This is a genomic window from Modestobacter lapidis (assembly GCF_054780755.1).
Map to the genome: position 1 here is coordinate 55,854 of NZ_BAAGVS010000011.1, position 55,735 is coordinate 111,588.

Annotated in this window: 57 protein-coding genes (2 of these 57 only partly in view); 15 read left to right on the forward strand and 42 right to left on the reverse strand. The window is 73.0% G+C overall.

The genetic code is table 11. The features are described 5' to 3' along the window. Nucleotides 1-901, forward strand: partial view of a PhoH family protein gene (locus ACYVG5_RS12965; RefSeq protein WP_222049609.1) — the 3' portion only. Its footprint begins 395 nt before the window's first position; the window shows 901 of its 1,296 coding nt (coding positions 396-1,296); its start codon lies off the left edge, out of view; it ends in the stop codon at nucleotides 899-901. A gap of 98 nt (nucleotides 902-999) precedes the next feature. Here ACYVG5_RS12965 and ACYVG5_RS12970 read toward each other — a convergent pair whose 3' ends face one another. The 32 genes from ACYVG5_RS12970 to ACYVG5_RS13125 form a co-directional block, all read right to left on the reverse strand. Further along, entirely contained in the window at nucleotides 1,000-1,236 is a 237-nt protein-coding gene (locus tag ACYVG5_RS12970; RefSeq protein WP_222049610.1) for a hypothetical protein, read from the reverse strand. A gap of 49 nt (nucleotides 1,237-1,285) precedes the next feature. Beyond that, complete coding sequence (locus ACYVG5_RS12975; protein ID WP_222049644.1) at nucleotides 1,286-4,015, reverse strand: hypothetical protein; 2,730 nt, start codon at nucleotides 4,013-4,015, stop codon at nucleotides 1,286-1,288. Continuing rightward, nucleotides 3,996-6,041, reverse strand: a complete 2,046-nt coding sequence (gene flhA, locus ACYVG5_RS12980; RefSeq protein WP_222049611.1) for a flagellar biosynthesis protein FlhA — start codon at nucleotides 6,039-6,041, stop codon at nucleotides 3,996-3,998. Before flhA ends, ACYVG5_RS12975 begins: the two co-directional genes overlap by 20 nt. A 275-nt stretch (nucleotides 6,042-6,316) precedes the next feature. Then, entirely contained in the window at nucleotides 6,317-7,447 is a 1,131-nt protein-coding gene (locus tag ACYVG5_RS12985) for an EscU/YscU/HrcU family type III secretion system export apparatus switch protein (protein ID WP_222049612.1), read from the reverse strand. Nucleotides 7,448-7,450: 3 nt separating this feature from the next. Continuing rightward, entirely contained in the window at nucleotides 7,451-8,215 is a 765-nt protein-coding gene (gene fliR / locus ACYVG5_RS12990; protein WP_222049613.1) for a flagellar biosynthetic protein FliR, read from the reverse strand. A 7-nt stretch (nucleotides 8,216-8,222) separates the two neighbouring features. After that, nucleotides 8,223-8,498, reverse strand: coding sequence for a flagellar biosynthesis protein FliQ (gene fliQ / locus ACYVG5_RS12995; protein WP_222049614.1), 276 nt, complete (start codon nucleotides 8,496-8,498; stop codon nucleotides 8,223-8,225). Between the two features lie 79 nt (nucleotides 8,499-8,577). After that, nucleotides 8,578-9,441, reverse strand: a complete 864-nt coding sequence (gene fliP, locus ACYVG5_RS13000; protein ID WP_460683238.1) for a flagellar type III secretion system pore protein FliP — start codon at nucleotides 9,439-9,441, stop codon at nucleotides 8,578-8,580. Beyond that, nucleotides 9,438-9,872, reverse strand: a complete 435-nt coding sequence (locus ACYVG5_RS13005; RefSeq protein ID WP_222049615.1) for a FliO/MopB family protein — start codon at nucleotides 9,870-9,872, stop codon at nucleotides 9,438-9,440. Before ACYVG5_RS13005 ends, fliP begins: the two co-directional genes overlap by 4 nt. 154 nt (nucleotides 9,873-10,026) lie before the next feature. After that, nucleotides 10,027-10,776 carry a flagellar motor switch protein FliN gene (gene fliN, locus ACYVG5_RS13010; RefSeq protein ID WP_222049616.1) on the reverse strand — a complete coding sequence of 250 codons (750 nt, stop codon included), beginning with the start codon at nucleotides 10,774-10,776 and terminating at the stop codon, nucleotides 10,027-10,029. Continuing rightward, entirely contained in the window at nucleotides 10,773-11,738 is a 966-nt protein-coding gene (locus ACYVG5_RS13015; protein WP_222049617.1) for a flagellar motor switch protein FliM, read from the reverse strand. The genes fliN and ACYVG5_RS13015 overlap by 4 nt, the downstream gene beginning before the upstream one ends. 85 nt (nucleotides 11,739-11,823) lie before the next feature. Next, a complete protein-coding gene (locus tag ACYVG5_RS13020; protein WP_222049618.1) occupies nucleotides 11,824-12,297 on the reverse strand; it encodes a flagellar basal body-associated FliL family protein in 474 nt (157 codons plus the stop codon). Continuing rightward, a complete protein-coding gene (locus tag ACYVG5_RS13025) occupies nucleotides 12,294-13,280 on the reverse strand; it encodes a flagellar motor protein MotB (RefSeq protein ID WP_222049619.1) in 987 nt (328 codons plus the stop codon). Before ACYVG5_RS13025 ends, ACYVG5_RS13020 begins: the two co-directional genes overlap by 4 nt. Further along, nucleotides 13,277-14,047: a motility protein A gene (locus tag ACYVG5_RS13030; protein ID WP_222049620.1), complete on the reverse strand. Its 771-nt coding sequence runs from the start codon at nucleotides 14,045-14,047 to the stop codon at nucleotides 13,277-13,279. The genes ACYVG5_RS13025 and ACYVG5_RS13030 overlap by 4 nt, the downstream gene beginning before the upstream one ends. Before the next feature lie 3 nt (nucleotides 14,048-14,050). Then, the gene (locus ACYVG5_RS13035) at nucleotides 14,051-14,338 is read right to left on the reverse strand and encodes a flagellar FlbD family protein (RefSeq protein WP_222049621.1); all 288 of its coding nucleotides are present in this window, start codon (nucleotides 14,336-14,338) and stop codon (nucleotides 14,051-14,053) included. Nucleotides 14,339-14,550: 212 nt separating this feature from the next. After that, nucleotides 14,551-15,774, reverse strand: coding sequence for a flagellar hook protein FlgE (locus ACYVG5_RS13040; RefSeq protein WP_222049622.1), 1,224 nt, complete (start codon nucleotides 15,772-15,774; stop codon nucleotides 14,551-14,553). A 57-nt stretch (nucleotides 15,775-15,831) separates the two neighbouring features. Continuing rightward, nucleotides 15,832-16,320: a flagellar hook capping FlgD N-terminal domain-containing protein gene (locus tag ACYVG5_RS13045; RefSeq protein WP_222049623.1), complete on the reverse strand. Its 489-nt coding sequence runs from the start codon at nucleotides 16,318-16,320 to the stop codon at nucleotides 15,832-15,834. Nucleotides 16,321-16,337: 17 nt separating this feature from the next. Continuing rightward, a complete protein-coding gene (locus tag ACYVG5_RS13050; RefSeq protein WP_222049624.1) occupies nucleotides 16,338-17,726 on the reverse strand; it encodes a flagellar hook-length control protein FliK in 1,389 nt (462 codons plus the stop codon). Continuing rightward, nucleotides 17,723-18,682: an NlpC/P60 family protein gene (locus tag ACYVG5_RS13055; protein WP_222049625.1), complete on the reverse strand. Its 960-nt coding sequence runs from the start codon at nucleotides 18,680-18,682 to the stop codon at nucleotides 17,723-17,725. The genes ACYVG5_RS13050 and ACYVG5_RS13055 overlap by 4 nt, the downstream gene beginning before the upstream one ends. After that, nucleotides 18,670-19,125: a flagellar export protein FliJ gene (locus ACYVG5_RS13060; RefSeq protein WP_222049626.1), complete on the reverse strand. Its 456-nt coding sequence runs from the start codon at nucleotides 19,123-19,125 to the stop codon at nucleotides 18,670-18,672. The genes ACYVG5_RS13055 and ACYVG5_RS13060 overlap by 13 nt, the downstream gene beginning before the upstream one ends. A 13-nt stretch (nucleotides 19,126-19,138) precedes the next feature. Further along, entirely contained in the window at nucleotides 19,139-20,443 is a 1,305-nt protein-coding gene (locus ACYVG5_RS13065) for a FliI/YscN family ATPase (protein ID WP_222049627.1), read from the reverse strand. Continuing rightward, complete coding sequence (locus ACYVG5_RS13070) at nucleotides 20,440-21,333, reverse strand: FliH/SctL family protein (RefSeq protein ID WP_222049628.1); 894 nt, start codon at nucleotides 21,331-21,333, stop codon at nucleotides 20,440-20,442. Before ACYVG5_RS13070 ends, ACYVG5_RS13065 begins: the two co-directional genes overlap by 4 nt. Then, nucleotides 21,317-22,399 carry a flagellar motor switch protein FliG gene (gene fliG, locus ACYVG5_RS13075; RefSeq protein ID WP_222049629.1) on the reverse strand — a complete coding sequence of 361 codons (1,083 nt, stop codon included), beginning with the start codon at nucleotides 22,397-22,399 and terminating at the stop codon, nucleotides 21,317-21,319. Before fliG ends, ACYVG5_RS13070 begins: the two co-directional genes overlap by 17 nt. A 97-nt stretch (nucleotides 22,400-22,496) precedes the next feature. Further along, a complete protein-coding gene (gene fliF, locus ACYVG5_RS13080; protein WP_222049630.1) occupies nucleotides 22,497-24,059 on the reverse strand; it encodes a flagellar basal-body MS-ring/collar protein FliF in 1,563 nt (520 codons plus the stop codon). Further along, the gene (locus ACYVG5_RS13085) at nucleotides 24,059-24,400 is read right to left on the reverse strand and encodes a flagellar hook-basal body complex protein FliE (RefSeq protein ID WP_222049631.1); all 342 of its coding nucleotides are present in this window, start codon (nucleotides 24,398-24,400) and stop codon (nucleotides 24,059-24,061) included. The genes fliF and ACYVG5_RS13085 overlap by 1 nt, the downstream gene beginning before the upstream one ends. Nucleotides 24,401-24,402: 2 nt before the next feature. Then, entirely contained in the window at nucleotides 24,403-24,807 is a 405-nt protein-coding gene (locus ACYVG5_RS13090) for a flagellar basal body rod protein FlgC (protein ID WP_222049632.1), read from the reverse strand. 76 nt (nucleotides 24,808-24,883) lie between these two features. Beyond that, complete coding sequence (gene flgB / locus ACYVG5_RS13095; RefSeq protein WP_222049633.1) at nucleotides 24,884-25,231, reverse strand: flagellar basal body rod protein FlgB; 348 nt, start codon at nucleotides 25,229-25,231, stop codon at nucleotides 24,884-24,886. Nucleotides 25,232-25,477: 246 nt separating this feature from the next. Continuing rightward, entirely contained in the window at nucleotides 25,478-25,852 is a 375-nt protein-coding gene (locus tag ACYVG5_RS13100; protein WP_222049634.1) for a hypothetical protein, read from the reverse strand. Continuing rightward, entirely contained in the window at nucleotides 25,849-26,235 is a 387-nt protein-coding gene (gene fliS / locus ACYVG5_RS13105) for a flagellar export chaperone FliS (protein ID WP_222049635.1), read from the reverse strand. Before fliS ends, ACYVG5_RS13100 begins: the two co-directional genes overlap by 4 nt. Nucleotides 26,236-26,261: 26 nt before the next feature. Next, nucleotides 26,262-27,608, reverse strand: a complete 1,347-nt coding sequence (gene fliD, locus ACYVG5_RS13110; RefSeq protein WP_222049636.1) for a flagellar filament capping protein FliD — start codon at nucleotides 27,606-27,608, stop codon at nucleotides 26,262-26,264. A gap of 104 nt (nucleotides 27,609-27,712) precedes the next feature. Next, nucleotides 27,713-28,495: a flagellin N-terminal helical domain-containing protein gene (locus ACYVG5_RS13115; RefSeq protein ID WP_460683239.1), complete on the reverse strand. Its 783-nt coding sequence runs from the start codon at nucleotides 28,493-28,495 to the stop codon at nucleotides 27,713-27,715. Nucleotides 28,496-28,731: 236 nt separating this feature from the next. Beyond that, nucleotides 28,732-29,532 carry a flagellin N-terminal helical domain-containing protein gene (locus ACYVG5_RS13120; RefSeq protein WP_460683240.1) on the reverse strand — a complete coding sequence of 267 codons (801 nt, stop codon included), beginning with the start codon at nucleotides 29,530-29,532 and terminating at the stop codon, nucleotides 28,732-28,734. A gap of 197 nt (nucleotides 29,533-29,729) precedes the next feature. After that, a complete protein-coding gene (locus ACYVG5_RS13125; RefSeq protein WP_460683241.1) occupies nucleotides 29,730-30,524 on the reverse strand; it encodes a flagellin N-terminal helical domain-containing protein in 795 nt (264 codons plus the stop codon). Between the two features lie 267 nt (nucleotides 30,525-30,791). Here ACYVG5_RS13125 and ACYVG5_RS13130 point away from each other — a divergent pair, with 267 nt between their 5' ends. The 3 genes from ACYVG5_RS13130 (at nucleotide 30,792) to ACYVG5_RS13140 (ending at nucleotide 34,110) form a co-directional block, all read left to right on the forward strand. Beyond that, entirely contained in the window at nucleotides 30,792-31,895 is a 1,104-nt protein-coding gene (locus ACYVG5_RS13130; protein WP_222049645.1) for a glycosyltransferase family protein, read from the forward strand. Nucleotides 31,896-31,959: 64 nt separating this feature from the next. Further along, entirely contained in the window at nucleotides 31,960-32,775 is an 816-nt protein-coding gene (locus ACYVG5_RS13135; RefSeq protein WP_222049646.1) for a class I SAM-dependent methyltransferase, read from the forward strand. A 144-nt stretch (nucleotides 32,776-32,919) separates the two neighbouring features. Next, nucleotides 32,920-34,110 (forward strand): hypothetical protein, encoded by a 1,191-nt coding sequence (locus tag ACYVG5_RS13140; RefSeq protein WP_460683242.1) that lies wholly within the window; start codon nucleotides 32,920-32,922, stop codon nucleotides 34,108-34,110. 16 nt (nucleotides 34,111-34,126) lie between these two features. Here the strand turns inward: ACYVG5_RS13140 and ACYVG5_RS13145 are convergent, their stop codons facing one another. Beyond that, on the reverse strand, nucleotides 34,127-35,065 hold the full coding sequence (locus ACYVG5_RS13145) for a sigma-70 family RNA polymerase sigma factor (RefSeq protein WP_222049647.1): 939 nt from the start codon (nucleotides 35,063-35,065) through the stop codon (nucleotides 34,127-34,129). 193 nt (nucleotides 35,066-35,258) lie between these two features. Between ACYVG5_RS13145 and ACYVG5_RS13150 the strand changes: the two genes are divergently transcribed. The 8 genes from ACYVG5_RS13150 (at nucleotide 35,259) to ACYVG5_RS13185 (ending at nucleotide 41,970) form a co-directional block, all read left to right on the forward strand. After that, on the forward strand, nucleotides 35,259-35,744 hold the full coding sequence (locus ACYVG5_RS13150) for a flagellar protein FlgN (protein WP_222049648.1): 486 nt from the start codon (nucleotides 35,259-35,261) through the stop codon (nucleotides 35,742-35,744). 73 nt (nucleotides 35,745-35,817) lie between these two features. Beyond that, complete coding sequence (flgK, locus tag ACYVG5_RS13155; RefSeq protein WP_222049649.1) at nucleotides 35,818-37,254, forward strand: flagellar hook-associated protein FlgK; 1,437 nt, start codon at nucleotides 35,818-35,820, stop codon at nucleotides 37,252-37,254. A 4-nt stretch (nucleotides 37,255-37,258) separates the two neighbouring features. Then, a complete protein-coding gene (flgL, locus tag ACYVG5_RS13160) occupies nucleotides 37,259-38,143 on the forward strand; it encodes a flagellar hook-associated protein FlgL (RefSeq protein WP_222049650.1) in 885 nt (294 codons plus the stop codon). Nucleotides 38,144-38,294: 151 nt separating this feature from the next. Beyond that, the gene (gene csrA / locus ACYVG5_RS13165) at nucleotides 38,295-38,627 is read left to right on the forward strand and encodes a carbon storage regulator CsrA (RefSeq protein ID WP_222049651.1); all 333 of its coding nucleotides are present in this window, start codon (nucleotides 38,295-38,297) and stop codon (nucleotides 38,625-38,627) included. Nucleotides 38,628-38,763: 136 nt separating this feature from the next. Further along, nucleotides 38,764-39,369 (forward strand): hypothetical protein, encoded by a 606-nt coding sequence (locus ACYVG5_RS13170; RefSeq protein ID WP_222049652.1) that lies wholly within the window; start codon nucleotides 38,764-38,766, stop codon nucleotides 39,367-39,369. Nucleotides 39,370-39,508: 139 nt separating this feature from the next. Beyond that, entirely contained in the window at nucleotides 39,509-40,624 is a 1,116-nt protein-coding gene (locus tag ACYVG5_RS13175) for a sigma-70 family RNA polymerase sigma factor (protein WP_222049653.1), read from the forward strand. A 243-nt stretch (nucleotides 40,625-40,867) separates the two neighbouring features. Beyond that, complete coding sequence (locus ACYVG5_RS13180; protein ID WP_222049654.1) at nucleotides 40,868-41,215, forward strand: hypothetical protein; 348 nt, start codon at nucleotides 40,868-40,870, stop codon at nucleotides 41,213-41,215. Continuing rightward, the gene (locus ACYVG5_RS13185) at nucleotides 41,215-41,970 is read left to right on the forward strand and encodes a hypothetical protein (protein ID WP_222049655.1); all 756 of its coding nucleotides are present in this window, start codon (nucleotides 41,215-41,217) and stop codon (nucleotides 41,968-41,970) included. Before ACYVG5_RS13180 ends, ACYVG5_RS13185 begins: the two co-directional genes overlap by 1 nt. A 24-nt stretch (nucleotides 41,971-41,994) precedes the next feature. Here ACYVG5_RS13185 and ACYVG5_RS13190 read toward each other — a convergent pair whose 3' ends face one another. The 3 genes from ACYVG5_RS13190 to ACYVG5_RS13200 form a co-directional block, all read right to left on the reverse strand. Continuing rightward, a complete protein-coding gene (locus ACYVG5_RS13190; protein ID WP_222049656.1) occupies nucleotides 41,995-43,950 on the reverse strand; it encodes an NlpC/P60 family protein in 1,956 nt (651 codons plus the stop codon). 254 nt (nucleotides 43,951-44,204) lie between these two features. After that, a complete protein-coding gene (locus tag ACYVG5_RS13195; protein WP_222049657.1) occupies nucleotides 44,205-45,509 on the reverse strand; it encodes a citrate synthase in 1,305 nt (434 codons plus the stop codon). A 147-nt stretch (nucleotides 45,510-45,656) separates the two neighbouring features. Then, a complete protein-coding gene (locus ACYVG5_RS13200) occupies nucleotides 45,657-47,051 on the reverse strand; it encodes a class II fumarate hydratase (RefSeq protein ID WP_222049658.1) in 1,395 nt (464 codons plus the stop codon). 100 nt (nucleotides 47,052-47,151) lie between these two features. Here ACYVG5_RS13200 and ACYVG5_RS13205 point away from each other — a divergent pair, with 100 nt between their 5' ends. Continuing rightward, nucleotides 47,152-47,799 (forward strand): DUF1707 domain-containing protein, encoded by a 648-nt coding sequence (locus tag ACYVG5_RS13205; protein WP_460683243.1) that lies wholly within the window; start codon nucleotides 47,152-47,154, stop codon nucleotides 47,797-47,799. Nucleotides 47,800-47,856: 57 nt separating this feature from the next. On the opposite strand, the gene glpX is transcribed toward ACYVG5_RS13205, so the two are convergent. After that, on the reverse strand, nucleotides 47,857-48,912 hold the full coding sequence (gene glpX / locus ACYVG5_RS13210; protein WP_460683244.1) for a class II fructose-bisphosphatase: 1,056 nt from the start codon (nucleotides 48,910-48,912) through the stop codon (nucleotides 47,857-47,859). Between the two features lie 72 nt (nucleotides 48,913-48,984). Here glpX and ACYVG5_RS13215 point away from each other — a divergent pair, with 72 nt between their 5' ends. After that, complete coding sequence (locus ACYVG5_RS13215; RefSeq protein ID WP_222049659.1) at nucleotides 48,985-49,608, forward strand: DUF4245 domain-containing protein; 624 nt, start codon at nucleotides 48,985-48,987, stop codon at nucleotides 49,606-49,608. A 31-nt stretch (nucleotides 49,609-49,639) separates the two neighbouring features. On the opposite strand, the gene ACYVG5_RS13220 is transcribed toward ACYVG5_RS13215, so the two are convergent. From ACYVG5_RS13220 to ACYVG5_RS13230, 3 genes are all read right to left on the reverse strand, one after another. Continuing rightward, nucleotides 49,640-49,867 (reverse strand): exodeoxyribonuclease VII small subunit, encoded by a 228-nt coding sequence (locus ACYVG5_RS13220; protein ID WP_222049660.1) that lies wholly within the window; start codon nucleotides 49,865-49,867, stop codon nucleotides 49,640-49,642. A 145-nt stretch (nucleotides 49,868-50,012) separates the two neighbouring features. Further along, the gene (gene xseA, locus ACYVG5_RS13225; protein WP_222049661.1) at nucleotides 50,013-51,248 is read right to left on the reverse strand and encodes an exodeoxyribonuclease VII large subunit; all 1,236 of its coding nucleotides are present in this window, start codon (nucleotides 51,246-51,248) and stop codon (nucleotides 50,013-50,015) included. Between the two features lie 92 nt (nucleotides 51,249-51,340). Further along, nucleotides 51,341-52,429 (reverse strand): hypothetical protein, encoded by a 1,089-nt coding sequence (locus ACYVG5_RS13230; protein WP_222049662.1) that lies wholly within the window; start codon nucleotides 52,427-52,429, stop codon nucleotides 51,341-51,343. Between the two features lie 160 nt (nucleotides 52,430-52,589). Here ACYVG5_RS13230 and ACYVG5_RS13235 point away from each other — a divergent pair, with 160 nt between their 5' ends. Continuing rightward, entirely contained in the window at nucleotides 52,590-53,564 is a 975-nt protein-coding gene (locus ACYVG5_RS13235; RefSeq protein ID WP_222049663.1) for a 4-hydroxy-3-methylbut-2-enyl diphosphate reductase, read from the forward strand. Nucleotides 53,565-53,609: 45 nt separating this feature from the next. On the opposite strand, the gene ACYVG5_RS13240 is transcribed toward ACYVG5_RS13235, so the two are convergent. Together ACYVG5_RS13240 and ACYVG5_RS13245 are read right to left on the reverse strand one after the other, a co-directional pair. Further along, nucleotides 53,610-54,323, reverse strand: a complete 714-nt coding sequence (locus ACYVG5_RS13240) for a DUF6542 domain-containing protein (RefSeq protein ID WP_222049664.1) — start codon at nucleotides 54,321-54,323, stop codon at nucleotides 53,610-53,612. A gap of 311 nt (nucleotides 54,324-54,634) precedes the next feature. Further along, nucleotides 54,635-55,735: the 3' portion of a DNA recombination protein RmuC gene (locus ACYVG5_RS13245; RefSeq protein ID WP_222049665.1), read on the reverse strand. The gene runs 42 nt beyond the window's last position; the window shows 1,101 of its 1,143 coding nt (coding positions 43-1,143); its start codon lies beyond the right edge, outside the window; its stop codon occupies nucleotides 54,635-54,637.

Consider the following 55,735-nt stretch of genomic DNA (forward strand, 5'->3'; position numbering starts at 1 on the left):
CAAGGCGGCGGCCATGGGCCTGGAGACCGACGAGTACCGGGCGCTGGGCGCCGTCGACGCCGGGTGGACCGGGATGGGCGAGCTCGCGCTCGACGAGGCGGAGGTGAACGCTCTCTACGAGGCCGGGTCGCTGTTCGTGCCGGCCGCCGCGGAGCTGCCCACGCACACCGGGCTGGTGCTGCTGTCGCCCCGCGGATCGGCGTTGGGCCGGGTGACGCCGGACAAGCAGGTGAAGCTGGTGCGCGGTGACCGCGATGCCTTCGGGCTGCACGGCCGGTCGGCCGAGCAGCGGATCGCCCTGGACCTGCTGCTCGACCCCGAGATCGGCATCGTGTCGATGGGCGGTCGGGCCGGCACCGGCAAGTCGGCGCTGGCGCTGTGCGCGGGGCTGGAGTCGGTGCTGGAGCGGCGCGCGCACAAGAAGGTGGTCATCTTCCGGCCGCTGTACGCCGTCGGCGGCCAGGAGCTGGGGTACCTGCCGGGCAGCGAGGGCGAGAAGATGGCGCCCTGGGCCCAGGCGGTCTTCGACACCCTGGGGGCGCTGGTCTCACCCGCTGTCCTCGACGAGGTCATCGGCCGCGGGCTGATCGAGGTGCTGCCGCTGACCCACATCCGTGGCCGCTCGCTGCACGACTCGTTCGTCGTCGTCGACGAGGCGCAGTCCCTCGAGCGCGGCGTGCTGCTGACCGTGCTCTCCCGGCTGGGCACCAACTCCCGCGTCGTCCTCACCCACGACGTCGCCCAGCGCGACAACCTGCGGGTCGGCCGGCACGACGGCGTCACCGCGGTGATCGAGGCCCTCAAGGGGCACCCGCTGTTCGCCCACGTGACCCTGACCCGCTCGGAGCGCTCGCCGATCGCCGCGCTGGTCACCGAGATGCTGGAGGACCTCCCGCGCTGATCGGCCGGCCCTCGCCGGCTCCTGCGGTGTTGCAACTGCTCCTGCGGTGTTGCAACGCCGCAAGAAGGGGAGCGAAGCCGCAAGAGCCGGCGGGGCGGTCAGGAGGTGGGAGGTTCGCTCGCGGGCGGGGTCCGGGTGGACGTCGTCGAGCGGGCCGGGGTGCGGGGCACGGTGGCGAAGCGCATCAGGGCCACCGCGGCCCAGCCGGCCCCCAGGCACCACACCACGCGCAGCACGACGTCGTCGGGGGCGAGGTCGCCGCGCAGGCCGAGGAGCAGCACCGGGATGGCGAGCACGAAGCCGGTGATGAGCACGTCGCCGCGCAACGGGCTCACCGGTCCTCCCTGCGCCGGCCGGTCGGCCGCACCCGGCCGGCCGCCGGGGTCACATGTCCTCCAGCCGCTCACACAGCAGGGAGGCCCAGCGGTGCGCGGTCGCCCGTGCCCCGTCGATCCGCGCGACCGGAGCGGTCAGGTGGCTGAGCACGGCGGCGGGGTCGGCGGTCGCCTCGGTCTCCTGGACGACGACGGCGTCCAGCCGGGGCAGCGCGTCGAGCCACGGAACGACGTCCTCCAGCTTGCGGGTGGCGTCGACGACACCCCAGACGGCGTCCGGCGCCCAGATGGCGAGCATGTGCGCCAGCCAGTTGCCGCCGCCGGTCCGCAGCGGGGCGTCGACGGCGACGATGGTCACCGTGCCGGCCCGCTCACTGATCCGGTGCCGTTCGGTGGCGGTCTCCAGCGTGGTGATCCGGCTGTGCTCGGGAACCAGGGAGGCGGCGTCGCCGGGGGTGGCCCACTGCACCGCGGCCGGGTCGAGCCGCACCGAGACGGCCAACGACCGGGCGGCGGCCAGCGTCTCGGGGCCGGGGCCGACCACGAGCAGCACCGAACCCGGCTCGGCCGGCACGTCGGGGACCGGGGCGAGCCGGTCGCTGAGGGTGCGGGTGAGCGCCGCGTACAGACCACGGGTGGCCGCGTCGCCGGCGAACCCCGGGGAGATGAGGAACTCGGGGACGCCCAGCGCGAGCAACTGGACGACGAGCTCCTCACCGGAGCTCACCCCGTAGGGAGCCAGCTCGCCGGAGGAGGACGGGATCGGCACCAGCCGGGTGACCGTGGCCAGCCGGGGCCCGACCTCGGCAGCGGCCAGGGGAACCTGGCGGGGCGCGACCTCGAGCGCGGTGCGCTCAGCGCCCTCGAGCCGGTCCGGCACCGCGGGACGGCCGGAGATCGCCGGCCGGCTGGCCGTGCTGGGGCCGGAGGCCAGCGGACGGCGGGCGGGCGGGACCGCGGGGCGACCCTTGAGCAGCGGCGGGAGACCGCCGATCGAGGGCATCCGCTGCGGGGGCAGCAGCGACAGCGGGGGCAGGATCGTGGTGGCGTCCATCGACAGCGGAGCGGGGTCGCTGGCCGTGCGCGCCATGGCCGGCCAGGCGGCCATCGACGGGGTCATCACCAGCGGCTCGCGGTGCGCGAGGACCTCGTGGCGCTGCATGTCCACGACGACGTCCCGGCGGAGCTCGTGCACCCGGGCCTCCTGCACCCGGACGTCGTCGGCCCAGTCGGCCGCCCAGTCGTCCGCGGTCCGGTCGCCGGCCAGCTCGGCCAGCTCCTCGTCCAGGGGGTCGGGGGTCAGCGCGGCCAGGTTCTCCGCGGCGGTCCCGACGGGAACCGGCACGGGCCGCAGCGTCCCGGGTAGCGGGGCGTGGTCGGGGCGGACGGCGGCCATCTCGCTCGTGGCCGGGTGGCTCGTGACCGGCTGGCTCGTGGCCGTGGGCTCGGGGAAGCGGTGCCGGCCGCGGGACGACGACTCGTCGAGCTCCACCGCCGCGGCGGTGGCGGCCTCGCCGGAGAGGACGCGCTCGAGCACCCCTTCGAGCAGGCGCTCCATGTCGCGGTCCGTGGACCCGGCCGAGCGCAGCACGGACTGCAGCGCCGACTGGAGGGCGGCGCGCTGGTCCAGGGACTGCGGGGCGTCGGCTGCAGCCGACGCGGCCGCGGCAACGTCGGGGAGTGCGGCGGCGGGCTGCGCCGGTGCGCCGGGGGCGGCCCCCGGCGCCGCGGGAGCAGGCGCCGTGACCGGCGCCGGGGGAGCGGACGCCGCCACCGGTGCCGGCGTGGCGGCCGGGACAGCGGCCACCGGCGCCGGGACGGCCTCCTCGGTCTCGTCGATCCACTCCTCGGCCCGTACCCGGAAGACCGGCTCCTCGACCGGCTCGAAGCCGAGGCCGTCGGAGCCGAGGTCGTCAGCGGTGCGGTGATCGGCAGCGCGCTCGTCGGCAGCGGAGCGTTCGACGGCGTCAGCGTCGGCGTCGGCGTCGGTGACGGCGGCGGTGACGGCGACGGAGACCGAACGGTCGGCGACCATCCGGGCGAGGGCGGCGGTGAACGGCGAGGGGCCGGCCGGTTCGGGCTCGGCCGCCGGCTCGGGAGCGGTCTCGACGAACCGGTCGAGGGTCGGCCGGTGACGGGAAGGGGTGAACGGCGTGGCGGCCGGGGCGGCGGCCGCGGCCTGCACGGCGGCCGCGAAGGAGCCCCGGGCGAGGCCGGCGACCGGGGCGCTGTCCCGGGGGGCCGCACCGCCCCGCGGTGCCGCGGTGGAGCCGATCGGGGCCGCGGCCGGGCCGGTGGTCCGGGCCGGCGCGGAAGCGCGGAGACCCCCGGCCGGTGTCTCGGGAGCCGGCGCCGTGCGTGGGCGCCGCTGGGCGACGACGTCCTCGATGGCCGGGCCCCGGGCCACTCCGGCGGCCGAGTAGAGGCCGATCGGCAGCTGACCCGACGACGGTCCGAGCAGGTCGGCCAGCTCGGACATCCGGTCGTCGACCGACTCGGCCGGGCGGGCGCGGGGCGCCCGGCGGGGCGCCCCGTCGGAGCGGGATCCGGTGCCGGGGTCGGCCCGGTCGTCCGGCCTGCGGGCGGACCCGCCGCCGGCCGGGGCGCTGCGCGCGCTCAGGTCGACCTCGGCGACGTAGCGCTCGGCGGCGAAGAACCCGAGCACCCCGCCGGAACGGATGCGACGGACGCCGACGATCTTCGCCGACGGCCCGTACTCCTCGCGGGCGGCGGCGATGGCCTCCTCGCGCGTGGCTGCCTCAACGGATTGCGACGGCACCGCTCACCACTCCCAGGGATTCGATCTGGGCCGTGCGGGACACCTCGTTGTAGGAGATGACCGACAGCCGGGGAAGGACCTGGCGGACCAGGCGGGACAGGGCGGCGCGCACCTGCGGCGAACACACCAGGACAGGGGACAGGTTCACGCGCTCTGCCTCCTCGAGCAGTTCGGTGCAGCCGCGGACCAGCACGTCCACGGTGTGCCCGTCCAGGGCGAGGACCTGGCCGTCGGCGCCCTGGCGGATCGACTCGAGCAGCCGCTGCTCGAAGCCGGGCTCGAGGGTGATGACGTGCAGCCGCTCGTCGGGGGTGACGTAGGGGTGGCTGATCGCCGCGCCGAGGGCGTTGCGCACGGCTTCCACCAGCCCGTCGAGGTCGGTGGAGGTCTTGGCCCGCAAGGAGAGCGCCTCGAAGATCCGGACCAGGTCGCGGATCGAGACGTCCTCGTCGAGCAGGGCGGCCAGCACCCGCTGGATCTCACCGGTGGTGAGCAGTGTCGGGGTGAGCTCCTCGACCACGACCGGGTGCGAGCGGCGGACCATCTCGATCAGCAGCCGGACGTCCTCCCGCCCGAGCAGCGACGAGGCGTTCTGCCGGACCACCTCGGCCAGGTGCGTGGTGATCACCGAGGAGCGGTCGACCACCGTGGCGCCGGCCATCTCGGCCTGACGCTGCAGCTCGGCGGGGACCCACTTGGCGGGCAGCCCGAACACCGGCTCGCGGGTGGCCTTGCCGGGCAGCCCGTCGAGGTGGTCGCCGATGGCCAGCACCGTGCCGGCGGGGGAGATGCCCTTCGCGGCCGGGACACCGTTGAGCCAGATGACGTACTCCGACGAGGGCAGGTCCAGGTTGTCCCGGGTGCGGACCAGCGGGATGACCAGGCCGGTGTCCATGGCCACCTTGCGGCGCAGCGCCTTGACCCGGTCGAGCAGGTCGCCGCCGCGGGCGGTGTCGACGAGCTCGACGAGGTCGAAGGCCACCTCGAGCTCCAGCGGGTCGACCCGCATCCGCTCGGCGATGGACTCGGGGGAGTCGGGTTGGGCCTCGGCGTCCGGTCCGATCGCGGCCTGCTCGTCGTCGTCGTCGGTCTCGACCACCTCGGTCACCCGGCTGGCGGCGAACAGGAAGAGGCTGCCGACGATGAGGAAGGGCAGCTTGGGCAGGCCGGGGATGAGGCACAGGGCGATGGCGGCGCCGCCGGCGACCCGCAGCGGCTGCTTGCTGCGGCCCAGCTGCTTGATCAGGTCCTGGCCCATGTCGCCGTCGGAGGCCGACCGGGTCACGATCAGGCCGGTGGCCGTGGAGATCAGCAGGGCGGGGATCTGCGAGACCAGGCCGTCGCCGACGGTCAGCAGCGAGTACGTGGAGACGGCCTCGCCCGGCGCCAAGCCACGCTGCATGATCCCGATGGCGAAGCCGCCGATCAGGTTGATCAGCGTAACGATGATGCCGGCGATGGCGTCGCCCTTGACGAACTTGCTGGCGCCGTCCATCGAGCCGTAGAAGTCGGCCTCGGAGGTGACCTCCTGGCGCCGCTTGCGGGCCTGCTTCTCGTTGATCAGCCCGGCATTGAGGTCGGCGTCGATGGCCATCTGCTTGCCGGGCATCGCGTCGAGGGTGAATCGGGCGCCGACCTCGGCCACGCGCCCGGCACCGTTGGTGATGACGACGAACTGGATGATCGTGAGGATCACGAAGATCACCAGGCCGACGACCAGTGAGCCACCGATGACGAAGTGGCCGAAGGCCTCGATGACCTTGCCGGCGTAACCGTCGGTGAGCACCAGCCGGGTCGAGGACACGTTGAGCGCGAGGCGCATCAGCGTGGCGACGAGCACCAGGGCCGGGAAGACGGCGAAGTCCAGGGGCCGCTTGATCTGCATCGCCACCAGCAGGATCAGCAGCGACATCGTGATGTTCAGGCCGAGCAGCAGGTCCAGCAGCGCGGCCGGCAGCGGCACGACCAGCATCAGGACGATGGAGACGACTCCGATGGGGACGGCGGCCTTGCCCAGGTTCCGCATCCGGTCCTCCTCTCCTCGCACCCGACGCCCGCGGTCCGCAGGCTGCCCGTGGGGAGCGGTGTGCTCCTCTCAGCCGTTCTCGGCAGTCGGTGAGGACGGCGGTACCGGAGCGGAAGGGGCGGGCGCCCCGCGAGTCACACGCGCTCCGCGCGTTCACCGAAGATCCCGCGGCCCTCCTGCAGGGGCCCGCCGCGAGGGGAAGGACCCGCTCCTCCCCGACCCTCGCGAGCTCGGGCCGGGTCCCGGGAGCGGGCCGGGGGCAGCAGGGTCCGCTTTCAGCGGCGACGGGCGCGGGGGAGCCCCTCGGTCACCGGCGGCTCGAAACCGGGCCGGTGCATGCCCCCGCGGACCCCGCGGGAGGACAGTTGCATGACGAAGGCGAGCACCCGGGCCACCGCGGTGAACAGCTGCGCCGGTACCTCCTGGTTCAGGTCGCAGGAGGCGTGCAGGGCCCGGGCGAGCGGGATGTCCTGAACCATCGGGACCCGGTTCTCCTCGGCCAGGGCGCGCAGCCGGGCGGCGAGCTCGCCGGAGCCCTTGGCCACCACCCGCGGCGCACCCTTCTCGGGGGTGTACTTCAGCGCGACGGCCACGTGCGTGGGGTTGACCAGCAGGACGTCGGCGTCGGCGACCTCGCTCATCATCCGGTTCCGGGACATCGCCAGCTGGGTCGCCCGCCGCTGTCCCTTGACCAGCGGGTCGCCCTCGGACTGCTTGTGTTCCTGCTTGATCTCGGTGTGGCTCATCTGGAGCTGCTTCATCATCTTCTTGCGGACGACGATGTAGTCGGCCACCGCGATGACCAGCCCGGTGACGCCCACGACGCGGAACATCAGGACGGCGGACTCGGCGAAGACCTGGATGATCCGGGACAGCGGCAGGGCGCCGGAGGCGGAGACGAGCTCCTGGGCCTTGTCCGAGGTGGTGATGATGATGACGGCCAGCGCGACGGTCTTGATGATCGCCTTGGCGGCCTCCCACAGCCCCTGGGTGCCGAACATCCGCTTGACGCCCGGTAGCGGGTTGAACTTCTTCAGGGTCGGCTTCATCCCCTTGGGGGCCAGGGTGACTCCGCCCTGAGCCGCCAGGGCCAGCGTGCCGAGCAGCATCAGCGCCACCGCCATCGGCAGCACCGTGGTGAGGAAGGCGATGAGGGCCTGGCCCATCAGCTCCGTGAGAGCCGACGTCTCCGGAGCCTGGGCCACCACGCCGACCTGGAGGAAGAGCTCCTGGGCCGTCTCGAAGGAGTTGCCCACCAGCATCGGCAGCAGGAAGCTCGCCACCGCCGCGCCGAGCCAGGAACCGAGCTCCTGGGTCCGCGGGATCTGGCCTTCCTTGCGGGCCTCCTTGATCTTCTGCGGAGTCGGCTTCTCGGTCTTCTCCCCGCCGGGACCGTCCTTGGCCACGGGTCACCCGCTCCGGAAGGAGGTCATCGCCTCGACGGCGGTGGACATCAGCGCGTCGAGGGCCGGCGGCAGCAGCGGGAACGTCAGCCCGAGCAGGGCCAGCGTCACCATGATCTTCACCGGGAAGCCCAGCGAGAACATGTTCAGCGCGGGCGCGGCCTTGCTCAGCAGCGCCAGGGCGACGTCGGTGAGCAGCAGCACGGCCACCATGGGGCCGGCGATCTGCAGGGCGGCCAGGAACATCATGGCGAACGCGGTGGTCATCGCGGAGCCGAGTTGCTCGGTGTCCAGCGAGCCGCCCAGCGGCAACCCCTGGTACGAGGTGACGAAGCCGCGGACGAGCATCAGGTGGCCGCCGCTGGTGAACAGCAGCGTGGTGGCCAGCAGGTAGTGCAGCCGGCCGATCGAGGAGTTCATCGTCAGCGACAGCGGGTCGAAGGCGGGTTGGAGCGAGAAGCCGCCGGCGATGTCGATGATGTCGCCGGCCAGCTGGACGGCGGTGAAGAGGACCTGGACGACGAAGCCCAGGGCCGCGCCGATGATCGCTTCGGTGATCGCCGCGACGATCAGGAAGCCGGCGGTGACGGCCGGCATGTCCGCGGCCAGCTGCGGGAAGACGACCAGCGACAGTGCGAGGGCCAACGCCCCCTTGACCGCCATCGGGATGCCGTTGTTGTTGAACGGCGGGGCCAGGACGACGAAGCCCGTGGCTCGCACCGTGGCCAGCAGCAGGGCCGCCACGGTCGCCGACGGGACCGAGAGGTCCACCGGGGCCTCAGCTCTTGCCGAGCAACCGGGGCAGCGACTCGAACAGGTGGTCGGTGAAGGACACCAGCTCGGCGAGCACCCAGTTGCCGGTCAGCAGCAACGCGATCGCCACCGCGATCATCTTCGGCACGAACGACAGCGTCGGTTCCTGGATCTGGGTCGCGGCCTGGAACAGCGAGATCATGAAGCCGACCAGCAGTGCGGTCAGCAGGATGGGCGCGGCGATCTTCGCCGACAGCAGCATGGTCTGCGTGGCGATGTCGATGACGTCGGCGTCGCTCATTGCTCGTCTCCGGACTCGTTCCGCTCCTCGGTCGCTGGCGCTCCCTGCGATGCTCGCTCGCCCGTCGTCATCGCGGCGCTCATGTGTACGACCCCACCAACGCGGTCGTGATCAGCGTCCAGCCGTCCACCACCACGAACAGCAGCAGCTTGAACGGCAGCGACACGATCGACGGCGGCACCATCATCATGCCCATCGCCATCAGCGAGGCGCTGACCAGCATGTCCAGCACCAGGAACGGGATGAACACGACCAGGCCGATGATGAAGGCGCTCTTGAGCTCCGAGAGCACGAACGCCGGGACCAGGGTCAGCATGCTCACCGACTCGCGGTCGGCCGGTTGCTCCTCGCCCGACAGCCCGATCATCAGCTTGAGCTCGTCGTCGCGGGTGTTGCCGAGCAGGAACTCCTTCAGCGGCGCCGAGCCGCTGTCGTAGGCCTGCGAGGCGGTGATCGCCCCGTCCAGGTAGGGCTGGACGGCGATCTCGTTGATGTCGCCGAACACCGGGCCCATCACGAAGATGGTCAGGAACAGCGCGATCCCGGTGAGCACCTGGTTGGGCGGCGAGGTGGGCAGGCCCAGCGCATTGCGGGTCAGCGACAGCACCACGATGATCTTGGTGAACGACGTCACGAGCAGCAGCGCGGACGGCGCGATCGACAGCACGGTGATGGCCAGGATGAGCGTGACCGCGGTGCTCGGGCTGTCGCCACCGATGGAGATGTCCAGCCCGCCGCCGTCCACCACCGGGGCGACGGGGTCCGTCGGTGCGGTGGGCGGTGTCGGGGCGGCGGAGGCCGGTCCGGCGAGCGCGACCATGGCCACGAGGAGAGCGGCGCCCAGGGCGAGCAGCACGAGCGGGAGCAGCACCGCGATCCGGCGGGTTCCCCCCAGCGCGCCATCATGGCCATATTGGCGGAAGCGGGGGAGGGTGCGGATCACCGGCGGACCGTCCGGTCGCGGAGGTCCTGGACCAGGGTCGTCCAGGCGCCCCGGTCGAGCACCGAACCCGCCAGCGAACCCGAGGAGGACCGGGCGACCAGCGTGGGCCGGGTGGCCGGGCCGGGGTCGACCGTGCCGTCCGGCCGGAGGGCGGCCGCGCGGGGCGCCGCGGCCAGCGCGGTCTGTACCTCGTCCTCCTCCATCTCGGCGAGCAGGGTGACCTGTTCGTCGGTCGCCCCGATGACCAGCACGCGGCCGGCGACCCGGAGCACCGAGACACTGCTCGCCCGGCCCATGCGCTGCCGGGCGACGACCTCGATGAGGCCGTTGCCCTGGCCCAGCCCGCGCTTCTTGGCCAACCGCGAGGCGAAGACGAGCACCGCCGCGATGAGGCCCAGGGACAGGACGAGGCGGATGAGCATCCAGGTCATCGCTCGACTCCGGCTTCGTTCCGCTCCTCGGTCGAGAACACGGGTCGCCTCCGCGGGCGCTCCGCTCCTCGCTCGCTGGCGCTCGCTGCGATGCTCACGCCCTGTCGGCGACGGGCATCTCCCTGCGATGCTCGCTGCGCCGTCCTCTTCGACGTCATGACGACGCGGGTCCGAACTCGGCGGCGTCGGTCACGATCTCGCTGATCCGCAGCCCGAAGTCCTCGTCGACGACGACGATCTCGCCGCGGGCGATCAGGGTGCCGTTGACCAGCAGGTCGGCCGGCGCGCTGGCGGCACGGTCGAGCTCGATGACCTCACCCGGGTACAGCGACAGCAGTTCCTGCACCGTCATCCGGGTCCGGCCGATCTCGACGGTGACCTCCATGGCCACGTTGCGCAGCAGGTCCAGGCTGCCGCGGCGCTCGCGCGGGGCCTCGGGGAGGGTGACCTGCAGGGCGAAGGTGGCCTCGACCACGCCGTCGGACAGCAGCGGCACCGCGATGAACATGCCCTTGTCGCGCAGCCCGTCGAGGGCGGCGACGACGTCCTCGACCCGCTCGGAGGAGACCCGCACCCGGCCCAGCGTCGCCGCGGCGGCCTCCAGGGCCGGACGCAGCGCGGCGGCGACGTCCATCCGCCCCACCGGGGAGTTGTCCAGTGCGGAGACGACCTCGGCCGACAGGACGAGGACGACGTCCCCGCTCACCTCGCCGGTGAGCCGGGCGGTGACCGCCGCGGCTGCCTCCGGCGGGAGGTGCAGCGCCTCGGGGTCCCCGATGGGGTCCCCCGCGACGAGCACGGCCGAGGCGGGCAGCAGCGTCGCCGCCGCCTGGGCCGCGGCGACGACGGCCGCCGCGATGGTCTCGGACTCGGGGGTGCGCTCGATGCCGAAGGCGGTGGTCATGAGTGGTCCTTTCCGCCGGTTGGGTCCGGGACGATCTCGGCGGCCAGTCGGCGCCGGTGGTTGCTGGCGATCGCGTGCGCGAACGTCTCGTCGTTGGTGGTGACCTCCAGCGGGCTGTCCCGCGGGTGCCGCAGCAGCAGCACGTCGCCGACGGCGAGGTCGAGCAGGTCGGCCGAGGGCACCTGCAGCGGGGAGAACCGCACGTTCACGTCGACCGGGACGTGGCTGATCCGCTCGGTCAGCGCCTCGGCCGCGCGCTGCCGCTTGCGCAGCGCGGACTCCGACAGCTGCGGCGACGCGGCGTTGTTCAGCGCGGGAGCGAAGGAGGAGAACGGCAGCATCAGGGTGGCCGTGGGCTCCCGGTTGCCGATCCGCAACCGGTGCGAGGCGACCATGACGGTCTCCGACCCGGCAGCGGCCTGGGCGAGCTGCGGGTTGTACTCGAGGCCGGCCAGCACCGGCTGCACCGGCGTGATCGGGGTGAAGGTGGTGGCCAGCTCGTGGAGCAGCCGCTCGAGCAGATGACCGGTGATGGTGGTCTCCATCGCCGTCATCGGCCGGCTGGGCTGCTCGGCCCCACCGGAACCGCCGAGCATGTGGTCGACGATCGCCATGGCGGTGTCCAGCGGGTACACCAGCAGGCCCTTGCCGGGCAGCGGCTCCAGGGTGAACGTGGCGATGAAGCACTGCGCCGGGAGCGTGGCGATGTAGTCGTCGTAGGAGTGCTGCTCGATGCCGTCGAGCTCCATGCGGGCGCCGGTGCGCAGCATCGAGGTCAGCACCGTGGTCGCCTGACGGGCGAAGGACTCCTGGGCGATCTGGAGGATCCGGACGTGCTCGCGGGAGAGCTTGGTGGGCCGGCGGAAGTCGTAGGTGCGCGGCTCGCTGCGGCGGCGTCCGGTCCCTGGGGATGACAGCGGGACGGCGCTGCGCGCGTCAACCACGGTGTCGGACAGTGTCACGACACCCTCATCGGCGGGTGCCGTGCCGACCCTGACCGGCGACCCGGGCGCACTTGGCGGAGCGGTGCGCCCGGGTCCGGTGGGGCTACTGGGTCACGTACTCCGTGTAGTAGATCTCGTAGACGTCACCGTGGTAGGCGTCCACGATCGCCTGCTGCAGCGCCGCCTTCATCGCCTCGCGGTTGGTCTGCACGTCGGAGAGCGCGGCACCGGAGAACTGCGCGATCGCGATGTCCATGGCCTTGGACCCGTCGGGCGTGGCGCCGCCGCCATGCCCACCGCCGGCGCTCTCGTCGTAGCCGAGGGAGAACTGCAGCGCGAGCCCCAGCTTCAGGTAGCTCCCGCCGGCCAGGTTGATGGCCACCGGCTCGACCTGGAGGACGACGCTGCCGGCCTCGGGCACGACCTCGGCCTCGGCCTCGCCGCCGCTGAAGAGGAAGAAGTACGCGCCTGCTCCGATGGCCAGCACCGCGACCAAGGCGATGATGAGCAGCTTCTTCTTGCCGCCCTTGCCCTCGGTCTCGTCGGCGTCGGGGGCGGCCTTGGTCTTCGTGCTCATGGGTGGTTCTCCTCGGAGGTGGCAGCCGGCGCGGCCGTGGCCGGCGCGGGGGTCGGGGGCGGGGGGGCCGCCGAGGCGGCGGCGTCCAGGCCGGGCAGGAGCTGGTTGGCCTGGGCGGAGGCGGTGGACAGCACGACGATGTCGACCCGGCGGTTGGCGGTGACGTAGCTGGGATCGGTGTCGGGCACGAGCGGGCGGGTGCTGCTGTAGCCGGCTGCGGAGATCCGGCCCTCGGGTACGCCCGAGGGCCCGGCGAGGTGGCGCAGCACGGTGGTGGCGCGCACCGCCGACAGTTCCCAGTTCGACGGCCACGGACCGCCGCGGGTGACCGGTATCGAGTTGGCGTGCCCCTCGACCCGGATCTCGTTGGGCAGCCCGAGGAGCGTCGGGGCCATCGCGTCGAGCACGACCGTGCCCTGCGGCTGCAGGGCCGCGGACTCCGGCGCGAACAGCACCGGGTCGGACACCACGTGCACGACCAGGCCGCGCTCGTCGATGACGAACTCCGCCGCACCGGACTGACCGGCCGCGGCCAGCGCCGCCTCGAGGGCCGCCCGGGCTCGGGACAGCTGCTCGTAGGCGGCCACGGCCTCGGCGGCGGTCTGCTGCGCCTGGTGCGCGGCCGCCGCCTCGGCGGCCGCCTGCTCCGCCTCGGTCGGCCCGGTGCCGTCGATGGCGGCCTCCTGGGCCACCTGCACCGGCTTCAGCGGGCTGTCGTTCTCGACCGGCGCGTCGATGGCGGCACCGTCGTTGAGGATGGTCACCGGGGCACCGGCACCGTCCCGGGCGCCCTCGGCGAAGGCGGTGAACTTGGCCGCGTCGATCGAGCTCATCGCGTAGAGCACCACGAACAGCACGAACAGCAGCGTCATCATGTCGAAGCCGGACACCAGCCACCGTTCGTGGTTCTCGTGCTCCTCGTGCTCCTCGTGCTTCTTGGCGCGGCGGCCACCGTGGCCGCCGTGCCCGCCGCCCCTGCTCATGCCGCCTCGCGCTGCTGCTCACCGGGCGGCACGAGGGAGGTGAGCTTCTGCCGCACCGTCCGCGGGCTGGTGCCCGCCTGGATCTCCGCGATGCCCTCGACGAGGAGCTCCATCTGCGCGGCCTGCAGCGCGCTGACCCGCAGGATCTTCGCGCCCATCGGCAGGAACCAGAAGTTGGCCGCCATGACGCCCCACAGCGTGGCGATGAACGCCGCGGAGACCATCGGGCCCAACGTCTCCGGGTTCTGGAGGTTGCCCATCACGTTCATCAGACCGACGATGCAGCCCAGGATGCCGATGGTCGGCGCGTAGCCGCCCATGTTGTTCATGAACTTGGCGGCGACCTTGTCCTCGGCCTTCTTGGCCGAGATCTCGCCTTCCAGGATGCCGCGCAGGTCCTCCGGGTCGGTGCCGTCGATGCTCATCTGCAGGCCACGCTTGAGAAACGGGTCCTCGATCGCCTTGACCTCGGCTTCGAGGGCCAGCAGCCCTTCCTTGCGGGCCTTCTCGGCCAGGCTGACCAGCGTCTGGATCTGCTCGGTGGCCGGCGGCACCTTGGCCGGCAGCACAGCCATCTTGAACCAGCCGGGCATCTTCTTCAGGTCGCTCATCGTCTGACTGGCCAGCGCCGCGCCGAAGGTCGCGACGACGACCAGGATGATCGCGGGGAGGAAGATCAGCGAGGTCGGGTCGGCGCCCTCCAGGATCATGAAGACGATCAGGGCGACGAGGGAGACGACGAACCCGATCAGGGTGGCGGGGTCCATGGGTCAGCGCTCGTCTCGGGTCGGGAAGGGCACGACGGATGAGTCATCGCTGCCCTGGGTGGCGTGGGCGGTGGGCAGGCGGTACTCGCCGCGGTCCATCTGGAAGGCGACCGCCTGGATGCTCGCCCGGTAGTCGCGGATCTCCCGGATGACCTGTTCGACGCTCTCGGCGACCACGTACTTGTTGCCCTCCTGCAGCGTGATCACGGTGTCGGGGTGCCCTTCCACGCGCTCGATCAGGTCGGCATTCACGGCGAAGTGCTCCCCGTTCAGACGTGTCACACGGATCACGGGACTTCCTTCGGTGGGTAGGAGTGCGGGCAGCAGGACCTGGGGGAGGCCCCGCTGCCCTGCTGTGTCATCGGCCTCCGGTGGAGGTCCTTGAGCGGAGTGCGAGAGCTGAGCGGCCCGGTCACCCCCTCCAGGGGGTGACCGGGCCGCCGATGTCGCCCTCCCCGGCGGGCTTTCGGTACCGAAAGCCCGGCCGGGGATCAGGCGGTCGATCAGCGCTTGAGGTTGACCAGGTCCGACAGGAGCTCGTCGGAGGCGGTGATCACCTTGCTGTTCGCCTGGAACCCGCGCTGGGCGATGATCAGACCGGTGAACTCCTCGGCGAGGTCGACGTTGGACATCTCCAGCGCACCGGCGGTGAGGGTGCCGCGCCCGCCGGCGCCCGGAACGCCGATCACCGCGTTGCCGGAGTTGTCGGCAGCCCGGTAGGAGCTGCTGCCGGCCTTCTCCAGGCCACCGGGGTTGGTGAAGTTCGCCAGGGCGAGCTGCCCCAGCGGCTGGCGCAGGCCGTTGGAGTAGAGGCCCATGATCGTGCCGTCGCCGCTGAGCGAGTAGGACTCCAGGGTGCCCAGCGCCGAACCGCTCTGGTCGGTGTCGACGGCGGCGGCCGTGGTCTTGCCACCGAACTGGGTCACCCCGGACAGGTCGAGCTGTACCGGCCCGGGCCAGCTGCCGAGCCCGGCGGTGATCAGGGGCTGCGGCGAGGTGGACGTGAGCCGGCCGGTCGTCGCACCGGTCGTCCCGAACGTGAGCTGCGTGGTCAGCAGGGTGTTCCCGCCGTCCGCCACGGTCAGGTCCCAGCCGGCGGCGGTCTTGGTGAACGTGTAGTCGACCTGGTGGGGGTTGCCCAGGGCGTCGTACATCTCTGCCTGGGTCTGGATCGCATCGCCCACGGCCGCCTCGGCGGACAGGTTGCCCACCACCGAGCTGCCGGTCGTGGCCTCCGGGGGGAGGACCTGCCCGAACTGGATCTTCAGGTCCTCGATCGGCCCGTTCGTGTCGATCCCGCCGTTGGCGTCGACCATCCAGCCCTGCAGCTTGCCCCCGCCCGGCGTCACCAGGTTCCCGACGCCGTCGAAGTCGAAGGAGCCGGCCCGGGTGTAGAGGTTCTCGTTGCCGACCTTGGTGACGAAGAAGCCGTCGCCACCGATCATGAAGTCCGAGGCCCGGCCGGTGTTCTGCTGCGATCCCTGGCCGAAGTTCGTGGTGATCCCGGCGACCTTCACGCCGAGCCCGACCTGCGCCGGGTTGGTGCCGGCGGTGCCGCCGTTGGGGGCGGAGCCGTTGCGGAGGACCTGGGACAGGGTGTCCTCGAAGACCGTCTGGCTGCTCTTGAACCCGACGGTGTTGACGTTGGCGATGTTGTTGCCGACGACGTCCATCTTGGTCTGGTGGGCCTTGAGGCCGGCGACGCCGGCGAACATGGAACGCAGCATGGGGAGGATCTCCTCGCGAGTCGGTGCAGGTGGGTCGGATGGGCAGGGACGTCGACGTCAGGCGGCGGACGGGCCCTTGTCGGGGTCAGAAGTGCCGGGATCAGGGGTGCCGGTGCCGGGGGTGTCCACCTCGGGGGTGGTGATCTCGGTGATCCGCCCCAGCGGCACGGCCGCGTCGCCGATCACTGCTCGCGGCTCGGTGCCGTGGGCGACGATGACCGAGGAGACGGCACCGGTGACGGTGGTGCCGTCGTCGGCGGTGTAGGCGACGTGCTTGCCGACCAGCGCGCCGGCGCTCAGCGAGCGCTGCAGCGTGAGCAGCTCGGCGTTCTGCGAGGCGATCTCCTCGAGCTTCTCCACCTGGCTGAAGGTGGCGGTCTGCGCCATGAACTCGCTGCTGCTGGTCGGGTTGCTCGGGTCCTGGAAGCGCATCTGGGCGACCAGGAGCTTGAGGAAGGTGTCCTTGCCCATCTGGTCGCTGCGGGTCACCTCGGCGGTGGCCGCGGGCGCGGTGGTCGGCGTGCTGCCGGAGATCGGGCTGGTCATCGGGGGTCGGCTCCGTCTCAGACTCGGACGTCCACGCCGGAGGACGCAGACAGGTGGTTGGCGGGGGCAGTGCCCTCGGCGGTGGAGGTGGCGGTGGCCCACCCGTGCGGCCGGGACGGCGACCGGCCCTGACCGTTGCCCTGGCCGTTGCCGTGCAGGTCGGCCAGCAGCTGCTCGGCCGTGCGGCCGCCCGGGCCGCCGTCGCGCGGGGCGTCGGGGTCGACGGTGAGCCGGGAGAAGCTCAGCCCGGCGGTCTCGAGCTCGCGACGGAGCTCGGGCAGGGCGTCGATCATGGCGTGCCGGCCGTGCTCGGACCCGCCGCGCAGCATCACGTCGAGCGTGCCGTCGGTGATCGTCACCTGGACCGTCACCTCGCCCAGCGACTCGGGGGTGAGCACGACGGTCATCGTCTGGCTGCCGTCGGGCGCGTTGCGCAGCACCGCCAGCTGCGGGGCGAGCTGCGCGGCGACCGGGGCTTCCCGGGCGGCCGGCGCGGCGGCCGCAGTGGCCGGCGTCGCGGCCGTACCGGTCGCCGCGGCGGTGCCGGGAAGGCCGGTCGGGACGTCGTCGGCCGGTGCGGAGGTGGGCTCGGCGACCGCGGCGACCGCGGCCGCCGGTGCGCGCGAGCCGCTGCCGCCGCTGTCCGTGCCGCCGGCGTCGGAGCCCGTCGCCGGGACCGTGCCCGGAGCCGGCACGGTGGCCGGTGCCGCACCGGTGTCCGGGGTCGCGGCGACGGTGGGCAGCGGCGAGGGAACGGTGGCCGGGTCACCGGGCGGGGCGGTGACGGCGGTCGGACCGGCGGCCTGTGCCAGGGCATCGGCAGCGGCCCCCCGGGCCGGAGCTGCGGCGGGCAGGCCCACCGTGGTCGCCGGCCCGGCGGCCGGGGCCGGCTGCTCCGGCCCGGCCGGCGTGCGGGCCGCAGCCAGTGCCGCGGCGAGTGCGGGATCGAGCGTCGGGGCGATTGCCTGGGTGGACGTCGCGGCGACGCCCGGCACGCCGCCGACGACGCCCGGCACGGCCGGCCCGGTGGCGGGCCCGGTGGCGGGCCCGGCCGGCAGCTCGCCGGTGGCGGGCCTGCCGGGTGGTGGCACGGGTGCGCCGGTGACGCCGTTCAGCAATGCCCAGATGCCCGGCGGCAGGTCGGTGACCGGCGCGGTCGGCGTGGCGTCGTCGGCGTCCCCGTCGGTCGCCGGCCCGGCCACGGCGTCCGGAGCGACGTCCTCCGGTGCCTGTCCGGCGCCGGGCGTGGCGCGGCCCGGCGTCGAGGTGCCGGCGAGGGCGCCCTCGAGCGCGGAGTCGAAGGGCGGGGCGCTGCGGTCGGCGGCGCTCGCCCGGCCGCCGCCCGAGCGGGCCGCGGCGGTGGCGCCGAGCCCCGCGGGCAGTGACATCGAGGTGGGGGCGCTCACGAATAGGCCTCCGCTGCGGTGGTGACCTTCCGGACGAAGGCCTGGGTCTCGGCGTAGGGCGGGACACCGCCGTAGCGCTGCACCGTGCCCGGGCCGGCGTTGTAGGCGGCGAGTGCCACCTCGGTGGAGCCGAACTGCTTGGTCAGGCTGCTGAGGTACCGGGCGGCGCCGTCGATGGCCGAGGCCGGGTCGGCGGGGTTGACCCCGAGGCCGGCGGCGGTGGCCGGCATGAACTGCATCAGGCCCTGCGCGCCGGCGGGGGAGACGGCGGTGCTGGTGAAGTTGGACTCGGTCTTGGCGACGGCGGCCAGCAGGGCGGGGGAGACCCCGTGCCGGCTGCCGGCCTGGGTGAAGAGGTCGGCGTACGGAACCCCGGCCAGGCCGGTGCCGGTGGCGGCGCCCGCGGCCGCGGCCGGGCCGGCGTCGGGGAGTACCCGGCGGATCACCGCGGGGTTGCCGACGTCCTGCAGCTTGACGACCTCGCCCTCCTGGGGCGCGGCGATCATCTTGCCGCCGCCGACGTAGATGCCGACGTGGTCGATGCCCGGACGCGAGGAGTAGTCGAAGAACACCAGGTCACCGGGCTGGGCGTCGGCGAGGCTCGCGACCGGCCGGCCGGCGGTGGCCTGCTGGGAGGAGGTGCGGGGGAGATCGATGCCCACGTCGGCGAAGACCCGCTGGGTCAGGCCGGAGCAGTCCAGCCCGCTCTTCGGGTCGGTGCCGCCCCACTGGTAGGGCACGCCGAGGTACTTCGTGGCGGCGGCGACCACGGCCGCGCCGCCGCCACCGCCGTCGGGCAGGCTGCCCAGCGCCGGGGGCGCGGCCGCGGTGGTGCCCGTCAGGCCGGCGGAGCCGGCTGCGCTGGCCCACTGCGCCTCGGTGGAGACCGCCGGGGTGCGGAGGAAGCGGGTGTGGATCTCGTTGATCCGGGTCTGGACCGCGCTCAGTCCGTCCACGTCTCCTCCTCTCCGGTGTGCTGGTCGCCGCCGTGCCGGCCGGTGACCAGGTCGTCGACCAAGCGGGTCTCGGCGGCGTCGGCGGCGACCTGCAGCCGCTCGACGTGCCGTTCCTTCAGCCGCTCCAGGCCCTTGGTGCGCTGGGCGGCCGCCGTCCACCGGGCGCGGACCGCCTCGGCCTGCTCGGCGTAGGAGACGGCGAGCGCCCGTGCAGCCGATACATCGGCAGCCGCGGTGCGCGATGCGACCATCGCGGCGACGAAGGCACCGGCAGAGCTCAGCGCGGGCATCGACGAGGCGGCCAGCGCGGCCGCGTCGTCCTCGGCCCGCTGCGCGGCGGCGGTCGCCTCGCGGGCGGCCTGGGCAGCGGCCATCGACGCGGCCCGCTCCTGGCTGCGCCGCAGGCGGAGCACCGGTTCCAGCCGGAAGGCCGGCTGCTTCACGCGGCGTCCCGGCTCACGCCGCGGTCACGATCTGGTGCAGCCGGGCCCAGGACTCCGCCGGCGACGTGTGGTCGTCGACGGACTGGCGGAGGAAGGCGTCGATGTCCGGTGCCAGCCGCCGGGCCCGGTCGACCAGGGGATCGCTGCCGGCCTGGTAGGCGCCGATCTCGATGAGCTCACGGACGTCACGCAGCGCGCCGAGCATCCGGCGCACCTCCCGGGCGTCGGTCATCTGCGCGGCCGGCACGACGGCGGTCGCGACGCGGGAGATCGACTCGAGCACGTCGATGGCCGGGAAGTGGCCGGCGGTGGCCAGCTTGCGGGTGAGCACCACGTGCCCGTCGAGGATGGACCGGGCGGTGTCGGCGATCGGCTCGTTGTGGTCGTCGCCGTCGACCAGCACCGTGTAGAGCCCGGTGATCGACCCGGTGGTCGACGTCCCGGCCTTCTCCAGCAGCTTGGGCAGCATCGCGAAGACGCTCGGCGGGTAGCCGCGGGTGGCCGGAGGCTCCCCGGCGGACAGCCCGACCTCGCGCTGGGCCATCGCGGTACGGGTGATCGAGTCCATCAGCAGCAGCACGTCGCGGCCCTCGTCGCGGAAGGCCTCGGCGATCCGGGTGGCCACGAACGCGGCCTTCAGCCGGACGAGCGGTGGCTCGTCGGACGTGGCGACGACGACGACGGTGTTGGCCATGCCCTCCGGGCCGAGGTCCTCGTCGAGGAACTCGCGCACCTCCCGGCCGCGCTCACCGATCAGGCCGATGACCCGGACGTCGGCGTCGGTGCCGCGGGTGATCTGGCTCAGCAGCGTGGACTTGCCCACGCCGGACCCGGCGAAGATGCCCAGCCGCTGGCCGCGGCCGACGGGGGCGAACGCGTCCAGGGCCCGGACACCGGTGGCCAGTGGCCGGTCCACCCGTGCCCGGGTGAGTGCGTTGGGGGTGTCGCTGGTCAGGTCGACGTACTCGGCGAGCGCCCCCAGTGGCGGGCCGCCGTCCAGCGGTCGGCCGAGCCCGTCGAGCACGCGGCCGAGCAGCGCCGGCCCGACCGGGACCTGCAGCGGCATGCCGGTGGCCCGCACCGGCGCCCCGGCGTGCACGCCCGACAGGTCGCCGAGCGGCATGCAGGTCAGCCGGCCGCGGTGCAGCGCCACGACCTCGGCGAGCAGCGGCCGGACGCCCGGGTCGATCTCCACCAGGTCGCCGACGGCGGCGGGAATGCCCTCGACGGTGAGCGTCAGCCCCATGGCGCCGGAGACGACGCCGGTGACCAGCGGCCGGGCAGCCGCGCGGGCACGGGAGATCAAATCGACGCTCATCCGCGGAGCACCGCCCGGACGCGGGCCAGCGCGGTGGTGAGCTGGGCGTCCACCCGGGTGGTGGTGCCCGCGGTGGCGATGGCGCCGGCCCGCTCGACCTCCGGGTCACCGACCACCGAGACCGACGCCGGCAGCGCGTGCAGCTCCTCGCGCGGCACCTCGGCCAGGTCGTCGGGGTGCAGCCGGACGACGACGGGGACGTCGCTGGGGCACAGCGTGAGCGCCCGGCGCAGCGCGTCCAGCCCTGGTGCGGTGGCCATCAGCAGCTCCCGGCCGAGCATGTCGCCGACCAGGGTGAGGACGGCGTCCAGGACGCTCTCGCGGAGCTCCTCGGCGACGGGGGCGGCGGCGGCCTCCAGCTGGGCGGCGGCCGAGCCGAGGGCGGCGGTGGCGGTGGCCAGCCGTCGCTCCCAGCGGACCTGCGCCTCGGCCAGCCGCACCTCGGCGGCCCGCTCGGCGGCGGCCACCACGTCGGCGGCCGCGGTGATGCCCTCGGCGTGACCGGCGGCCCAGCCGTCGCGGCGGGCCAGCTCGCGCAGCTGCTCGAGCTGCTCGGCGTAGACGTCGCTCAGCCGGGTGGTGCTGCGTAGCCGGCGTTCCCCGGCGCGGCGCTCGCCGGACCGCCGCTCCTCGCCGGTGTACGGCTCGGCCTCGGCCGCGACCTCGGGGGGCGCGACCAGGTCCGGGGCGGCCCGCGGCGCCGGCGACGGCACCGGAGGCCGGGACGACGTCCCGACCGGGGCCTCGGCGGGGGTCTCGATCGGCTGCGCCGTCGGAACCACCGGACCGCCGGCGCGCGGCGGCGGCGCCGGCCGGTGCACCCGCTGCCAGGGAGTGGCCGCGGCGGCCGACGACCCACGCAGCAGCACCGACTCAGGCGACGAAGTCATCCTCGCCTCCCCGCGAGATGGTCAGCACGCCCTGCTCCTCGAGCGTGCGGATGACGGCGACGACCTTGGCCTGCGCCTCCTCGACGGTGCGTGCACGCACCGGGCCGAGCAGCTCCATCTCCTCGAGCAGGTTCTCGCCCGCCCGCTCGGAGAGGTTGCGGACCACCTTGTCCCGGACGTCCTGGCGCACGCCCTTGAGCGCGGTGGCCAGGTCGTTGGCCTCGACGTCGCGCAGCACCAGCTGCAGGGAGCGGTCGTCGATGGTGACGATGTCCTCGAAGACGAACATCTGCGACCGGATGCGCTCGGCGAGCTCGGGGTCGCTGTTCTCCAGCCACTCGAGGATGGACCGCTCGGTGGGCCGGGCGGACCGGTTGATGATCTCGACCAGGGTCTCGACGCCGCCGACGGTCGCCATGTCCTGGTAGGCGAGCAGCGAGCCCATCCGGCGGCCCAGCTCCTCCTCGACCATCCGCACCATCTCGGGAGTGGTGCGGTCCATCAGCGCGATCCGGTAGGCGACGTCGGCCTGCTGATCGGGAGGAAAGTGCGACAGCACCTCCGCCGACTGGACGGCCGGCAGGTGCGCCAGCACCAGGGCGATCACCTGCGGGTGCTCGTCCTTGAGGAAGGTGACCAGCTGGCGGACGTCGCTGTTGCGCAGCGAGGCGAACGGCAGCTCGGTGTAGACGACGTTGAGCCGGGAGAGGATGCCCTCGGCCTTCTCCTCGCCGAGGCCGGCGGCCAGCACCTCGCGGGCGAAGTCCACGCCGCCGGTCCCGACGAACCGCCGGGCCTGCATGAGGGTGTGGAACTCGCCGAGCACGTCGTCCACATCCGCGCCGTCGACCCCCTGCAGCCGCATCAGCTCGGTGGTCAGCTTCTCCACCTCCGAGGGGCGCAGCTCGGCGAGCACCGCGCCGGCCTCCTCCTTGGACAGCTGGGCGAGGAAGACGGCGGCCTTGCGCAGGCCGGGCAGCTCCCTGCGGCTCACGACGGTGGGCAGGACGGCGGTGGCCGGGGCACCCGCGATCCCGACCAGCTGCTCGACGCTGGCGATGCTCATGTCACACCTCCGGTGCGGTAGAGGAAGCGGCTGCGCCGCGCTATCGGGCACATGGGGATGGCCTTCGGCCCCAAGTGATCAATTGCTTCGCAATTGATCACTTGGACTCCGCGAACCAGCCGCGGAGCATGGTGGCGACCTCGTCGGGCCGGTCGCTCACCATCTCGGAGATCTCGCCGCGGACCTTCTCCCGCCTGGCCAGCTCCCGCTGGAGCTCGTGGTCGTCGAGCTCGGGATCGCGGACGCTCTGGACCTGGATCCGGTCGAGTTCCGGGTCCTCGTCGTCCTCGAGCTCCTCGTAGTCGTCGCCGCGGTTCCGACGGGACCGGAGCCACACGATGAGCACCAGCAGCAGGATTCCGGCCGCGATGCCGCCGGTGCGGATCATCGACCACATCTGGGCGGTCTGCTCGGCCTCGGCGGCCGCGGCGATGTCCGCGGCGGCCTGCTCGGCCGCGGTCTGGTCGAAGGCCATCTTGGCGACGGTGATGGCGTCGCCGCGGGCGACGTCCAGGCCGATGGCGTTGCCGACCAGGTCCTGGATGGTGGCCTGGTCCAGCGCGCCGGCGGTGGCGTCGTTCATGACCACCGACACGGTCAGCCGCTGGATCGCGCCGGGCGCGCCCTGCACGGTCTCGACGGTCTTGCCGACGGCGTTGTTCGACGTCGTCGACTCCTTGTCGTACGTCGACTCGCCGCCGGTGCCGGCCGCTGGGTTCTCGGCCCCGAGCACGCCGCCGACTGCACCGCCGGTACCGGTGTAGTCCTCGGTCGTCGTGGACTCCGACAGGGCCGGGGTGCCGGGCACGTAGGTGTAGCTCTCGCTGGTGGTGTCCCGCTTGTTGAAGTCCAGGTCCGCCCGGACGCTGACGACCGCGTTGCCCGGGCCGACGACCCGCTCGAGGATCTGCTGCGCGTTGCCGGCCAGCCGGCCCTCGAACTCCTGCTCCATCTGCGACTGCGCATCGCCCGCGGCCGCCGTCACGCCCTCGCCGGCGGTGGACAGGACGGCACCGGTGGAGTCGGCGACGGTGACCGACTCCGGGTCCATCTTCTCGATGCTGGAGGACACCAGGTGTGTGACGGCCTGGACCTGCTCCCCGGACAGGTTGGTGCCCGGCGCCAGGTCGAGCAGCACCGAGGCGGTGGGCTTGCCCTCGTCGGTGGCGAACACCTCGTCCTGGGGGAGGGCGATGTGCACGACGGCCGAACGGACGCCGTCCAGCGCCTTGAGGGTGGTGGACAGCTCGCCCTCCAGCGCACGCTGGTAGGAGACCTGCTGCTGGAACTCGCTGGTGGTGATGCCCTGCTGGTCGAGCAGGGCGTACCCGGTCTCGGCACCGGCCGGCAGGCCCTTGCCGCTCATGGACAGCCGCAGGTCGTACACCTGCTCCTGGGCGACCATGATCGTCTGGCCGCCGTCGGTGAGCTCGTACGCGACCCCCTCGGCGTTGAGCTCCTCGACGATCGCCGACGCGTCGGTGCTGGCGAGGTTGCTGAACAACGGCGACATCGTCGACGCGGTGATCCAGCGGGTGAAGACGAAGCCGCCCAGCACCAGCCCGGCGAGCAGCAGGCCGATGACGATCTTCTGGCCGAGGCTGATCGTCGACAGGAGGGTCTTGACCCGGCCCAGTGGGCCGGCGAGGGCCGCGGGCATCAGACGGGCATCCTCATGATCTCGGTGAAGGCCCCGACCGCGGCGTTCTTCAGCGTGACCACCGTCTCGGTGGCCAGCTTCGCCTCGGCGCTGGCGATCATGTAGTCGTGCGCATCCCGCAGGTCACCGGTGGCGGCCTGCACGGCGAGGTCGCTGGCGTTGGCCTGCACGCCGTTGAGCCGGTCCACGGCGCCGGCGAGCACGTCGGCGAAGCCGTTGTCCCCGCCGACCGGCGCGGCCGCCGACGTGCCGGTGGTGCCCGTGACACCGGCGGCACCGGCGACGTCGCCGAAGCTGGGGATCGGGATGCCCATGCCGATCGCGCTGATGGGGGAGGTCATGGTCAGCCCTTCCCGAGCTGGAGTGCCGACTGGTAGGCGTTCGTGGCGCGCTCGACCGTGGCGAGGTTGGCCTGGTAGCCGCGCTGGGCCATGAGCAGCTGGGTCATCTGGTCACCGAGGTCGATGTCGGGGTACCGGACGTAACCGTTGGCGTCGGCCAGCTGGTGGTCCGGCTCGTAGACCAGCCGGCCCTCGGCGTCGCCGAGCGCCATGCCGGCGACGCGCACACCGCCCTGGCCGGAGCCGTACTGGACGGCCTCGGCGACGATCATCCGTTCCTGGAAGGCGTCCTCGCCCGGGCCGGCGACGGTGTTGATGTTGGCGATGTTGTCCGCGACCGCATCCATCCACTTGCGGTGGCTGTACAGGCCCGACCCGGCGATGCGCAGGCTGTCGAAGGTGGTCACGAGTCCTCCTCGCTGGCGCTCGTCGGCAGCGTGACCCGCGCCGCTGTGCCCATGGACGAGCTCGCAAGCTCGCTCATCACTGCGTCCTCAGCGCTGCACGCAGCACGGTGTACTTGCCGTCGAGGGCGTTGAGGGCCAGCTGGTAGCGCAGCCCGGTCTCGGTGGCGATCGTCGTCTCGGTGTCGAGGTTGACGTTGTTGCCGTCCATCCGCGTCGGGTCCAGCGACTGGCTGATGGCGCTACGGCCGACCGTGGGGGTCTGTCCCCCGGCGAGCTCGCTCTTCAGCGCCGACTCGAAGTCGGTGCGGTGCGCGAGGTAGCCCGGCGTCTGGATGTTGGCGATGTTGTCGGCAGTGACCCGCTGGCGCTGCTGCAGCCCGGACAGGGCGGCGTGCAGGGCGGTCATGGTCGCGTCGGTGATCACCGGGCGTCCTGCTGGGCATGGCGGAGCACGTTGTACCTCCGGATACGGCAAGTCGCGCGCGCAGGAGGGCCTGCGAGCGTGGGGTCCGCCGATCCGTGGCGAGAGTGGTGCTTTCCGTGCACTGCAGTACTCGGCAGTCCCGGAAACGAACATGACCATCTGCACCCGATCGGGTGCAGATGGTCATGTGGTGGTGAAGTCGTTCCGCCAAAATGGCCATTTTGGCGGAACGGGGCGCGGTCCTGGCTACAGAGCGCGGTCGATGAAGGAGGCGACCGGCCGGGTGGGCGCGTAGGACATCCGGGCGGCCACGTCGCGCTGCTGCTTGGACTGGGTGATCCGCTCGACCAGGGCCTCGGCGACGGCGAGCTGGTGCTGGAGGAGCCGGGCGGCGCGCTCGCGGAGGTCGTCGGGGAACGGCCCGAGCCCGGACGGCGGAACCCAGTCGGTGGAGCGCCGGCCCCAGGCGGCGATCTCCTCCGCGCGGTCGCGGGCGAGGGTCTCCTCGGCGGTGCGCACGTCGTGCTCGAGCTCGTCGAGCACGACCGGCCAGGTGCGGTGCGCCGGGCCGGGGGAGGTCGGCCCCGGAGGGGTTCCGCCGGCGCGACGCTCGGCGGTCATGCCGGGCTCGAGGCGAGGGAGGCCGCGGCCTCCCGCCAGGCGTCACGCAGCGGCTCGACGATCTTGCGGCAGTCGGCGACCCGGCGCACGTCGCCCTTGATGTTGGCGGCGATCAGCTCGGTGAGCAGCCAGGTGTAGAGGGCGGCCAGTCGCGGACCGCCGTCCCAGGCCTCGACCTGCAGGCTGCTGCGCAGCTCGATGACGATCTCCTGCGCATGCTGCAGCTGATTGTTGCTCTCCTCCCGGTCGCCGCCGAGGAGGGCGGTGTGCGCCCGCTCCAGGTCGAGGGCGAGCCGGTCGTAGAGCATCACCAGCAGCTGCTGCGGGGAGGCGGTGGCGATCGAGTCGCCGAGGTAACGGGCGCGCAGGGCTGCGGCACTCATCGGGGGTTCCTCCGTGGTGGGGTGGGTCAGTCGGACGACGAGGACCAGCTGGGCAGCGACGAGACCTGCGAGGACAGCCAGGCCGACTGGTTCTGCAGGCTGCTCAGGGCCGTCTCCATGGCGGTGAACTGCCGGGTGAGCGTGCTCTCCCGGATGGCCAGCCGCCGGTCCCAGTCCTCGATCCGGTCCTGCAGGTCCGAGGCCAGGCTGTCGGTGCTGTTGGCCTTCAGCGTCAGCGTGCCGGACGTGAAGTTCGTGGCGTTCTTCGCCAGCTCGGTGAGCCGCTGGGCCACCCCGGGGACCGCCGGATCGGTGCCCGCCGCGGGCGTCCCGTTGACCAGCTGCTGCGCCAGCGCCGGGCTGGACTCCAGTGCGGCGATGAAGGTGGCCTTGGTGAAGGTGATCTCGCCGTCCCGGGTGAGCTGGATGCCGGCCTGCGCCGCGGAGGCACCGCCGATCGCGTAGGAGACGGCCTCGAGGACCTTGCCGGTGAGCCCGCGGAGCGTGCTGTCGCCCTTGAGGACGGCGATGCTCCCGGTCTTGGTGCTGGTGTGCTTGTCGATGTTGGTCAGCACTGCGTTCGCGGCGGCGACCAACGACTCGACGGCGGTCGCGACGGCCTCGGGGTCACTGGCCACGCCCACCGTGACCGGCCCGCCGGTCTGCGAGACGGTGAGGGTGACGCCGGGCATCAGGTCCTTGAACGTGTTCGTCGTAGACGTGACGTCGTACCCCACGGCGTCGGTGCCGACCCGCAGCTTCGCGTCCGAGGCCTGCGTCAGGACGGTGGTGGGGAGGCCGGTGACCGCGAACTCGCTGGCGGCGCCGGCGGCCGTCGAGGTCAGCTGGAGCCGGTAGCCGGACCCGGTGTTCACCAGGGCGGCGGTGACCCCCGCGCCCGCGTCGTTGATGGTGGTGACGGCCTCGCCGAGCGTCGCGCCGGCCGGGATGGCGATCGTCGTCGCCGGGGTGGCGGTGTCCTCGGGGGTGAGGGTGAGCGACGTCGGGCCGAAGGCGGTGGTGGTGGCGGCCCACGGCGCGTCGCTGCTGAAGACGGCGTGCTTCGCGGCCAGTGACGTGACGCCGAAGGACACCGAGCCGGCGGTGGCCCCGGGCGCGGCGGTGACGGTCACGGCGGTGGAGGAGCTGCTGGCGGTGGCCGCGGCCCAGGTCGTGGTGCGGGTGAGCAGCTCGGCCGCGTCGCGCAGCGCGTCGAACTTGGTGTTGACCTCGCGGTAGGCCGCGGCGTCGTTCTGGGTCTCGGCCAGCTTGCGCTTGAGCAGGGTCTGCGGGTTGGCCTCGACCTGCATCAGCTGGCCGATGAGGGAAGCGGTGTCCATGCCCGAGATGAGCCCGACGTTCATGCCTGCCATGTCGGTGCCTCCGGTGTCGGGGTCGGTGCGGGGGGAGAGACCGGTGAGGGGAGAGGTCGGGGACCTCCCCCCTCACCGGGTGGTGCTCAGGTGGTGCGTACCGGTCAGCCCAGGAGCTTGAGGATGCCCTGGCTGGACTGGTTGGCCTGGGCCAGCATGGCGGTGCCGGCCTGGCTCAGGATCTGGGTCCGGGAGAAGTTGGTCATCTCCTGGGCCATGTCGGTGTCGCGGATGCGCGACTCCGCGGCGGACAGGTTCTCCACCGTGACGTTCAGGTTGTTGATGGTGTGCTCGAACCGGTTCTGGATGGCACCCAGGTTGGCGCGCGCGGTGGACACGTTGGTGATCGCCGTCTGGACGGACTCGCTGTTGGTGATCACCGCACCGCTGGTGGTGACCGCGGACAGCGAGACATCGATCTTGTCGGCGCTGGCGTAGCCCACCTGGAAGCTGGCCGTGGCCGCCGCGGACGGGAACAGGGCCACACCGTTGAACTTGGTGTTGGTCTGGATCCGGGTGATCTCGGTGCTCAGCGCGTTGAACTCCGCCGACAGGGCGGCCTTCGACTCGGTGTTCTGGGTGCCGTTGGCGTGCTGGACGGCGAGGTCGTTCATGCGCTGGAGCATGGAGGTGACCTCGGTGAGGGCGCCTTCTGCGGTCTGCACGACCGAGATGCCGTCCTGCGCGTTGCGGGCGGCGACCTTGAGGCCACCGATCTGCGAGCGCAGGCCCTCGGAGATGGCCAGGCCGGCCGCGTCGTCGGCGGCGCGGTTGATCCGGAAGCCGGAGGAGAGCTTCTCCAGCGACTTGCCCATCTGCCCGTCGGTGACCGACAGGTTGCGGTAGGAGTTCATCGCCGCGATGTTGGTGTTGACGCTGAGACCCATGGTGTTCCTCCTTGGAATGGGGTCTTTCTTCTGGTCCCGCTGGCATCCGTGCTGGCGGGGATTGCTCTGTTCTCATCGGCCCGCGGCCGGACGTTCTTGACCCGAACCGGGAACTCGTTCCGATCTCATCCCGGTGGGTGGGGCCGCGCCGGCCGGTGCGTTCGGCCGGGACGCCGGTGAGGGGGGAGGCGGCTGCCTCCCCCCTCACCGGGTGGTGCTCAGGTGGTGCGTACCGGTCAGCCCAGGAGCTTGAGGATGCCCTGGCTGGACTGGTTGGCCTGGGCCAGCATGGCGGTGCCGGCCTGGCTCAGGATCTGGGTCCGGGAGAAGTTGGTCATCTCCTGGGCCATGTCGGTGTCGCGGATGCGCGACTCCGCGGCGGACAGGTTCTCCACCGTGACGTTCAGGTTGTTGATGGTGTGCTCGAACCGGTTCTGCAGCGCACCGAGGTTCGCCCGGTTCGTCGACGCCTCGGTGATCTTGGCCTGGACGGCGTCGCTGCTGGAGACGGCGCCGCTGCCGGCCAGCGTGAGGGCGGAGACGTCGATCTTCTTGGAGAGGTCCACGTCGATCTTGTCGCCGCTGGCGTAGCCGACCTGGAACGACGTGGCCGAGGCGCCGCCGAACAGGGCGACACCGTTGAACTTGGTGTTGTCCTGGATTCGGCCGATCTCGGTCTTGAGGGCGGTGAACTCTTCCGACAGGGCCTTCTTGGAGTCGGCGTTCTGGGTGCCGTTGGCGTACTGGACGGCGAGGTTGTTCATGCGCTGGAGCATGGAGGTGACCTCGGTGAGGGCGCCTTCTGCGGTCTGCACGACCGAGATGCCGTCCTGCGCGTTGCGGGCGGCGACCTTGAGGCCACCGATCTGCGAGCGCAGGCCCTCGGAGATGGCCAGGCCGGCCGCGTCGTCGGCGGCGCGGTTGATCCGGAAGCCGGAGGAGAGCTTCTCCAGCGACTTGCCCATCTGCCCGTCGGTGACCGACAGGTTGCGGTAGGAGTTCATCGCCGCGATGTTGGTGTTGACGCTGAGACCCATGGTGTTCCTCCTTGGAATGGGGTCTTTCTTCTGGTCCCGCTGGCATCCGTGCTGGCGGGGATTGCTCTTCTTCCATCGGCCGGGACCCGGCCGGACTTGAGCCGAAGCCGGATTCCCGCTGGTCCCCCGGAACGCCGGTGAGGGGGGAGGCGGCTGCCTCCCCCCTCACCGGGTGATGCTCAGGTGGTGCGTACCGGTCAGCCCAGGAGCTTGAGGATGCCCTGGCTGGACTGGTTGGCCTGGGCCAGCATGGCGGTGCCGGCCTGGCTCAGGATCTGGGTCCGGGAGAAGTTGGTCATCTCCTGGGCCATGTCGGTGTCGCGGATGCGCGACTCCGCGGCGGACAGGTTCTCCACCGTGACGTTCAGGTTGTTGATGGTGTGCTCGAACCGGTTCTGCAGCGCACCGAGGTTCGCCCGGATCGTCGAGGTGCTGGTGATGACCGCCTGGACGTCGTCACTGGTCGAGCCTCCGCCGCTGGCCAGCGTGAGGCCGGAGACGTCGACCTCCTTGGTCAGGTCGACCTGGATCGTGTCGCCGCTGGCGTAGCCGACCTGGAACGTGGCCGAGGCGCCGCCGAACAGGGCGACACCGTTGAACTTGGTGTTGTCCTGGATGCGCGTGATCTCGGTCTTGAGGGCGGTGAACTCCGCCGCCAGGGCCGCCTTCGAGTCGGCGTTCTGGGTGCCGTTGGCGAACTGGACGGTCAGGTCGTTCATGCGCTGGAGCATGGAGGTGACCTCGGTGAGGGCGCCTTCTGCGGTCTGCACGACCGAGATGCCGTCCTGCGCGTTGCGGGCGGCGACCTTGAGGCCACCGATCTGCGAGCGCAGACCCTCGGAGATGGCCAGGCCGGCCGCGTCGTCGGCGGCGCGGTTGATCCGGAAGCCGGAGGAGAGCTTCTCCAGCGACTTGCCCATCTGCCCGTCGGTGACCGACAGGTTGCGGTAGGAGTTCATCGCCGCGATGTTGGTGTTGACGCTGAGACCCATGGTGTTCCTCCTTGGAATGGGGTCTTTCTTCTGGTCCCGCTGGCATCCGTGCTGGCGGGGATTGCTCTTCTCCCATCGGCCGGGAGCCGGCCGGACTTGAGCCGAGGCCGGATTCCGTCCCCGGTCACTGTGCGGCGGTCGGGCGCCGATGATTGGGCCGTGCCCCTCCGCCCTCGTCGGCCGGAGTCATGCCGCCAGGCGCCGGCCCTTCCGCACGGGATGGCTGGCACCACGTGCCGCCCGAGCTCCGGAAGGACGTCCCAGAACATGAACGTGCTGATGTCGACCACCGTCTTCACCGGTTCGAAGTACTACCGCATGGCCGAGCCGGCCCGGGCGGTGCAGGAAGCGGGGCTGGGGGTCGACGTCACGGTCACCCGCGGCCTGTCCACCACGATGGTCCCGTCCCCGGACGGCACCGAGCTCGTGGTGCAGGCGGTCGATGCCCAGGGCGCCGACGTGGTCGTGCTCCAGCTGCCCAAGACCGAGGCGATGCTGCAGTGCCTGCGGCTGCTGCAGGCCCAGGGCGTCGCCGTCGTGGTGGAGATGGACGACCTGCTGTCCGCGGTGCCCTACGGGCACATCGGGCACGCGGGACTGGTCCGGCAGGGGATGGATCGCCACGCGCTGGCCTGCGCCCGCGAGGCCGACCTGGTGACGGTGTCCACCCCGGCCCTGCTGCAGGAGTACGCGTCGCACGGGCGGGGCGTCGTGATCCCCAACGCGATCCCGCGCCGGGTCGCCGAACTGCCGCCCGCCTACGCGCGCGACCCCGAGGAGCTGACGATCGGCTGGACGGGCTCGGTCGCGACGCACCCCTACGACCTGCAGGTGATGGAGTCGGGCCTGCAGCAGGCCCTCGACCGGACGCGTGGGCGCAGCCGGTTCGTGATCCTGGGCCAGGCGGACGACGCCAAGGACCGGCTCCGGCTGGCCGAGGAGCCGACCGTCGTCCCGTGGGTCCGGGACGTGGTGGAGTACACCGGGACGGTGGGCGAGCTGTTCGACATCGGGCTGGCCCCGCTCCGGGACGACCGCTTCAACACCTCCAAGAGCTGGCTGAAGGTCCTCGAGTACGCCGCACGCGGCATCTACGCGGTCCGGTCGCCGAGCGCCGAGTACGAGCGGCTGGGCCTGGGGCGCCGCGCGCGGTCACCGCGCGACTGGGCCACCTTCATCACCTCGGGCATCGAGAACCCGGACCGGCGACGCGAGCTGGCCGCTGCCGACCGGGAGAAGGTGCTGGCCGGTCACCTGACCGAGCACACCGCCGAGGCGTGGGTCGCCGCCTGGCGGCAGGCGCGGGACAACCGCGCGCGCAGCCGGCGCGTGGGCGCACCGGCATCCCGCCCCCAGGCCGTCCTGGCCTGAGCACCACCGGCGGCGGTCCGCCCGCCGCCCGCCCCCATGAGCCGCACCAGCTAGGAGGACCACCGTGGAACGACACCAGTTGCTGGCCGAGCTGCACGCGCGCCTGAGCCCGCGCAACTACCTGGAGATCGGCACCGATGCCGGCGTGAGCCTGTCGCTCTCGCGGGTGCCCAGCATCGGCATCGACCCTGCCTACTCGATCGCCGCCGAGCTCGACACCGATATCCAGCTGGTCCGGGCGACGAGTGACGACTACTTCCGGGACCACAACCCCTGCGAGCGCTTCGGCGGCGACCCGCTGGACTTCGCCTTCATCGACGGCATGCACTGGGCCGAGTTCGCCCTCCGCGACTACATCTACGTCGAGGCGTACTCCACCCCCACCAGCGTGATCGTCTTCGACGACATGCTGCCGCGGAACGTCGACGAGGCCGCGCGGGACCGGCACACGATCGCCTGGACGGGCGACGTCTTCAAGGTCACCCACGTGCTGAAGGCACTGCGACCGGACCTGGTGGTGCTGGAGGTGGACACGGCCCCGACGGGGACCGTGGTGGTGCTCCTGCCCGACGCCGGCTCCGCCACGTTGGTCGACCACTACCGCGCCGTCGAGGCCGCCATGCTCGAGGCGGCCGACCCGCAGGAGCTGCCCGACCGGGTGCGGCTGCGCACCGAGGCCGTCGACCCGGCCAAGCTGCTGGCCTGCGAGTGGTGGACCACGCTGGTGGACGAGCGGGCGGGCCGGGTTCCGGCCGGCTCGCTGGCGTCCGCGCTCGCCGTCCAGGACTGGTCGGCGCTGCGGGTCCACCAGGCCGTACCCGCGACCGTGCCCGCGACCGCGGACGAGGGCGGCGCGCGGAGGTTCTCCTTCGAGCGCTAGCCCGCCCTGCTCCTCCGTGCCTGATGCGACGGCGGCCTCCTCATCCCGGGGAGGCCGCCGTCGTCGTCCGGCCCCTCCGGTGCGCCGCGAGCAGTCCCCGAGTCGGAGCGGTCCGGACGAGGGCCCGCGCCTACGATCCCCGCCATGACACTCAGTGCTGTCCTGGTCGCTGACAATCGCGCCGAGGCAGTCGCGACCGTGCTGGAGGGGCTCGTCGCCGCCGTCGGGCGGGTCGCCGCCGAGGGCCACGACGTCGAGGTCGTCATCGTCGACAGCTCGTCGGACCCGGTGGTGGGGGAGCTGCTGGAACGGGTCGACGGCGCGACCGTCGTCGACTTCCCGGGGGCCGATCGGGCCGAGGCACTCCTCATGGGGGCCGAGCTGGCGCGCGGGGACCTCCTCTGGCTCGGGGGCACCGAGTCGGCGCCCCGGCCGGAATCGCTGTGGAACCTGTTCCAGGCGGCTCTCGTATCCGGCGACGTCGTCCTCGCGGCGTCGGAGGATCCGGCGCCCCACGCCGTGGTGACGGCGGGCACCGTGCCCGCGCTGCGCGCGGCGTGGCTGCGCGACGGGGCGAGCGCCGGGGTGGACCCCGTGCCGGCGTTCGTCCGGCAGGCCCGGTCCGGGAGCACGACGATCCGATCCGTGTCCGGGGCAGGGGCGCAGCGCGTCCGGATCCGGGAGTGGCGGCAGATCGGCGGGCACGTGCAGGTGCCACCGGGCCGTTTCCGGGTGGGGCCGGCCACCTACGCATCACCGGGGACCGTCGTGCTCACGTACTTCCCGCCCGACGAGATCGAGATCGGCGCCTACTGCTCGATCGCCAACGACGTGCGGCTGTTCCTGTCGACCGGCCGGGTCCTCGACGATGCGGGCGACGAGCTGGACGTGGTGATCCGAGGCGTCCACCGCCCCGGATCGGCGTCGACGTTCCCCGTCGGCATCCTCGTGCCGGACGAGGCCTACGACGACGCCCCGGCGGGGAGCCACGGTGAGCGGCTGACCATCGGCGACGACGTGTGGATCGGCTACGGCGCCATGGTCGCCGGCGCGGTGACCGTGGGAACCGGCGCGGTGATCGGTGCCGGCGCCGTCGTGGTCGCGGACGTGCCGCCGTACACCGTGGTGGGGGGTGTGCCGGCGCGGCCCATCGGCCGGCGGTTCGACGAGGACACCGCCGGCCGTCTGCTGCGCGTCGCCTGGTGGGACTGGCCCGAGGCCGTCGTCCGCGGAGCCCACCGCTGGTTCAGCCGGCCCGTGGAGGAGTTCCTGGCCCACTTCGACCCGGCCGGTGAGCTGCCGTCCCCGGAAGGTTCCGCGACGTCGGCCGGCTGAGGTCGGCCCGCGGCGCTCAGGCGGACCGGGCTGCCGCCCCGCGACCGCCGACCGGCCAGGCCTTGCGGGCCCGGGAGAGCGCGGCGGCGCTCACCGGTGCCGGCTGTGGGGTGCGGGGGGCCGGGGCAGGGATGGCGGGAGCCGGCGCGCGGCTCGCGACCCGGTCGACGTAGGCGCGCTGCTGGTTGCGGGCGCGGACGCCGCCGTCGGCGGGGACCGGACGGCCCTCCCAGATCTCGTTCATCGCCGCGTTCAGCAGGATGAGCGCGCGGGCCCTCATCTGCGAGACCCGGGAGAGGGTCACACCCAGGCTGTCGGCGATGTCGGTCAGCGACTCGTCGCCGAAGAAGTTGCGCTCGACCACCTCGTCCAGCCGGTCGGGCAGCGCCCGGATGGCGTCGTGCAGGCACCGGGCGCGCTCGCTGCGCAGCAGCGCCCGCTCGGGGGAGTCGCCGGTCGCCGGCAGGTCCAGCGAGCTCCCGTCGGTGCCGGTCTCGGCGTCGATGCTCACCATCACCGCGCGGTGCAGGTCCACCTGCAGCGAGTCCATCTCCTTGCGGTTCACGCCCAGACTGGCAGCCAGTTCGCCCTTGGTGGGCGGGCGTCCCAGCGAGACGGTCAGGGCGTCGGCGGCCGCGTCGGTGCGCCGCGCCGCGGCCCGCACCGAGCGGCTGGCCCAGTCGCCGGAGCGCAGTTCGTCGAGGACCGCGCCCTGGAGGCGGGGGAGGGCGTAGGTGGCGAAGGTCGCGCCGGCCGCGGAGTCGAACCGCCGGGCCACCTCGACCAGCGCGACATGGGCGGCGGAGAGCAGGTCGTCCCTGCTCACGTGGCTCGGGAGGGAGATGCGCGAGGCCACCGCGTTGACGGCGAACTGGGCGAGCGGCAGGTGGGTGGTCACCAGCGCATCGACGTCGGGCCGGAGTCGCTCGCTCGCCGGAAGGCGGACAGTGGTCACGACGTCCTTCTCGGCTGACCCGAGGCCGGATCGGACCCCCTCCCGGCACAAATCGCCCCCGGCGGGAGGAAGAACGGCGAAGCGCGGTGCACTCGGCTTGATCCGCCTCCCGGCGATGCCGATGGGGATGGCAGCGAGCCCCCGCCGACCGGTGGGTGCGTCCCGCTCCACGACATGAAGGGAGGCGGCCGGCATGGACCACCAGCACCTGTCGACGCTGCTCTGGCGAGAGCAGGAGCTGCTCGACCTGCTCCTGTTCAAGGCGGAGGAGAAGCAGTACCTGATCCTCACCGGCAAGACCCGCTGGCTGGCGCGCATCGCACACGAGATCGAGGTCGTCCTGGACCAGTTGCGCACCCTCGAGGTCGAGCGCGCGGCAGCGACCGAGCAGATCGCCGGCCGCCTGGGGCTGTCGGCGAACCCGTCGCTGCGCCAGCTGGCCGAGGTCGCTCCCGCGCCGTGGGGCGATCTGTACGCCAAGCACCACGAGAACCTGCTGACGCTCGTCACCGAGCTGCGCAGCCTCTCCGACGCCAACAAGGAGCTCATCGAGGGCGGCCTGGCCGCCATCGGCGAGGTGCTGCTCAACGGCCGCCCATCGGCGGCGGGCACGTACACCCAGTCCGGACGAGCCGCGGGGAACGCCTACCGGTCGGTCACCCTGGACGGTGCACTGTGAGGGAGCGTGCGAGCTCACCATTCCACAGAGCAGTCCGGCGAACGCCGGCGACGAGCGCCGGCGAGGAGTCCAAGTGAGCACCTTTTCAGCACTGAACGCGGCGAGCACGGCGCTCTGGGCCGCCCAGCGCGGACTCGACGTCACCGGGCAGAACGTCGCCAACGTCAACACCGTCGGGTACTCCCGGCAGCGCGCCGAGCTGCAGTCGATCGGCGGTAGCACGGTGCCGGCGATCCACGCGGTCAGCGACGGGACCGGCGGTGGGGTCAGTGCCGACACGGTGATCCGGATCCGGGACGCCTTCATGGAGGGCCGCGCCCAGGTCGAAGGGGCGAACTCGGCCCGGCTGACCGCCGAGAGCGAGGCCCTGGGACAGATCGAGATGGCCTTCCGCGAGCCGGGCACCACCGGCATCCAGAGCATGCTCTCCGAGATGTGGTCCGGGTGGAGCGACGTGGTCAACCACCCGGAGGACCTCGCCGCGCGCAGCCAGCTGCTGCAGCGCAGCGAGACCCTGGTCGCGGGGTTGAACACCACGCGAGCCGCCCTCGACCAGCAGTGGGAGCAGACCCGGGCCGGCCTCGACACGCTGGTGGCCGACGTCAACGCCGCCATCGGCTCCATCGCCACGCTGAACCAGTCGATCACGCGCGCGACCCAGGCCGGGCTCCCGGCCAACGAGCTGGCCGACAAGCGCGACGTGCTCGTGCTCCAGCTGGCGGAGCAGGTGGGGGCCACCTCGACGCCCGGTCCGGACGGCTCGGTCAACGTGGCCGTCGGCGGCACCACGGTCGTCTCGGGGAACAGCGTCATCAAGCTGGCCGTCTCCGGGACGAGCGACCCCGATGCCGCGACCGCGGGCGATCCACGCATCATCACCGCCCCGGGCGGTACGACGGTTCGGGTGGGCGGCACGGCCGAGGGGCAGGCGAACGCGCTCAGCGACCTGATCCCCACCTACCGGCGGCAGCTGGACGGGGTCGCCGCCACGCTGGCGACGACGCTCAACGGCGCGCAGGCCGGACCCGACCCGGCCAACGGCGAGCTCGCCTACGACCTTGCCGGGAACCCCGGGAAGCCGCTGCTGACCACCAGTGACGGCGGCCCGGTCACGGCCAAGAACCTGCAGGTCGCGATCACCGACCCGGTCGGCATCGCCGCGGCGCTGCTCGGCCGCGACGGCGCCGGCAACCCGTCCCTGGACGGCGGCAACGCCGACCGCGTCTACCAGCTGCGGTTGAGCACCACCGGCGTGGACGCCCAGTACCGGGAGAACATCGTCGGCCTCGGAGTGGTGGCAGGGGTGGCCACGCGCAACCTCGAGATCCAGGGCGTGATCACCAATCAGGTCGAGGGCGCCCGCGACTCCGTCGCCGGGGTGAGCCTCGACGAGGAGATGACGAACATGCTGTCGTTCCAGCACGCGTACTCGGCCGCGGCGCGGATGATCACGGCCATCGACGAGGCCCTCGACACCCTCATCAACCGCACCGGGCTCGTGGGGCGCTGACCCGATGCGGATCACCCAGCGCACCGTCGCCCAGACCAGCCTCCAGGGCCTGAACCAGAACCTGGCGGCCATCGCCAAGCTGCAGCAGCAGCTCACCTCCGGCCGGACCATCAGTGCACCGTCGGACTCCCCGACCGGGACGAACCGGGCCATGCAGACCCGGTCGGACACCGCGGCCGCCACCCAGCAGGCGCGCAACATCTCCGACGGCAAGGCGTGGCTGGACTCCACGGACTCGACGCTGCAGTCGATGCTCAGCCAGGTCCGGAAGGTCCGGGAGCTCACCGTCCAGGCCTCGAACACCGGGTCCCTGAACGAGACCGCCGCGGCGGGTATCAAGGCGGAGGTGGAGGGGCTCCGGGAGAGCCTGCTCGGCCTGACCAACACCGTTCTGCAGGGGCGGCCGCTCTTCGGAGGTGTCACGTCGGAGTCGCGGGCCTACGCCGACGACGGCACGTTCGTCGGCCGGGCCGATGCCGAGGTGACCCGGCGGATCTCCAACAGCGAGTCGATCCGGATCGACATCTCCGGCCCCGAGGCGTTCGGCGACGGGCCCACCGGGCTGCTGGCCGTCGTCGAGAAGGTCGCCGGGGACGTCGGGGCCCTCGACAGCGATGAGCTCGCCAAGGACCTGGCCGCGCTCGACGAGGTCATGAACCGCCTGCTGGTCGCGGCCGCCGACGTCGGGACACGTGCGGCGCGGGTGGAGCGGGCCGAGCAGGTGAACACCGACCTGCAGCTCACGCTGAAGACCCAGCTGGCCGAGGTCGAGAACGTGGACCTGCCGAGGACCATCATGGAACTGGAGATGCAGAAGGTCGGGTACGAGGCTGCCCTGTCGGCCACGTCGAAGGCCATCCAGCCGAGTCTGGTGGACTTCCTGCGCTGACGGCAGGGTGGCCGCCCGTCCCACGCGACGGCCACCCTGCCGATGAGAGTTACGCAGCGCGCCACCCCCTCCGGGGGTCGGCGGGCTGGGGGGCCCGTAGAACGCGGGTCGCGCCACGGAGGCCGTCACACACCCATGGAGGGGTCAACTCATGCTCACACTCACCCGCAGCGTCGGCGAGAGCATCCGGATCGGCGAGGACATCGAGGTCTACGTCGTCGAGGTCCGCGGCGGCACCGTCCGCCTCGGCTTCAAGGCGCCGCGCGAGGTCACGATCCACCGCGAAGAGGTCTACAAGCAGATCGCCGAGGCCAACGCCCTGGCTGCGGAGGTCGCCGCCGACGTCGCCGGCGCGCTCGCTGCGTTCGCCCCTGTCGCGAGTCCGGCACCGGCATCCGGCACTGCGCCCGAGCCGGTGACCGCCGACCCGGCCGGGGCCGCTGCAGAGCCGGCACGCGCTGACCAGGCGGTTCGCAAGAACTGACAGCGTCCAGCCGAATTCGCCTCAACTATTCGGAATCTCGCCTGCACCACTAGTCACATGACGGCGAGTCCTGCCTGTGGCGCGACCCCGGTTGCGCAAATCTTCCCCCACAGCACGACACCAGGGGGTAGTCACGATGGCACGCAACGCAGCTTCGATCCGTCCGGCCGATGCCGGTGACCTGCTCGTCGGCACGAGCGCGACCGAGCCGCTGTTCCTCGAGGGTCCCGATGTGGATCCCGGGGTCGACGCGGATGTCGACGCGGATGTCCGCCCGACCGGGCGGGTCACCGGTACCGACGCCGAGGCCTCGGACTCGGTCGTGGTGTACGTGCAGCTGCGGCCCCGCCGTCCCGCCGTCCGCAAGTGCCTGGCCGCGCTGGTCGCGCTGGCCGCCGAGCACGAGTCGGTCGGCTTCGCCCTTGCCGGGTTGAGCAAGGACGACCGGATCGTCCGGGTCACCGTGGGCATCGACCTGGGGCCGCGGGCCGAGGTCGCCAAGTTCTCCACCGCTGCCCAGGCCGCCTACCGCTTCGTCGACGCCGTCTTCACCGGGCTGTACGACCACATGCCGGTGTACGTCGCGGAGCCGAGCGAGGCCGAGCGCGCCGCCGCCGTCGGTGTGCTGACCGCGGTCTCCGCCCCGCGCCCGTTCATCCCCCTGCCCCGCCGCGGCGAGTCCTCCGGCCCGTCGGCCGCGCCCGTGCCGGTCGGCGGCAGCACCCAGCTCGTCCGGGTCTGAAGAAGGACCCCGCTGCCCCCCACCGCTCGCAAGCTCGCGGCGGGCCCCTGCAGCGGGGCCGGACCACTGGGCGCTCCGTGCGCCCGGTTCCAGCTCGTCCAGTCACCACGCCCACCTGCACTTCCCCTCAGGAGGACCGGTGTCCCACACCTCGTTTCCGTCCGTGCCCAGCACCGTCGACCAACCGACCGACACCGACCGCAGCCGGCGCGAGCCGCTCGTCTTCGGTGGCCTTCCCGAGGCCGAGGGCTGGGCGACGGCCCCCATCACGCCGCGCGACCGGGTGCACTTCCGGGCCGACCGGGAACTGCCGCTGGCGAGCTTCCGGGCCGCGCTACCGGCCGCCGTCACAGTCACCTACGACGAGGGTGACGGGCTCTACCGGGTCGACGGGCCCTGCGGCTCCGCCGATGCCCTCGCCGGCACGATCCGCAGCTGGTGCGCCGAGCACGGCTACGCCACCGTGGGCCTGCGCGCGGAGACCGACGTCCGCCGGCGCGCGCCGCGCGACCTCCCGCCGGCCTTCCTGGACGGGCTGTGCCGGCACTACGCCCGCACCAGCCTCAAGCGGCTGCAGCGGAACATGAGCACCATCCGGCTCCACCTGCCGGACAACGACGACATCGACCAGCAGGTCGCCGAATGGGTGCTCAAGGCCGTCAGCCAGTACGACGAGGCCAAGGGCGTGCCGTTCGGGGCGTTCCTCGCCACCCAGCTGTCCAAGTGGGTACACGACCTGGGACGCAACGCCTACGGCCGGACCGCCGCCGACACCGAGAACAAGCAGCAGAAGGCTGTCGCCTCGTTCACCGCCCAGTACCAGCGACGGCCCAGCGAGAAGGAGCTGGCCGCCTTCATGGGCCAGAGCGTGGCCACCCTGCGCCGCAACTCCCAGACCGTCGCCACCCTCAACGGGCTGCGCAACCTGCACTCCCTGGACGGTGGTCCGGACGCGGTCGAGTACGTCGTGCCGGACAGCTCCGAGGTGCCCGACGAGATCATGGGTGAGGCGGAGCAGACGCTGCTCTCGCACGCCCTGACCGCCGCCTGCGCCCCCGACCCGACCGCCCGCCGCGACCAGCGGGCCGCCCAGCCCAACGTGCTGGGGTGGGCGACCTGGTACCTGACCACCTGGGGTGGCAAGACCAAGACCCAGCTGTCGGCCGAGCTGGTCACCTCCGTGCGGAACATGAACGTGCACGCCGACCGCGCCGAGCGCGCCCTCAAGGAGCGGCTGACCGAGCTCGCCGGCTGAGTAAGGACCCCCCTGCCCCCCACCGCTCGCAAGCTCGCGGCGGGACCCTGCAGGGGGGCCTGACCCGGCCCCGGGCCGGTCCACCGCAGCTGCCGGTGGGCCGGCCCGTTGCATGTGGGGACCGGGGAAAGTCGGGCGTGGCACGGGTCCACCTGACCGCCGACCTGCCGATATCCATGGCGTGACAGTTCCGGCCAGCAACGACCGCCTCCCCGCGGGCAGCCGGTCCGGGTGCGTTGACTCGTGAGCGCCGCACCGATCGAGGACCCGACCCAGGCGGTGCTGGTCCCGCACTGGCTGGGCGCCGTCGACCGGGCCGAGATGCAGCGCACCGTCCAGACCGCGCTCGGCACCCCGCTCCTGCATCCCGTGCTCGCCATCCACCTCGGCGACGTGCTCACCGAGCTGCACGTCGCCGCGGCCCGCGAGCTGGTGTGGCCGGCCCCGATCGTCCGGGTGCGGCAGGCCACCGGCTGGGCCGAGGACGTCGTCCCGGTCCGCCTCTCCGCCGCCGAGTTGGCCAGCGTGCTCTCCCTGCCCGGGCTCGGCCCGGTCGCGCGCAGTGCGCTGACCGCCGGCCGGAGCGCGTGATGGACGCGCCGTTCGGCGCACCCGCGGGCCTGCTGCGCCGCCTCCGCCGCGGCGAGGTCCGGGTCGACGACCTGGTCGACGCCGTCGACGAACTGCGCGAGGGTCTGCCGACCGGTCTCCGGCTCGTCGTGGTGGACCAACCGCCCCGGACGCCGGTGCTGATCGTCGAGGAGGCCGGCCGGGGCACCCGCGTGCCGCTGGACCAGCTCGCCGCCGAGATGACCCGGGCGCACGTGCCGGCCACCCGTGACGGCGTGGCCGCCGCGCTGCGCTCCTGGCTGTCCCGCCGCCCGGTGCCCGACGCCGAGGCCGCCACCGCCGGCCTCGCGGTGCTGGACTGGACCGACGCAACCCGGACAACGGTGGGCTGGCGGGTCGTGCTGGTGCGGGACGGAGTGGCCGTGCCGTGGCGCCCCTCGCGGAACGCCCCGCCGGCCGCCGTGCACCAGGCCCGGTCGGCCGCACTGGGCAGGTCCTACGGCGTGACCGGCGACCTGCGCGTGCAGGGCCCGGTCGCGCTGTGGTCGCACCCCGGCGTCCCGGGGCTGGACACCGCCCTCCTGGTGCGCCCCGAGGAGCTGCTCGCCGAGATGGGCGACGCCGGCCTGCCGGTGCGGGACGTGCACGTCGTCGTCACGCCGCAGCGGCCGGTTGCCTGTGCCGATCCGGGGGTCGCCCGCCGGCTGGCCGCCGAGGCCACCGGGTCGAGCGTGACGATGCCGTGGCAGCACGTGGCCGACCTCGGCTGGTTCTGACCGACCCCTGCGGATCCGACGGGCTCAGCGCAGCCGGCCGTACTCCCAGTGCCACGGCTCCGGGTTGGATCCCGAGGCCGCCGCCCAGTTCGGGTGCACCCACCCGTAGCGCGCGGCATTCGCCGCCATCCAGGCCGTCTGCGGCGTGCCGAACACGTTGATCCCTCCGCACAGGTCCACCGCCAGTCCCCAGCCGTGGTTGGAGGTGCCGGGGATCGCGGTGATCCTCGGCTTCCGGTGGTGCGCGTCGACCTGGGCGTCGAGCGACCGGTAGGAGTCGGTGATGCACAGCGGGCTGTCGAAGGTCATCTCGTAGGCCGCGGACATCGCGGTGTAGGCCGCGGCTGCGTCACAGCGCAACCGGTGCGAGGCCACGCCGAGGGCACACAACTGGTCCCGCGGGATCAGGCCGTTCGACCAGCCGCCCCACGCAGCCGTCGTGGCCCCGGCCGCGTCGGCCGCGTCGGCCGCCGGCAGCGGCGGGGCGCTGCACGTCGCCGGCCGGACGCCGGGAGGTGCCGGGGCCGGCGTGGCCGGCGTCAGGGTGACCCGGACGGCGGACGTCAGGTCGGCCAGCTCCCGGACGGCGACCTGGTAGAGGTCGGCCGAGGCGGACAGCACGCTGCTGCCGCCCAGGTACATCCCGACGTCGTCCGGACCGGTGCCCGGGTCGGTGCTGAACACCAGGTCGCCGACCTGCAGCTGACCGGCGGGCACCGGAGTGCCGGCGGCCCACTGGCCGGCCGGCGCACGGGGCAGCCCGTAGCCGGCCTGGGTCCAGGCGGTGGACGTCAGCCCACCGCAGTCGTAGGCGTCGGGACCGGCCTGCCCGGGCACGAACGGCTTGCCCAGCTGGGCCAGCCCGGCGCTCACCGCGGCGACGGTCTCGGCCGGCAGCACCGTCACGGTGTGCCCGGCGACGTAGGCGGAGGCGACCCCGGGGACGATGGCGCCGGTGGCGTCGCGGAGCGGGGCCAGCCCGTCGGGGAGCGCCGCGGGGTCGGCCAGCGCGGCGGCCGGCGGCGGTGTGATGCCGGCGGCGGCCAGCTCGGCGAGCCCGGTCTGCCAGGTGGTGAGCGCGGCGGTGTTCCGGGCCTGCTGCGCGGGGGAGACCGGCGCCGTGCCGAGCCCGGCCCAGCCGGCGGTGAGGGCGGGGTCCAGCTCGGCGACCACCTCGCGCACATCGGCCAGCACCCCTGCGGCCTCGGCACGGGAGGACGCGGCGGCGGCGCGGGCCGCGGCCGCCTGGTCGGTGTACCGGGCCGCGCGCAATGCCGACAGGGCGGCCCGCCCGACCTCCCGGTCCTGTTGGTCGGCGAGCTGCTCGGCCAGGCCCTGGGCGTGCAGCACGTCGGCGGTGGACCCGGGACGGTGCAGCGACAGCGCGGCCAGGGGCCAGCGCTCGGTGGTGCTGCGCCGGTAGGCGGCCGCGGCGTGCTCGCCGACGGCCTGCCGGCCGGCGGTGTTCTCGGCCCGGGCCTGCTCGGCGGCGTCCTCGGCGTGCCGAGCCTGCTCGTCGAAGTGCTCGGCGTCCGCCAGCGCGGCGCGGTAGCGGGCGGCCTGGCCGGCCAGCGTGCCGGCGGCAGCCTCCGGGCTGGACGTCGGGTCGGCGGGGCCGACCAGCCGCGCCTCGGTGGGGGGCTGGGCGAACGCGGCCAGCAGGCCGACGAGTGCGACCGTTGCGCCGGCGAGCACGGTCAGCCGCGACCACCAGCTCGGCCCGGTGCGCGGGGGACGGACCGGGCGGCGACCGCGGGACGGCGGCCGACCCTTCCCGGTCGTGGCGCGGGGGCGGGGCTTCCCCGTGCGTGGCGGGCCGGGGCGCGGGCCGCCGCCGGTGCGGGGGGCGCTGTTCCGGCTGGTGGCCTGGCTGGTGGTCGGGTGGGCGGCCCCGGTGCGGCGTGCCCCGGTGGCGGGCCCGGCCGCGGAACCCTGACGACGGGTCCGCGGCGCGGCGACCTGCGCGCGTGGAGCGGACACGTCGGTTCCCCCTGCGGACTCGTCCGAACGACCGGCCGGCTGCCGGGCGGCAGCGGCTCTCGGGTTCTGATCGACGGTCCTGCGGGAGGAGTGGAGGAGGTGCACCGGTCCGGGCGGAGGAGTTCACCCCTCCGGGGGAGGTGCCGGCGTCGACGGCGGACAGCAGAAGGACCCCGCTGCCCCCACCGCTCGCGAGCTCGCGGCGGGCCCCTGCAGCGGGGCCGGGCAACGGGGTCCTTCAGGAAGACGTGCTCTTACTGGCGCTTGTCCATGGGTACGAAGGTGCGCTCGGTCTCGCCGGTGTAGACCTGCCGGGGACGCCCGATCTTGGTCTGCGGGTCCTCGATCATCTCCCGCCACTGGGCGATCCAGCCGGGTAGCCGGCCGAGGGCGAAGAGCACCGTGAACATCTTGGTCGGGAAGCCCATCGCCCGGTAGATCAGCCCGGTGTAGAAGTCGACGTTCGGATAGAGCTTGCGCTGGACGAAGTAGTCGTCGGAGAGGGCGATCTCCTCCAGCTGGCGGGCCAGGTCGAGCAGCTCGTTGTTGCCGCCGAGCTTGCTCAGCACCGTGTCGGCGGTGTCCTTCACGAGCGCGGCCCGCGGGTCGTAGTTCTTGTAGACCCGGTGACCGAAGCCCATCAGCTTGACGCCGGGCTCCTTGTCCTTCACCCGTGCCACGAAACGGTCGATGTCGCCGCCGTCGCGCTTGATCGACTCGAGCATCTCGAGCACCGACTGGTTGGCCCCGCCGTGCAGCGGGCCGAACAGGGCGTTGATGCCCGCCGAGACGGAGGCGAACAGGTTGGCGTGCGAGGAGCCGACCAGCCGCACCGTGGAGGTCGAGCAGTTCTGCTCGTGGTCGGCGTGCAGGACGAAGAGCATGTCCAGTGCCTTGACCAGATCGGGATCGACCTCGTAGGGCTCGGCCGGGAACCCGAAGGTCATCCGGAGGAAGTTCTCGACCAGGCCCAGCGAGTTGTCCGGGTACAGGAAGGGCTGCCCGACCGACTTCTTGTAGGCGTAGGCCGCGATGGTCGGCAGCTTGGCCAGCAGGCGCAGGGTGGACATCTCCACCTGGCGCTGGTCGAAGGGGTCCAGCGAGTCCTGGTAGAAGGTCGACAGGGCGCTGACCGCCGACGACAGCACCGGCATGGGGTGCGCGTCGCGGGGGAAGCCCTTGAAGAACTGCTTGAGATCCTCGTGCAGCAGCGTGTGCCGGCGGATCTGCTGGTCGAACTCACCCAGCTGGTCGGCGGTGGGCAGCTCGCCGTGGATCAGCAGGTAGGAGACCTCGAGGAAGCTGGCCTTGCCGGCCAGCTGATCGATCGGGTACCCGCGGTAGCGCAGGATGCCCTGGTCGCCGTCGATGTAGGTGATCGCCGACGTGCAGGCCGCCGTGTTCACGAAGCCGACGTCCAGCGCGACCTTGCCGGTGGTGGCCAGGAGCTTGCTGGTGTCGATGCCCTCGGACCCCTCGGTGGAGGGGACGACCCGCAAGGGAAGTTCGCCGCCGGGGTAGCGCAGGGCCACGTCTGGGGTGCTCGCTGTCTCGCTCATCGGGGGCGACGCTACTCAACTTCCCCACGAGCGCGACACGGCCCCACCGCAGGTGGTGTGCGGTGGGGCCCCGCGGTCCCCCATTCGGCCCTCCTGCAGGGGCCCGCCGCGAGCTTGCGAGCGGTGGGGGGCAGGAGGGCCCTTTCTTCAGGGGTGGGTCATCGAGAGGACGTCGAGAGCGGCGTCCAGCTGCTCCTCGGTGAGCTTCCCCTGCTCCACGTAGCCGCGCTCCACCACGACCTGGCGGATCGTCTTCTGCTCCTTGAGCGACTGCTTGGCGACGACGGCCGCCTCCTCGTAGCCGATGTACTTGTTCAGCGGCGTGACGATCGACGGGGAGGACTCCGCGTACTCGCGGCACTGCTCGACGTTGGCGACGATGCCGTCGACGCACCGGTCGGCCAGCAGCCGGCTGACGTTGGCCAGCAGCCGGATCGACTCCAGCACGTTGCGGGCCATCAGCGGCAGGGTGACGTTGAGCTCGAAGACGCCGGTGGTGCCGGCGTAGGTGACCGCGGCGTCGTTGCCGATGACCTGGGCCCCGACCTGGATGACCGCCTCGGGGATGACCGGGTTGACCTTGCCCGGCATGATCGAGCTGCCCGGCTGGAGGTCCGGCAGCTGGATCTCGCCCAGCCCGGTGCGCGGCCCGGAACCCATCCAGCGCAGATCGTTGACGATCTTGATCAACCCGACGGCGATGGTCTTCAGCTGACCCGACCCCTCGACCAGGGCATCGCGGGAACTCTGCGCCTCGAAGTGGTCGCGGGCCTCGGTCAGCGGCAGGTCCAGGTCGGCGGCCAGCTTCTCGATGATCGCGGCGGCGAAGCCGGGCGGGGTGTTGATGCCGGTGCCGACCGCGGTGCCGCCGAGCGGCAGCTCGCCGATCCGGGGGAGCGAGGCCTCGAGCCGCTCGACGCCGTACCGGACCGCCGCGGCGTAGCCGCCGAACTCCTGGCCGAGGGTCACCGGGGTGGCGTCCATCAGGTGGGTGCGGCCGCTCTTGACGACGGTGCTGAACTCCTCGGCCTTGCGACCGAGCGAGGCCTCCAGGTACCGCAGTGCCGGGATCAGGTCACGCACGATCGCCCGGGTGGCGGCCACATGGATCGCCGAGGGGAACACGTCGTTCGACGACTGCGAGGCGTTGACGTGGTCGTTGGGGTGGACCGCGGTGCCCGAGGCCTCGGTGGCGAGGGTCGCGATGACCTCGTTGGTGTTCATGTTGCTCGACGTCCCGGAGCCGGTCTGGAAGACGTCGATGGGGAAGTGGTCGTCCCAGTCGCCGCGGGCCACGGTCGCGGCGGCCTCGACGATGGCCGCGGCGACGTCGTCGGCCAGCACCCCGAGGTCGGCGTTGACCTGCGCCGCCGCGCCTTTGATGGCGGCCAGCGCGCCGATCAGCTCGCGCTCGATGGGCGTGCCGGAGATGGGGAAGTTCTCCACCGCCCGCTGGGTCTGGGCCCGCCACTTGGCCCACGCGGGTACCCGGACCTCCCCCATGGAGTCGTGCTCGACGCGGTAGTCGTTCTCGGTGGCCACGATGCGCTCCCGGGGTGGTGGTGTCGGTCGATCGCCGCCGACCGTAGACGAGCGCCGCGGTGGCCTTCGCGCAGGCCGGTGCGTGCGGCAGACTCGGGATGTGAGCCCCGAGGAGCCTGCCCGTCCCGTCGTCCGCGCCTCCGACGCCGACCGCGAGGCGGTGGTCACCCGCCTGCAGACCGCGGTGGGGGAGGGCCGGATCGACCTCGACGAGTTCAGCCAGCGGGTGGACACCGCCTACGCGGCCACGACCACCGACGAGCTGGACGGGCTGCTGGCCGACCTGCCGACCGACGCGACGCAGGCCCGGGTCGAGATCGTCGGCGAGACGACCACGTCGAGCAGCCCGATCTCCACCGTCTTCGGTGACGTCAAGCTCACCGCGACGGACGGCGTGCCCGAGCGGGCGGGCACCGTGTTCGGCGACGTCCGGATCGACCTGCGCGGCCTGCGCACCGCCGAGGACACGGTCTACCTGCAGCTGGGCACGTTCTTCGGCGACATCGAGGTGATCGTCAGCGAGGGCGTGGCCGCGCAGATGGAGGGATGGACCTGCTTCGGCAGCCGGAAGATCGACCTGGCCGCCGTCCCTCGGCTGCCGGGCACGCCACGAGTCGTCGTCCGCGGCTGGACGTTCTTCGGTGACCTGAAGCTGCGCAGCCTGGCTCCGGGGGAGTCCCCGAGCCGCTGGCGCGCGGTGATGGACCGGCTGGCCCAGCGCCGGCTCCCCCCGCCGCCGGCCCTCTGAAGGCCCCGTCCGGAGGCTCACCCCGAGCGTGCGAGGGGTGAGGGGGACGGGGTCCTTTCAGTGCCCGAAGGGGACGGCGGAGTACTGGCTGAGCTTCTGCAGCGAGTGCAGGCTCTCGATCGAGCGGATGGTGCCCGACTTCGAGCGCATGACCAGCGACTGGGTAGTGGCGCCCCCGGAGCGGTACTGCACGCCGCGCAGCAGCTCGCCGTCGGTGATCCCGGTGGCGACGAAGAAGACGTCCCCGCGGACCAGGTCGTCGATGTCGAGCACCCGGTCGAGGTCGTGGCCGGCGTCGAGGGCCTTCTGCCGCTCGTCGTCGTCGTGGGGCCACAGCCGGCCCTGCAGGGCGCCGCCCATGCACTTGAGCGCGCAGGCGGTGATGATGCCCTCCGGCGTGCCGCCGATGCCCATCAGCAGGTCGACACCGGTGCCCTCGCGGGCCGCCGCGATGGCGCCGGCGACGTCGCCGTCACTGATGAACTTGATCCGGGCGCCGGCTTCGCGCACTTCCTGGACCAGCTGCTGGTGGCGTGGCCGGTCGAGGATGCAGACGGTGACGTCGCCGACCGAGGCCTTCTTGGCCTTGGCGACGCGGCGGATGTTCTCCCCGACCGGTGCCGTGATGTCGATCGCGTCGGCGGCGGCCGGGCCGGTGGCGATCTTGTCCATGTAGAAGACCGCGGACGGGTCGTACATCGCGCCGCGGTCGGCGACGGCCATGACGGCGATCGCGTTGGGCATGCCCTTGGCCATCAGCGTGGTGCCGTCGATCGGGTCGACGGCGACGTCGCACTCGGCGCCCTGGCCGTCGCCGACCTCCTCGCCGTTGTAGAGCATCGGGGCCTCGTCCTTCTCGCCCTCCCCGATGACGACGACGCCGCGCATGCTGACGGTGCCGATCAGGGCGCGCATGGCGTCGACCGCCGCGCCGTCCCCGCCGTTCTTGTCACCCCGGCCGACCCAGCGGCCGGCCGCCATCGCCGCGGCCTCGGTCACCCGGACCAGCTCCATCGCGAGGTTGCGGTCGGGTGCCGGGCGAGCAGCGGTGCGCCCCGTCGAGGTGGGGGCGGTGCCGGTGGGCAGCGGCCCGTCGGGCAGGGGCAGGGACACGGGTCCTCCTCGGACGGCTCCGACCGACGCTGGCCGACCGGGTGGGGGAGCAGTGCTGCGATCCTAGGGGGCATGCCCGATCCCGGCCCTCGCGGTCAGCGCCCCGACGAACAGCTCACCCAGGTTCCCCCGGCCGCTGTTCCCCCGCCGGCGACCAGCAGGGCCGCCGCGTTCACCCCGGCGAACATGGTCCGCTCGCTGCTTCCGCTGACCGTGCTGATCCTGGTGATCGTCGGCGTGACCACGCTGCGGCAGAACCCCGCCGACCCCGTCCGCGAGGTCGATCCCGGGCCGTCGATCTCGCTCGCCGCCGAGCGCGCCGGCTACCCGCTGCTCGTACCCCAGGGGCTGCCGGACGGGTGGCGGCCGACCAGCGTGCGCACCGACGCGGTCGACGGTGCCGCCGGTGACCCGGTGACCCTGGAGATCGGCTGGCTCACCCCCGCCGAGCAGTACGCCGGGTTCGTGATCAGCGACCGGAGGGACGCCGATCCGCTGGACGATGTGCTCGCCGACGCCACCGACGCCGGGACGACGCAGATCGGTGGCGTGACCTGGGACCGTCGCACCACCGAGCGCGGAGAGACGGCGCTGACCCGTACCGAGGGCCCGGTGACCCTGCTGATCACCGGCTCGGCGCCGGACGAGGAGCTGGCGGCCCTCGCCGCCGCCGTCGCCCCCTACCGCGCCCCCTGAGGGCCGAAGTCGCGACTTTGGCCCCTCGGAGTCAGTCGGGGTCGGTGGGCTGGGCCGCGGCGAGCCGTTCGCGGGCGCGATCCAGCCAGTGCTGGCACAGCTCGGCCAGTTGCTCGCCGCGCTCCCAGAGCGCCAGCGACTCCTCGAGGGTGAGCCCGCCGGCCTCCAGCCGACGGACGACGTCGGCGAGCTCCTCGCGGGCCTGCTCGTAGGTCTGCGTGGGTTCGGACGGCGGGCTCGCCGCCGGCTGCTCGGTCACGGTGTCCCCGGTTCGCTACCGCGGATCGCTCCGCTCCTCGCTGCGATGCTCACGATCCTGTCCGCTCACGGTGTCCCCGGTTCGCTACCGCGGATCGCTCCGCTCCTCGCTCGTTCCTCGCTGCGATGCTCACGATCCTGTCCGCTCACGGTGTCCCATCCTCCCCGGTCGCCGAGCGGTCGACGCGCACCGGCAGCCGGCCACCGGCCACCCGTACCTGGAGGCGCTCGGCGTCGCCCACCTCGGCCGGGTCGCGGACCAGCGACCCGTCGGTCCGTTGCACCACCGCGTAGCCGCGTTGCAGCGTGGCGGCGGGGGAGAGGGCGGACACCCGCGCGCGGGCGTGCTCGAGATCGCGCTCGGCGGTCTCGACCCGGTGGGTGAGGGTGCGGGTGGCGCGGGACCGCAGTGCGGCGACGTCGTCGGCCCGGCCGGCCAGCAGCCGCCCGGGGTCGGCGAGCGCGGGCCGGCTGCGGACCGACTCCAGCCACCGCTGCTGCTGGTCCAGGTGCCCGGTGACCAGCGCCCGGGCGCGGGCGCGCAGCCCGTCGACCAGCCGGCGTTGCTCGCCGATCTCGGGCACGACCCGGTGTGCGGCATCGGTGGGGGTGGCGGCCCGCACGTCGGCGACGTGGTCCACCAGGGTCGTGTCGGTCTCGTGGCCCACGGCGGTGACGACGGGGGTGCGGGTCGCGGCGATGGCCCGCACCAGGCCCTCGTCGGAGAAGGGCAGCAGGTCCTCCACCGAGCCGCCGCCGCGGGCGATGACGATCACCGCGACGGCGGGGTCGGCGTCCAGCCGGCGGAGTCCGTCGATCACGCCGGCCGCCGCGGTCGGGCCCTGGACGGCGCAGTTGTGCATGGCGAACCGCACGGCCGGCCAGCGCCGCCGGGCGGTGACCAGGACGTCGCGCTCAGCGGCGCTGTCCCGGCCGGTGATGACGCCGACCACCGCGGGCGCGAAGGGCAGCGGCCGCTTGCGGGCGGCGTCGAAGAGCCCCTCGGCGGCCAGCAGCCGGCGGATCCGCTCGATCCGGGCGAGCAGCTCACCCAGACCGACGGCGCGGATCTCGGTGGCCCGCAGCGAGAACGAGCCGCGTGCGACGTAGTAGTCGGGGCGGGCGCGGACGATCACCCGGGCGCCCTCGGTCAGCTCCAGGCCCGGCCGGTCGGCGACGTCGCGGTGGCAGGTGACCGGCACCGAGAGGTCGGCCGCCGGGTCGCGGAGGGTGAGGAAGACGGTGGCGGCGTTGCCCCGCCTCGACAGCTGGGCCACCTGCCCCTCCACCCACACCTCGCCGAGCCGGCCGATCCACTCGGCGACCTTGCGGGCCACGGTGCGCACCGGCCACGGCGACTCGGGGCTCGACGGGCTGGTCACCCGTCGAGGGTGCCATGTGGTGACGTGCCGGAACGGCCCCGCCCAGAGGCTCGCCCCGAGCCTGCGAGGGGTGAGGAGGGCGGGGTCCTTCTTCAGCCGCGGTCGGCGCTGAGCTTCTCCAGGCGGTTCTGCAGCAGGGTCACGTACGGCGGCCGCGCCTGGGTGGCCCGCTCGAAGTCGAGCAGGTCGGCGACCGTCTCGGCGGTGTAGCCACGCAGGTGGCCGCGCAGTGCCGGGATGCTGAAGCCCTCGTAGCCCGGCACCGGGGCGGTGGGTGCGGCCTCCTCGGGGGCGGGCACTCCCTCGATGGTGGCGGCGTCGACCGTGGCGCCGTCGTCGGCGGTGACGCCTTCGACGGTGGGGGAGGTGCCGGAGCCGGCCGAGTCGTCGCTGACCTCCGCGTCGGCCACGGTGGCGACCGTGTCGGCCGCCAGGTCGTCGGCGACCTCGTCGGGCACCGATTCCGGCAGCTCGGTGGCGAGTTCGGCGTCGACCTCCTCGGCCAGCTCGTCGACTGCCCCGGTCACCGCGTCGGCCGGCGGGTCGGCAGGCAGCGCGGCGGCCTGGGCGTCGGTGATGGCGTCGCCCTCGCCGGCCAGGCTCTCGAAGGCCAGCACGTCGGCCAGCGGGGTGTCCGCCTCGGCGGCTCGACCGGCGTCCTCGGCGGCATCCTCCGCCGCGGCTTCGGCGAGGTCGGCGAGGTCGGTGAGGCCGGCGACCTCGGCGAGCTCGCTGTCCTCCGAGAGGTCGGCGATCTCGTCGCTGAGCTCGACGGTGAGATCGGCCGGGTCGCCGGCCACGTCGGTGACGTCGTCGATCACGGTGCCGGTGACGTCGTCGACCACCGTGCCGGGAACTGCGTCGTCCTCGGCCGGCGTGGCCTCGGCGGCCCGGTCGAATGCCGAGGTGCGGTTGGCGGTCGTGGCAGCGGGCTCCGGAAGGTCCTCGTCGAAGGTCGCCATGCCGGGCTCGGCGTCACCCCAGAGGCCGGTGAACACCTCGTCGCCGCGGGCGACCAGCCCGGAGTACTGCTGCTGCAGCATCAGCGAGGTCTGCATCGCCAACCCGAGCAGGCGCACCGGCAGGTGCGGAAGCTCCCCGGGGAGCCTGCGGGCCTCGTCGAGCACGGTGGCGGCCAGTCCGGCTGCGGCGCGGACGGCCTCGGGGATCTCTCGAGCCATGCCCCCAGCGTGCCGCACGCCGCCGCGCCCGGCACCACGACTGTCCCCGCGGGTGGCCGTCGTCACCCGGACGGGGTTCCTCGGCCCGTCTGCAGGGGCCCCGGCGCGGGCCTGCGAGCGATGGGAGGGGGCAGGCGGATCCTGTCTCTACCATGGGGTCATGGCTGAACCGCGCGGACGCGTCCTGCTCGCCGACCCCCGGGGCTACTGCGCCGGCGTGGACCGTGCGGTGGTGGCGGTCGAGCGGGCGCTGGAGATCCACGGCGCGCCGGTCTACGTGCGCAAGCAGATCGTCCACAACAAGCACGTCGTCGCCACGCTCGAGCGCCGCGGCGCGGTCTTCGTCGAGGAGACCGAGGAGGTGCCCGAGGGCGCCGTCGTCGTGTTCAGTGCCCACGGGGTCTCCCCAGCGGTCAAGGCCGAGGCCCAGCAGCGTTCGCTGACGACGATCGACGCGACCTGCCCGCTGGTGAGCAAGGTGCACCAGGAGGCCAAGCGCTTCGCCAAGGACGATTTCGACATCCTGTTGATCGGCCACCGCGGCCACGAGGAGGTCGAGGGCACGTCGGGCGAGGCGCCGGAGCACGTCCAGCTCGTCGACGGCGCCGAGGACGTCGCGAATGTCCAGGTCCGCGATCCGGAGAAGGTCGTGTGGCTGTCCCAGACCACCCTGTCGGTCGACGAGACGCTGGCCACCGTCGACGCCCTCAAGGTCCGCTTTCCCGCGCTGCAGGCGCCGCCGAGCGACGACATCTGCTACGCCACCCAGAACCGTCAGCAGGCCGTGAAGCAGATGGCCGGTGAGTGCGACCTGGTGCTGGTGGTGGGGTCGACGAACTCCTCGAACTCGGTGCGGCTGGTCGAGGTGGCGCTGGAGGCCGGCGCCCGCGATTCGCACCTGGTCGACTTCGCGGCCGAGATCGACGAGGCCTGGCTCGAGGGCGTCGGCACGGTCGGGGTCACCAGTGGGGCATCGGTGCCGGAGATCCTGGTGTCGGAGGTGCTCGACTGGCTGGCGACCCGGGGCTACCCGGACGTGCAGACGGTGAAGGCCGCCGAGGAGCGGCTGGTGTTCGCCCTCCCACACGAGCTCAAGCAGCAGCGCACCGCGCTGCAGGTGGTCGAGACCAGCTGACCGGCCGAGCGCTCGGCGAGGCGGGGTCGGCGCAGTGCGGGCGCGCTAGCGCCGGCTGACCAGCCGACCCAGGAAGAGCACGAACGAGACGCCGACGGCGATGCCCATGGCCGGGAACCCACGGATCAGCAAGGTGGCGACCGTGGGGATGCTGAGCGTCGCCGACGGCGCGAGCGCGATGTTGACCAGGGCGACGCCGAGGAACACCAGCGGCGGGGCGACGACCACGCTGAGCAGGTCACGCCGGCGGACCAGCAGGCAGGCGGCGATCGAGGAGCCGAGCAGGGCGACCAGCGTGACCAGGCCGAGGCCGACCCCGACGAAGGAGTCGAGGGCCGCGGCGGCCAACGTCACCAGGAACATCCCGAGGACGACGACGGAACCGCGCAGGTGCGGGCCGGCAGGTGTCTCCTCGCGTCGGGCCGGGGCCTGGCCGGTGGACCGCTCCTGGCGCTGGCCGCGGACCGGCGGCGCAGGGCGGCGGCCCGGTGCGGCGGGACGGTCGCGCCCGCCGTCTCGAACGTTGTCCCGGGCGTTGTCCCGGGCGTTGTCCCGGGCGTTGTCCCGGGCGTTGTCCCGGGCGTTGTCGTAGCCCCACTCGTCGTCCCGGTCGTTGCGCACGGCCGGGGGCGGGACCCGGCGGCCGGCGGCCGGACGGTCCCGGTCGGCGGGCCGGCTGCGGGACGCGCTGCCACCCGCCCGGGGGGACGGGTAGCCGCGGCCCGATGCCGAGCCGGCATCGCTGCGCTCTGCGCGCACGGCGTCCTCCCGCCCAGCATCGACAGCAGTACTCGGAGCGATGGTGCACCTCCTGGTTCACGACGGGGAGCCGCGACTCGCCGCCGGTCAGGCCACGGTAACGGCCCGACCTGAGTAGACGCTGCGACCGCCGGGAGCGACGGGGCAGAAATCGCCCGTGTCGGCCGCGGGCGGTGGCGCATTGTGTGGCCGGCAGTCTCACCCGTCCCAGCGTCCACGGGCGTGCACCGTGGTAACGGCCGGATGGGGCCGGAAGGACCCGGGCCGGCCGGGAGCGTTCGGGGGCCGCTCCCGCTCCGACGCCGGGCGGGTCAGCCGGTGGTGCCGTCCCGGCCGGGTTCGGCGTCGTCGGCAGCGTGCCGGTTGCCGGTCGGCCTCGGCTGCCGGGCCGGGGCACCGGGGAGCGGGCCGGGCAGGACCGGCTCGTCGGGCACCGAGCGCAGCGTGCGCACGGTGCCCTCGGCCGGAGCGGGCGTCGGGACCGGTGACTCGGCGACGCCGAGGGTGTCGAACCGGCGGGCCGCGACCAGCACCGAGCTCTCGTAGGACCCCACCGTGTCGTTGAACCGGCCGACGGCCGAGCCCAGCGCCGAGCCCAGCCGGGTGAGGTGGCCGGACAGGGTGCCCAGCCGGGCGTGCAGGGTGCGCCCCACCTCGAGTACCGCGGTGGCGTCCTGGGCCAACCGCTCCTGCCGCCACGAGTAGGCGACGGTGCGCAGCAGCGCGAGCAGCGTGCTGGGGGTCGCGACGATCACGTCGCGGGCGAAGCCGTGCTCGAGCAGCGTGGGCTCGGCCTCCAGCGCGGTGATGAGGAACCCGTCGGAGGGCACGAACAGCACGGTGAACGGTGCGGCCGAGCCGAATGCGGTGGGGTAGTGGCGGGCGGCCAGCGCGTCGACGTGGGTGCGCAACTGCCGGGCGTGCTCGGCCAGCCGCTGCGACCGGACCGCCTGGTCGGTCGCCTGCACGGCCTCGATGTACCCGGCGAAGGGCACCTTCGCGTCGACGACCACCTGCCGGCCGTCGGCCAGCGTGACCACCAGGTCGGGGCGCACCCGGGCGCCGTCGGCCGTCGTGCCGCTGGGCTGCTCGACGAAGTCGCAGTGCTCGAGCAGGCCGGCGACCTCGACCACCCGGCGCAGCTGCACCTCGCCCCACCGGCCGCGCACGTGCGGGGTGCGCAGCGCGGTGACCAGCGCGGCCGTCTCCTGCCGGAGCAGCGCGGACGTCTGCCCCACGGTGCCCACCTGCTCGCGCAGCTCGCCGTGGGCGGTGGCCCGGTCGCGTTCGATGCCGGCCAGCACCCGGTGCAGGTGGTCCAGCGACTCGTGCACGGGCTCGAGCGCGTCGACCTGGGGGCGGCGGCGGCCGGTCAGCGCCACCAGCCCGAGGGTGACGGCCGTGGCCAGCAG

Excerpts from the sequence above, each read along its gene's own strand:
- flhA (WP_222049611.1), bottom strand. The coding sequence starts at position 6,041 with ATGCGGAACCTGGGCAAGGCCGCCGTCCCCATCGGAGTCGTCTCCATC.
- fliQ (WP_222049614.1), bottom strand. The coding sequence starts at position 8,498 with ATGAGCGACGCCGACGTCATCGACATCGCCACGCAGACCATGCTGCTG.
- ACYVG5_RS13005 (WP_222049615.1), bottom strand. The coding sequence starts at position 9,872 with ATGACCTGGATGCTCATCCGCCTCGTCCTGTCCCTGGGCCTCATCGCG.
- fliN (WP_222049616.1), bottom strand. The coding sequence starts at position 10,776 with ATGACCACCGCCTTCGGCATCGAGCGCACCCCCGAGTCCGAGACCATC.
- ACYVG5_RS13020 (WP_222049618.1), bottom strand. The coding sequence starts at position 12,297 with ATGAGCACGAAGACCAAGGCCGCCCCCGACGCCGACGAGACCGAGGGC.
- ACYVG5_RS13025 (WP_222049619.1), bottom strand. The coding sequence starts at position 13,280 with ATGAGCAGGGGCGGCGGGCACGGCGGCCACGGTGGCCGCCGCGCCAAG.
- ACYVG5_RS13030 (WP_222049620.1), bottom strand. The coding sequence starts at position 14,047 with ATGGACCCCGCCACCCTGATCGGGTTCGTCGTCTCCCTCGTCGCCCTG.
- ACYVG5_RS13040 (WP_222049622.1), bottom strand. The coding sequence starts at position 15,774 with ATGCTGCGTTCCATGTTCGCCGGCGTCGCCGGCCTCAAGGCCCACCAG.
- ACYVG5_RS13045 (WP_222049623.1), bottom strand. The coding sequence starts at position 16,320 with ATGACCAGCCCGATCTCCGGCAGCACGCCGACCACCGCGCCCGCGGCC.
- ACYVG5_RS13065 (WP_222049627.1), bottom strand. The coding sequence starts at position 20,443 with ATGAGCGTCGATTTGATCTCCCGTGCCCGCGCGGCTGCCCGGCCGCTG.
- ACYVG5_RS13070 (WP_222049628.1), bottom strand. The coding sequence starts at position 21,333 with ATGACTTCGTCGCCTGAGTCGGTGCTGCTGCGTGGGTCGTCGGCCGCC.
- fliG (WP_222049629.1), bottom strand. The coding sequence starts at position 22,399 with ATGAGCATCGCCAGCGTCGAGCAGCTGGTCGGGATCGCGGGTGCCCCG.
- fliF (WP_222049630.1), bottom strand. The coding sequence starts at position 24,059 with ATGCCCGCGGCCCTCGCCGGCCCACTGGGCCGGGTCAAGACCCTCCTG.
- ACYVG5_RS13085 (WP_222049631.1), bottom strand. The coding sequence starts at position 24,400 with ATGACCTCCCCCATCAGCGCGATCGGCATGGGCATCCCGATCCCCAGC.
- ACYVG5_RS13100 (WP_222049634.1), bottom strand. The coding sequence starts at position 25,852 with ATGACCGCCGAGCGTCGCGCCGGCGGAACCCCTCCGGGGCCGACCTCC.
- fliS (WP_222049635.1), bottom strand. The coding sequence starts at position 26,235 with ATGAGTGCCGCAGCCCTGCGCGCCCGTTACCTCGGCGACTCGATCGCC.
- fliD (WP_222049636.1), bottom strand. The coding sequence starts at position 27,608 with ATGGCAGGCATGAACGTCGGGCTCATCTCGGGCATGGACACCGCTTCC.
- ACYVG5_RS13115 (WP_460683239.1), bottom strand. The coding sequence starts at position 28,495 with ATGGGTCTCAGCGTCAACACCAACATCGCGGCGATGAACTCCTACCGC.
- ACYVG5_RS13120 (WP_460683240.1), bottom strand. The coding sequence starts at position 29,532 with ATGGGTCTCAGCGTCAACACCAACATCGCGGCGATGAACTCCTACCGC.
- ACYVG5_RS13125 (WP_460683241.1), bottom strand. The coding sequence starts at position 30,524 with ATGGGTCTCAGCGTCAACACCAACATCGCGGCGATGAACTCCTACCGC.
- ACYVG5_RS13130 (WP_222049645.1), top strand. The coding sequence starts at position 30,792 with ATGAACGTGCTGATGTCGACCACCGTCTTCACCGGTTCGAAGTACTAC.
- ACYVG5_RS13140 (WP_460683242.1), top strand. The coding sequence starts at position 32,920 with ATGACACTCAGTGCTGTCCTGGTCGCTGACAATCGCGCCGAGGCAGTC.
- ACYVG5_RS13150 (WP_222049648.1), top strand. The coding sequence starts at position 35,259 with ATGGACCACCAGCACCTGTCGACGCTGCTCTGGCGAGAGCAGGAGCTG.
- flgL (WP_222049650.1), top strand. The coding sequence starts at position 37,259 with ATGCGGATCACCCAGCGCACCGTCGCCCAGACCAGCCTCCAGGGCCTG.
- csrA (WP_222049651.1), top strand. The coding sequence starts at position 38,295 with ATGCTCACACTCACCCGCAGCGTCGGCGAGAGCATCCGGATCGGCGAG.
- ACYVG5_RS13170 (WP_222049652.1), top strand. The coding sequence starts at position 38,764 with ATGGCACGCAACGCAGCTTCGATCCGTCCGGCCGATGCCGGTGACCTG.
- ACYVG5_RS13185 (WP_222049655.1), top strand. The coding sequence starts at position 41,215 with ATGGACGCGCCGTTCGGCGCACCCGCGGGCCTGCTGCGCCGCCTCCGC.
- ACYVG5_RS13195 (WP_222049657.1), bottom strand. The coding sequence starts at position 45,509 with ATGAGCGAGACAGCGAGCACCCCAGACGTGGCCCTGCGCTACCCCGGC.
- ACYVG5_RS13215 (WP_222049659.1), top strand. The coding sequence starts at position 48,985 with ATGCCCGATCCCGGCCCTCGCGGTCAGCGCCCCGACGAACAGCTCACC.
- ACYVG5_RS13230 (WP_222049662.1), bottom strand. The coding sequence starts at position 52,429 with ATGGCTCGAGAGATCCCCGAGGCCGTCCGCGCCGCAGCCGGACTGGCC.
- ACYVG5_RS13235 (WP_222049663.1), top strand. The coding sequence starts at position 52,590 with ATGGCTGAACCGCGCGGACGCGTCCTGCTCGCCGACCCCCGGGGCTAC.